A 55,019-nucleotide genomic window follows, 5' to 3' on the forward strand; every position below is an offset into this window, starting at 1 on the left:
TCGTTGGAAATGCTGGGCCAAGCCAAGCGCGTTGAAGTGGGCAAGGAAAACACCACCATCATCGACGGCGCCGGCCAAGCGGCCGAGATCCAGTCGCGCGTGGGCGAGATCCGCAAGCAGATGGAAGAAGCCACTTCCGATTACGATCGCGAGAAACTGCAAGAGCGCGTGGCCAAGCTGGCCGGCGGCGTTGCGGTGATCAAGGTTGGCGCTGCCACCGAAGTGGAAATGAAAGAGAAAAAGGCTCGCGTTGAAGACGCCTTGCACGCTACTCGCGCCGCTGTGGAAGAAGGCGTTGTGGCTGGCGGCGGCGTTGCTCTGCTGCGCGCCCGCTCCACTCTGGACAGCCTGAAAACCGACAATGCCGATCAAGACGCCGGTGTTAAGATCGTGTTGAAGGCCATCGAAGCGCCGCTGCGCCAGATCGTCAAGAACGCCGGCGAAGAGCCGTCGGTCGTGGTGAACAAGGTGCTGGAAGGCAAGGGCAACTTCGGTTACAACGCGGCTAGCGGCGAGTACGGCGATATGCTGGAAATGGGCGTGCTGGATCCGGCCAAGGTAACCCGCTCCGCTCTGCAGCACGCGGCTTCGGTTGCTGGCCTGATGCTGACCACCGACTGCATGATCGCTGAACTGCCGGAAGACAAGCCGGCGGCCGGCATGCCGGATATGGGCGGCATGGGCGGCATGGGCGGCATGATGTAAGCCAACGCCTCCTTAGGCTTTGAAAAACCCCGCTACGGCGGGGTTTTTCTTTTGCGGGCTTAAAATGCGTTGGCTTCTGGCAAAATAAGGCCGGGGCATATATTAAGTTAAGGAGTGCGTGATGGAATTGAAGGCCTTGCTGAGCAGTCTGGACACGATTTTGGAGCCTTGGCGCTTCAAAGACTATGCGCCTAACGGCTTGCAGGTGGAAGGACGGCAGGCGGTGCGCAAGCTGGTGACCGGCGTCACCGCTTCGCAAGCCTTGATCGATGCCGCGGCGTCGCGCGGAGCGGACGCCGTGCTGGTGCACCACGGTTATTTCTGGAAGGGCGAAGACGCCCGGATTTGCGGAATGAAGCGCCAGCGGGTCAAGACGCTGCTGGAGCATGATCTTAACTTGCTGGCTTACCACCTGCCTTTGGACGCGCATCTGGAGCTGGGCAATAACGCGATGTTGGGCAAGGTGCTGGATTTGGAGGCCCAGGGGCAGGGCGGTGAACAGGGTTTGCTGTGGCATGGGGCGTGGCGGCGAGGCGGCAGTGCGAGTGATTTCCGTGAACACGTTTCCGCTCGTCTGGGGCGCGAGGCTTTGTTGTTGGGCAGGGCGGACAAACCGATTTCGCGCATAGCCTGGTGCACCGGCGGCGCGCAGAGTTTTTTCGCCGAAGCCATCAATCTGGGCGTGGACGCCTTCATCACCGGCGAAGCGTCCGAGCAAAATCATCATATGGCAATGGAGTGTGATGTGGCTTTCATCGCTGCGGGGCATCACGCCACGGAGCGTTTTGGCATCAAGGCTTTGGGCGAGCGCCTGGCTCAGCTTCATGGCATAAGTGTTGAATTTGTAGACATTTCCAACCCGGTTTAGGCGGCTAGGCAGGGCTTCGGCCAATTTATTTGCATAGAAGCTTCAAGTCCCTACTCGGAATCGGGTAAAATCAGGCAGTTTTGGGCTCGGTTTCCACGTTTGAGGATGACTGTAATGAGTGAACAACAAGTCGATGCGGGGCGCCGTCGCTTTCTGACGGTTGCAACCAGCGCTGTTGGTGGTGTGGCGGCGGCCGGAGTGGCGACGCCGTTTCTGATGAGTTTCTTCCCGTCCGAGAGGGCGAAGGCCGCCGGCGCTCCCGTCGAGGTGGATATCGGCAAGATCGAGCCGGGCCAGAAGATCAACGTCGAGTGGCGCGGCAAGCCGGTATGGGTGCTGAACCGCACGCCGGAGCAATTGAAAAACCTGCCGAAGCTGGATGAGAAGCTGGTGGATCCCAAGTCCGAAATGGATCAGCAGCCGACGTATTGCCAGAACGAGCACCGTTCGATCAAGCCTGAGCTGCTGATCGCCGTCGGCATCTGCACGCATTTGGGCTGTTCGCCGACCCACCGTCCGGACATCGCGCCCGCCGATCTGGGCCCGGACTGGGTGGGAGGCTTCTATTGCCCCTGTCATGGTTCCAAGTTCGACTTGGCCGCGCGCGTCTACAAAGGCGTGCCGGCTCCGAAGAACCTGGAAATTCCGCCGCACAAATATCTGTCCGATACCCGCCTGCTGATTGGCGAAGACAAATAAGCTGAGGGGGCTACATGACTAAAGGACAAAAGCTGCTCAACTGGGTGGACGAACGTTTTCCGTTATCGTCGATGCTCAAAGAGCACGTCACCGAGTATTACGCGCCGAAGAACTTCAACTTCTGGTACTTCTTCGGTTCGCTGGCCATGCTGGTGCTGGTGATCCAGATTGTTACCGGCATCTTCCTGACCATGAACTACAAGCCGGACGGCACCTTGAATGGCGCCGGCATTCCGGTCGCCTTCGCCTCGGTCGAATACATCATGCGCGATGTGGCCGGCGGCTGGATCATCCGCTACATGCACTCCACCGGCGCCTCGATGTTCTTCGTGGTGGTCTATCTGCACATGTTCCGCGGCCTGATCTACGGTTCCTACAAGCAACCGCGCGAACTGGTGTGGGTGTTCGGCACGCTGATCTTCCTGTGCCTGATGGCGGAAGCCTTCATGGGTTATCTGCTGCCTTGGGGCCAGATGTCGTTCTGGGGCGCGCAGGTGATCGTCAACCTGTTCGGCTCCATCCCGGTGATCGGTCCGGACCTGTCGGTGTGGATCCGCGGCGACTACGTGGTGTCCGACGCCACGCTGAACCGCTTCTTCGCGCTGCACGTGATCGCGGTGCCGCTGGTGCTGCTGGCGCTGGTGGTGGCTCACCTGATCGCCTTGCACGAAGTGGGCTCCAACAACCCGGACGGCGTTGAGATCAAGAAGCTGAAGGACGACAAGGGTATCCCCCTGGATGGCATTCCCTTCCACCCGTATTACACCGTCAAGGATGTGCTGGGCGTGGTGGTGTTCCTGATCGTGTTCTCGGCCATTGTCTTCTTCATGCCGGAAATGGGCGGTTACTTCCTGGAGAAGCCCAACTTCGACCAGGCCGACCCGCTGAAGACCCCGCCGCATATCGCGCCGGTATGGTACTTCACGCCGTTCTACGCCATCTTGCGCGCCATCCCGTCCTTCCTGGGCACCCAGGTGTGGGGCGTGATCGCGATGGGCGCGGCGGTGGTGCTGATCGCCTTCCTGCCGTGGCTGGATCGCTCGCCGGTGAAATCCATCCGCTACCGTGGCCCCAAGTTCAAGTTCATGCTGGTCCTGTTCATCGTGTCCTTCATTGGTCTTGGCATTCTGGGCGCTTTGCCGTCCACCAATGCCCGCACCGTGATCGCGCAGGTGCTCTCGTTCGTCTACTTCGTCTTCTTCCTGGGCATGCCGTTCTATACCAAGAACGATGTAGGCAGCATCCCGGTGCCGACGCGGGTGACGGATACCAACGCCAAGCGTCAGATCCGGTTTGCGGTGCTGGTGGTGGTGACCGTGGTGGCCGCCGCCGTATTCGCCATGAACGTGTAAAAAGGGGAGAGGACTCATGAAAAGCAAAATCCGCCACCTGATCGCGGCCATGGCGCTGGCGCTGCCGTTCAGCGCTACGGCCCTGGCTTCCGGCGAAGGCCCCAAGCTGCCCAAGGCGCCGATCAATATTCAAGATACGGAAAGCCTGCAACGCGGCGCGCAGATCTTCACCAACTACTGCTTGTCCTGCCATTCGGCCAGCGCGATGCGTTACAACCGCCTGACCGATATCGGCCTGACCGAAGAGCAGATCAAGGCGAATCTGTTGCCGGTGGGCGCCAAAATCGGCGACCCGATGAATATCGCGATGAACAAGAAGGACGCTCAAGCCTGGTTCGGCGCCACGCCGCCGGACTTGTCGCTGATCGCGCGCTCCCGCGGCGCAGATTACCTGTATGGTTATCTGCGTGGTTTCTACCGGGACCCGAGCCGGCCGACTGGCTGGAACAACGCGGTGTTCGACAAGGTGGGCATGCCGCACATCTTCTGGGAATGGCAAGGCGAGCAGGTGCTGAAGACCGAGAAGAACGCGGAAGGCCACGAAGAGCACAAGCTGGAACTGATCAAGGCCGGCACCCTGACCAAGCTGGAGAACGGCAAAGCCAATACCGTGGAGTTCGACAAGCGGATGGCGGACCTGACCAACTTCCTGGTCTATGTGGGCGAACCTGCTCAGGTGAAGCGTCAGCAGATCGGTTATGTCGTGTTGATGTTCCTGTCGCTGTTGCTGTTGCCGCTGGCGTATTTCCTGAAGAAAGAGTACTGGCGCGACGTGCATTAAGCCCGGTTGCTTGATTTGATCAAGGCGGAGAAATCCGCCTTTTTTCTTTTTAATCATTGGCTTATGATGCGGTGCTGGAAATTGGTGGACGGAAAGTGCTAGAATGCCCAGCTGAATCAACCCATTGTTAGTTAAGGATTTCCTCCTGCCATGATGACTCTTTACTCCGGAATTACCTGCCCGTTCAGCCAGCGTTGCCGCATCGTGCTTTTTGAAAAGGGAATGGATTTCGAAATCATTGATGTGGACATCCATAACAAGCCGGAAGATCTGGCGGTGATGAACCCCTACAATGAGGTGCCGGTATTGGTCGAGCGCGATTTGATCCTGCACGAATCCAATATCATCAACGAGTACATCGACGAGCGTTTCCCGCATCCGCAGCTGATGCCGGCTGACCCGGTAATGCGCGCGCGCGCCCGTCTGTTCCTCTACCGGTTTGAAAACGAGCTCTTCATCCATGTGAAGGCGCTGGAAGCCGGCGCCACCGGCAAGGAAGCGAACAAGGCTCGCGAAGCCATTCGCGACGGCCTGACCACGATCGCGCCGATTTTCGCCAAGCAGAAGTTCATGTTGGGCGACGATTTCTCTATGATCGACGTGGCGATCGCGCCCTTGATGTGGCGTCTGGAGCATTACAATATCGATCTGGGCAAAAACTCCGCGCCTATCCTCAAGTACGCCGAGCGTATTTTCCAGCGCCAGTCCTTCATCGACTCGCTGACGCCGTCCGAAAAGGCCATGCGCAAATAAGGATTGCCAATGAGCTCCAGCACCAAGCCCTACATGATCCGAGCGCTGCACGAGTGGTGCGGCGACAACGGCTTCACGCCCTATGTGGTGGTATGGGTCAACGAGCGTGCCGATGTGCCGCGCGAGTACGTGAAAAACAACGAGATCGTGCTGAATATCGGTCTGTCGGCCACCAAGAATCTGCGTATCGACAATGACTGGTTGTCGTTTTCCGCCCGCTTCGGCGGCGTGTCCCGCGACATCTGGGTGCCGATAGGCAATGTGATGTCGATTTTTGCCCGGGAAACCGGCGAAGGCATGGGATTCGAGGTGGAGCTGGGCGAGGCGGAAGCGCCCGCGCCGACGCTGAAACCGGTGACGGCCGACGAGGAGGCCAAGCCGGCGGAAGCGCCGTCCGAGCCGGATGCGCCGGCCAAGCCGACGGGCCGCCCCAGCCTGCGCATCGTTAAATAGCGGTTTCAACTCCGCAAGCGAAAGCCGGTCCGTCAGGGCCGGCTTTTTCATGGGCGGCTTTCCCAAAAAAAAGGGCGCCAGCGGCGCCCCAAGTCCCTTACCACAACAAGAAAATCCGGATTTATTCGACGCGCTCCCCGTGCAGGATCACGTCCAGCCCTTCGCGCTCTTCGTCTTCCGCGACGCGCAGTCCGATCGCGATATCGATCAGCTTCAGCAAGATGAAGGTGACGACGGCGCAATAAGCCGCGGTGACGCCGACGCCGAGCGCTTGCGCGGCCAGGCTGCCTTCCGCGCCGCCGATTTCCTTGACGGCGAAGACGCCGGTAAGCAGCGCGCCCAGGATGCCGCCGATGCCATGCACGCCGAAGGCGTCCAGGGAGTCGTCATAACCCAGCATGTGCTTGAGCCCGGTGGCGCCCCAGAAGCACACCACGCCGGCCGCCAGGCCGATGATCAGCGCGCCCTTGACGTCCACGAAGCCGGCGGCGGGCGTGATGGCGACCAAGCCGGCGACCGCGCCCGAGGCAATGCCCAGCACCGAAGGCTTTTTCTTGGTGAGCCATTCGGCGAACATCCAGGCTAGCGCGGCGGCGGCGGTGGCGAGCTGAGTGGTGACCATCGCCATGCCGGCGCGGCCGTCCGCCGCGGCGGCGGAGCCGGCGTTGAAGCCGAACCAGCCCACCCACAACATGGACGCGCCCACCAGGGTCAGCACCAGGTTATGCGGCGGCATCGCCTCCTTGCCGAAGCCGACGCGCTTGCCCAGCACCAAGGCGGTCACCAGGCCGGCGATACCGGCGTTGATGTGCACCACGGTGCCGCCGGCGAAGTCCAGCACGCCCTTGTCCGCCATCCAGCCGCCCGGCGCCCAGACCCAGTGAGCCACCGGCGCGTAGACCAGCAAGGACCACAGGGCCATGAAGACCAGCATGGCGGAAAACTTCATCCGCTCGGCGAAGGCCCCGGTGATCAGCGCCGGAGTGATGATGGCGAAGGTCATCTGGAAGGTCATGAACACTGATTCAGGAATGGTGCCGGCCAGCGGGTGCACGGCCAGTTTGCCGGCCTCTTTCAGGTAAACCATGCCGTCCAGCATCACGCGGCTCAAATCGCCCAGATAGGGGCTGCCGACGGTGAAGGCCAGGCTGTAGCCGATGACCGCCCACAGCACCGTGATCAGCGCGGTGATGGCGAAGCTTTGCATCAGCGTCGCCAGCACGTTCTTTTTGCGCACCATGCCGCCATAGAACAGCGCCAGGCCGGGAATGGTCATGAACAGCACCAGGGCGGTGGAGATCAGCATCCAGGCGGTGTCGCCGGCGCTGATGCTCTTGGCGTCGGCAATCGCCGGACCCGCCGGCGCGGCGGCCAAGGCCAGCGGAGCCGCCAGGCTCAAGCCGGCGAGCTGAATGGTTGCGAGCAGTTTTTTCATTGTCGTTTCCCCTGTGTCTCTATCGCGGTTCAGACCGCGTCGGCGCCGGTTTCGCCGGTGCGGATACGCACCACTTGTTCCAAGTCGTAGACGAAGATCTTGCCGTCGCCGATCTTGCCGGTGCGGGCGGACTTTTCGATGGCTTCCACCACCTGATCCAGCAAAGCGTCGTCTATGGCAATCTCCAGCTTGACCTTGGGCAGGAAGTCCACCACGTATTCGGCGCCGCGATAGAGTTCGGTGTGTCCTTTTTGACGGCCGAAGCCTTTGACTTCGGTAACCGTGACCCCTTGCACGCCGATGGCGGACAAGGCTTCGCGGACTTCATCCAGCTTGAAGGGCTTGATGATGGCGGAAACGAGTTTCATGACTGCTCCTTAGGGTCTGATGATCCGGTGGCTTGAGATGAGCGCTGCTGTAGCGTCGATACGCATGAATCGTGCCAGGCCTGATTGGCGCAAAAGAAAACCCTAAGATCATGTTGCAACGCAAAAAAGGCCTGTACTGGCCGTTTTGGCACTTTCCCGGTGCATGGGGTTGTGGCGGGCCGCACTGATTTGGTGCCGCAAGCGCTGCGGCGTCAGGGGAGGGGCCTGGCCGGATCGCTCTAGGCCGGGTGCGCGCCGGCGGGTGGCGGACTTGGCTTTTTGCTACACTCTGCACTGTTATCACTTACTCATAAGGAGCCGCGTCATGTTGAGCCAAAAGCTGTTTGAGGAAATCGGCAACAAGATCAGCGAAACCATCGCCGCCAGCCCGGCCAAGGACATCGAGAAAAACGTCAAAGCGATGATGGCCTCCACCTTCAGCAAGATGGATCTGGTGACGCGCGAGGAGTTCGACGTGCAGCAGGAGGTGCTGGTGCGCACCCGGGAGAAGCTGGCGCAGCTGGAGCTGAAGCTGGCGCGCCTGGAGGCGCAGGTATTCCCGGAGGAAACGCAGGCCGCGGTAGAAGCGCAATCAGAACTCGGCCACTCCTAGCGATATGACGCTGGCCGTGGTGGCAAGCCGGGCGCTGGCAGGATTGGAAGCGCCCGAGGTCGCGGTGGAAGTGCATCTGGCCAACGGTTTGCCCGCATTCACCATTGTCGGCCTGCCTGACCTTGAGGTGAAGGAAAGCCGGGAGCGTGTGCGCGCGGCGATTCTAACCTCGGGTTTTGAGTTTCCGGCCCGACGCATCACCGTCAACCTGGCTCCGGCCGATCTGCCCAAGGACTCCGGCCGTTTCGATCTGCCCATCGCCATCGGCATTCTGGCGGCCAGCGGACAGGTGCGTTGCCCCCGTCTGGCGGAGTATGAGATCGCGGGAGAACTGGCTTTGACCGGGGCCTTGCGGCCGGTCCGCGGCGCCTTGGCGATGGCGTGCCGGACGCGGGAAGCGGGGCGGGCCTTCATCTTGCCGATGGCCAGCGCCAAGGAGGCCGCGGTGTTGGAAGGCATGCCCTTGTACGGCGTGAGCACTCTGGTGGAAGCCTGCGCCTTTCTCAACGGCCTCTCCGAGCTGGTACCGTATCGACCAGAAGGCGGTTTGCCTCGTTCGGCCCCGGACTACCCCGATCTACAAGACATCAAAGGCCAGCCGCTGGCGCGCCACGCGTTGGAAGTGGCCGCGGCCGGACGGCATAGTCTTTTGATGATGGGGCCGCCCGGCACCGGCAAATCCATGTTGGCCGCGCGTCTGCCCGGCATCTTGCCCGGCATGCCGGACGAAGAGGCGCTGGAAAGCGCCGCCGTGCGCTCCTTGGGGACCGACGGCTTCGCGCTGGACGATTGGGGCGTAAGGCCGTTCCGCTCACCGCACCATACCGCGTCCGCGGTGGCGCTGGTGGGCGGCGGCAGCGATCCGCGGCCGGGAGAAATCAGCCTGGCGCATCACGGCGTCTTGTTTCTGGACGAATTGCCCGAGTTCGATCGCAAGGTGTTGGAAGTGCTGCGCGAGCCTCTGGAGGCCGGGGTGATCCACATCTCGCGCGCCGCGCGCCAAGCCAGTTTTCCCGCGCGCTTCCAGCTGATTGCGGCCATGAATCCCTGTCCGTGTGGTTATCTTGGGCATTTCAGCGGAAAATGCAGCTGCACGCCCGAGCAAGTGGGGCGCTATCGAGGTAAAATCTCCGGTCCCTTATTGGATCGCATCGATTTGCACGTTGAAGTGCAGTCCTTGCCGGCGGAGCAGTTGGTGGGCGGGGCCGCCGGCGAGTCCAGCGCTTTGGTGCGCGAACGGGTGGAGACGGCGTATCGTCTGCAATTGGCCCGGCAGGGCAAGGCAAATGCCGGCTTGAGCGGGGCCGAACTGGAGGCGATTGGCGATTTTCACGCCGAGGCGCTGGCATTATTGCGGCAAGTTTTGGACAAGATCGGCTTGTCTGCGCGCAGTTATCATCGGATACTTCGAGTTTCCAGAACCATTGCCGATTTACAGGGTCAGGCAATGGTCATGCGGGAGCATGTGTTGCAGGCGATTCAATTACGACGCGCCGCAATGCCTAATGGCTAACAATAAATAAAGAATTGATCAATCCAGATAGTTTGTTGAACTATTTGATTAGTTAAAAGCGTAAGTGCTGCATGGCAAATCGAGATTTAAAAAATTCCTCCCGTGGTTCCCGCGGTCGCTCATCCAGCTCCAAAAGCGGAGGCGGCGGCATGGTGGCGGGCATCGTCATCGGTCTGATCGTCGGCATTGCCGTCGCGGTCGGCCTCGCCATGTATCTGAATAAGTCCTCTACGCCGTTCAGCAACTTGGAGAAGTTGGATCGCAAGGCGGCCGGCGCTTCCGCACCGCCAACGGAGCTGCTGGCGCCGGGCACCCGCATTGCCGACGCTGCCTCGGAAACCGCCGCCGCTCCGGCGCCGGCGGTCAAGCCGGCTCAGGAGCCGCCTTCCGCTCCGCCGCCGATGCCGACGGAAACCCCGGCCAAGCCGGCCCCGGCCGCGCCGGCGGCCAAGGAAGCCGGCAAGGACGAGCAACGCTTTGATTTCTATAAGATCCTGCCAGGACAGGTGGATGCGGTGCCCGGCAAGAACGGCAAAGCGACGGAACCTTCTGCGCAGCAGCCGGCCAAAAAGGTCTACTTGCAGCTGGGATCCTTCCAGAATCAGGACGAGGCGGACAACCTCAAGGCCAAGCTGGCCTTGCTGGGCGTGGAAGCCAAAATCCAGTCGGTGACTGTGCCGGAAAAGGGGCTGGTGCATCGCGTCAGGGTGGGGCCGTACAACCGCCAGGACGAGGTGGATCGGGTGAAGGCTCAGTTGAAGCAGGACGGCATTGGCGCAACGGTCGTCAAGGCGGAATAAACTCTTCCTCTATTTAGGAAATCGATAATGAAAAAGTGGTTATTGCTTTCGTTGATGCTGTTCAGCGGCTTGGCAAACGCGGCGATTGAGCTGGGCAAGGATTACACCATGCTGGCGACGCCGCAGCCGGTGGCGGATCCGAAAAAAGTCGAGGTGATCGAGTTCTTCTCCTACCATTGCATTCACTGCCTGGAACTTGAGCCGGCGATGAGCGCCTGGGAGAAGAGCAAGCCCGCCGACGTGGCCTTCTCCAAGGAACAGATCGTGTGGCAGAAGTCGATGGAAGGCTTTGTGCGCATGTTCTCCGCCTTCAAGACCTCCGGTACTTACGACAAACTGCATCGCCCGGCTTTCGAGGCCGTGGTGAAGTCGCGCGTCAACCTGTCGGACGAGGGCGTGTTCGCCAACTGGCTGAAGCAGCAGAAGGGCGTTGACGCCGCCAAGGTGATGCAGGCGTACAAATCCTTCGGCGTGAACGCGCAGGTGGCCAAGGCGGCCAAGATGACCCGCGATTACGCGATCCAGGGCACCCCGACGGTGATCGTCAACGGCAAGTACGTGGTGACGCCGGTGGCGCCGGAGCGCATGGTGCAGGTGATCAACGAGCTGGTGGCCAAAGCCCGAGCCGAGAAAAAATAAGAATCGAGCAAGACGCTTGGTGAAGAAGGCAGCCCTGGGGCTGCCTTTTGTGCGTATTAATCCTTGATGGGGGATCGGTGGACATGGATGTGATGCTGTTGGCCAAGGCTTTATTGCTGGGCATTGTCGAAGGGGTGACGGAGTTTTTCCCGATTTCCAGCACCGGGCACTTGATCGTGGTCGGGGATCTGATCGACTTTCAGAACAATGCCGACGTGTTCGAGGTGGTGATACAGCTGGGCGCGATCCTGGCGGTGGTTTGGGAGTACAGGCAGCGCTTTCTGGGCGTGGCGCAGGGGGCTTTGCGGCGGGAGGTCCAGTCGCTGCGCTTCATCAGTAATTTGCTGGTGGCTTTCCTGCCGGCGGCGGTCATCGGTTTTTTCGCGATCAAGGCGATCAAGCACTATTTGTTCAATCCGGTGACGGTGGCGCTGGCCCTGGTGGTGGGCGGCGTCATCATTCTGCTGGTTGAGCGCAAACAGCGCGTGCCGCGGGTGAGCAGCGTGGACGCAATGAGCTGGCAGGACGCCTTGAAAGTGGGGTGTGCCCAAGTGTTCGCCATGGTGCCCGGCACGTCGCGTTCGGGCTCCACCATTATCGGCGGCATGCTGTTTGGCCTGGATCGCAAGGTCGCCACCGAGTTTTCCTTTTTCCTAGCGGTGCCGACCATGTTCGCGGCCACCTTCTACGATGTGTACAAGCATTGGCACCAATTCACCGCCGCCGATGTGCCGGTGATAGGCGTTGGCTTTGTCGCGGCCTTCATCAGCGCCTTCTTCGCCGTGCGTGGTTTGATCCGCTATGTGTCCAGCCATAATTTCAATGCGTTCGCCTGGTACCGAATCGTCTTTGGCTTGGTGATCTTGGCGACATGGCAGCTGGGCTGGGTGAATTGGAGCGCCTGAGCTGACTCAAGGTAGAAATATCTTGACAGTCAAAGCGGGCTTGTATAATATGCAACCTCTCTGACGCGGGGTGGAGCAGTCTGGTAGCTCGTCGGGCTCATAACCCGAAGGTCGTAGGTTCAAATCCTGCCCCCGCAACCAAATTCAAAAACCCAGCTTTCTTTTGAAAGCTGGGTTTTTCGTTTTCCGCGGCTATCCGTTTTTTAAATGGTCGTTGAATAAAAAAAACCGCCGGGTGAGGGCGGTTTTTTTATTGCTCGCGCAGGCGAGATTAAATGCGCTTGGCCAGTTCCGCGGCCTTGCCGATATAGCTGGCCGGGGTCAATTCCAGCAGGCGGGCTTTCTCCGCTTCGGGCAACTCCAGGTTCTTGATGAAGGCATGCAGGGTTTCACGGGTAATGCCGCCCTTGCCGCGCGTCAGCTCTTTCAGTTGCTCGTAGGGGTTGGGTACGCCATGGCGACGCATTACGGTTTGCACCGGCTCCGCCAGCAGCTCCCAGCTATTGTCCAGCTCGGATGCGATTGCCTGAGGATTGATTTCCAGCTTGTTCAGGCCTTTCAGGCAGGCTTTGAGGCCCAGAATGGTGTAGCCGAAGCCCACGCCCATATTGCGCAGCACGGTGGAGTCGGTCAGGTCGCGCTGCCAGCGCGATACCGGCAGCTTTTCCGCCAAGTGGCCCAGGATGGCGTTGGCCATGCCCAGATTGCCTTCGGCGTTTTCGAAGTCGATCGGATTGACCTTGTGCGGCATGGTGGAGCTGCCGACTTCGTCTTTCTTCACTTTTTGCTTGAAATAGCCCAGCGAGATATAGCCCCAGATGTCGCGGTTCAGGTCGATCAGGATGGTGTTGACCCGCGCCAGGACCTGATACAGCTCGGCCATGTAATCGTGCGGTTCGATCTGGATGGTATAGGGATTGAAGGTCAGGCCCAGACCGGTGACGAAGCGGCCGCAGAAGCTTTCCCAGTCGATGTCGGGGTAAGCGACCAGATGGGCGTTGTAATTGCCCACCGCGCCGTTGATCTTGCCAAGGATTTCCTGATGAACCAGCTGTTCGCGCTGACGTTTCAGGCGGTAGACCGTATTGGCCAACTCCTTGCCCATCGTGGACGGGGTCGCAGGCTGGCCATGGGTGCGGCACATCATCGCGGTGTCGGCCAGTTCGTGGGCCAGTTTTTGCAGCTTGTGGATGACTTCGTCGATCGCGGGCAGCACCACGGTGTTGCGCGCGGTTTTCAGCATCAGTGCGTGCGACAGATTGTTGATGTCTTCGGAGGTGCAGGCGAAGTGGATGAACTCGCTGGCCGCCATCACTTCCGGATTGCCGGACAGGCGTTCCTTCAGCCAGTATTCGATGGCTTTCACGTCGTGATTGGTGCGCGCCTCGATGGCTTTGACTTCTTCACCGTGTTGCACGTTGAAGTTGGCGATCACGTCGTCGATTTCACGGATGGTGGCCTCCGAGAAGGAAGGCACTTCCTCGATGCCCGGCTCGGCGGCCAGCATCTTCAGCCATTCCAGCTCCACTTTGATGCGGAACTTCATCAGGCCGTACTCGGAAAACAGATTGCGCAAGGCCTCGACTTGGCCGGCGTAGCGGCCATCCAGGGGGCTTAGGGCGGTCAGCGTGGTCAGGTTCATGCTGGGTAGTTCCAAACGTGGGTTGCCGGTGTTCTGGCGGGTTGCGGTACAAAATCGCTCATTGCTCAGCGCAGACGGCGCGCGAGCGCCGCGGCCAACTCCTCCGCGGCTTGCGGTCGGAAGCGGAAAAACAGCTCCGGTTCAATCATTTCCAGCTCCATGACCGCCAGGCGGTCATGGTTGTCGCGAATCATGTCGACGCGCGCGTACAGCACGTCGAAAGGGACCGCCCGCACGGCGGCTTCGGCGAAAGCGATCTCTTGCGCGTCGGCATGATGCGGGTGGACCTGGCCGCCGTGGTCGTCTTGCACGCGGAAGTCGCCGGACTTCGGCGTTTTGCGGATGGCGTGGCTGAAGCGGCCGTCGATGACGATCAGAGACAATTCTCCCTGGCTCAGCACATTGTGTTGCATGGGCTGCAGCAGCATGGCCTCCTGCTGGATCAGCTCGGCGTATACGCATTCCAGCGATTCCGCGTTTGTCGGGGCGACGCGATAAGTGTGCCGGGCAGCTCCGGAGACGGCCGGTTTCAAGATGGCGTCGTCCCAGTTCCGCTCTTCCAGCAACTGGCGCAACGTTTGCGGCGCGCCTTTCTCAATGTAGCGCGTGTCCACCGTATGAACAGCGTTTTGTTGCAGCTCGGACAGGTAGTGTTTGTCCAGATTCCAGCGAATCAGCTCAATCTCGTTGAAGAGGCGGGTTTGAGCGGCCGCGCGCGCCAGCCAGTCGGAAAACGCGGGCAGGCGCTCGAAGTAATCCCAGGTGGTGCGGAACAGCGCGCAAGCAGAGTCGGCCCAGTCCATGTCCGGATCGTCCCAGGCCAGGCGGCGGACGCGCAAGCCCTGGCGCTGCAGCGCCGCCAGCACCAGGCCGTCTTCATGATGAACCTGGCGGCGGTACCAGTCGCCGTCGTCAGGCGGCAGCAGGCGCGAATCGGTCAGAACGGCAACATCGAGCGACATCGAAATCCTTTTACATCAAGAAAAACGGGTGCCAGGCACCCGTTTCAGCTTACATGCCGGGCATCATGCCCTTCATGCCGCGAAGCATTTTCATCATGCCTCCCTTGGAGGAGAACTGCTTCATCATTTTCTGAGTCTGTTCGAATTGGTTCAGCAGCTTGTTGACCTCCTGCACCGTCACGCCGGCGCCGGCGGCGATGCGTCGTTTGCGGCTGGCCTTGAGCAATTCCGGCTTATGACGCTCTTGCGGCGTCATCGAGTTGATGATGCCTTCGATGCGGCGCATGGCTTTCTCCGCCTCCGCGCCCTGCACGCCCTTGGCCATCTGGCCCAGTTGCCCCGGCATTTTCTCCAGCAGATTGCTCATGCCGCCCATTTTCTTCATCTGCTGCATCTGGGCTTTGAAGTCTTCGAGGTCGAAGCCCTTGCCGGACTTCAACTTCTTGGCCATGGCGGCGGCTTCGTCCTGATCGATGCCTTTTTGCACTTCCTCGATCAGCGACAGCACATCGCCCATGCCCAAAATCCGGCTGGCGATCCGGTCCGGGTGGAAGGGTTCCAGACCGGACACTTTTTCGCCGACGCCGATGAATTTGATCGGCTTGCCGGTGATGTGGCGGACCGACAGCGCGGCGCCGCCGCGCGAGTCGCCGTCCATCTTGGTGAGGATGACGCCGGTCAGCGGCAGCGCTTCATTGAAAGCCTGGGCTGTGTTGACCGCGTCCTGGCCCTGCATCGCGTCGACGACGAACAAGGTTTCCACCGGATTCAGCGTCGCGTGCAGCGCCTTGATCTCGGCCATCATCGCCTCGTCGATGGCCAGACGGCCGGCGGTATCCACCATCAGCACATCGAAGAAGTGGCGCTTGGCGTGATCCACCGCGGCGCGGGCGATATCGACCGGATTCTGGTCGCCGGAGGACGGGAACCATTCGACGCCGACCTGCTGGGCCAGCAGTTTCAACTGCTCGATGGCGGCGGGGCGGTAAACGTCGGCGGAGACGACCAGCACTTTTTTCTTCTGGGTCTCTTTCAACAGCTTGGCGAGCTTGCCTACCGTGGTGGTTTTGCCGGCGCCCTGCAGGCCGGCCATCAGCACGATGGCGGGTGGCACGGCGGCCAGATTGAGGGCGTCGTTCTTCTCGCCCATCAATTTGGTCAATTCCTCATTGACCACGCCCACCAGGGCTTGGCCCGGCGTCAGGCTGCCGGCCACGTCCTGGCCGAGCGCGCGCTCCTTGACCTGGGCGATAAAGGTTTTGACCACGGGCAGGGCGACGTCGGCCTCCAGCAGGGCCATGCGCACTTCGCGCATCGCGTCCTGGATATTGGCCTCGGTCAAGCGCGCATTGCCGCGCAGATTTTTCATCACGCCGGACAGGCGGCTGGTCAGGTTGTCTAGCATGGTGCGTCCTTACTTCTGCCAACGGCTTGCCGGTTGGTGTAGACTCTCAAACTATCGATTTTACCACGAGCCGCCGGGGCTGCGCCCGGTTTTGATAAAACACCCGACATGACTCGTTTCCTGCTCGTACTTTCTATTGCGCTGATCCTCTCTTACGGGGTTTTCAGCTGGCACTACTTCGCCAACTGGCGCGGCCTGGCGTGCTGGCCGCGCAAGCCGCGGCTGGAACACAGCCTATTGGGCGTGCTGCTGCTGCTGCAGGCGATTGCGGTGTTGTTGCCGCTGACTCAGGGCGCTTTGCTGTCCCTGGGGGTTGGCCGCGCGCTGTCGGTGATGGTGTGGATCATGCTGCTGATTTATTGGACTTGCAGCTTCTTCTATCGCGTGGAAGGCCTGCAGCTGTTCATGATGCCGCTGGCGATGGCCGCGTTGGGCTTCGCCCTGCTGTTCCCCGGCCAGCACGTGGTGCAAGACCTGAGCAATCCGGCTTTTGTGCTGCATATCCTGGTCTCCCTGTTTGCTTACAGCCTGTTCGCCATCGGCGCGCTGATCGCCATTCTGATGCTGTTTTTGGAGAAAGCCCTGCACGATAAACGGGCCTCTCCGCTGGTCAAGCAATTGCCGCCCTTGCTGTCCCTGGAAAAAATGATGTTTCAGGTGATAGGCGTCGGCTTCTTGCTGCTGACGGTTTCCTTGTTGACCGGCGTGGTGTTTTCCGAAGAAGTGTTGGGACATGCCGCGGCGCTGACGCACAAGACCATCTTCGCCGTGTTGTCCTGGCTATTGTTCGGCGGCCTGTTGATCGGCCGCAAGTTGCAAGGCTGGCGCGGCCGGGTGGCGATTCGCTGGACTTTGGCCGGCTTCCTGTCCTTGGCGCTAGCTTACATTGGCAGCAAGGTCGTCATAGAATTGATCCTGCAACGCGGTTGAGGTTGCCAGTCCTGTCTCACAAGGAGATCAATGATGAAAAAATTGTTAGCCCTGTTTGCCGCCCTGATGCTGATTTGCGGCACCGCTTTCGCCGCCGTCAACATTAATACCGCCAACCAGCAGGAGCTGGAGGCGCTGAACGGAATCGGCCCGGTCAAGGCCAAGGCCATTGTGGATTACCGCGCCAAGAACGGACCGTTCAAGAGCGTTGACGATCTGAAAAACGTCAGCGGGATTGGCGACAAGACCTTGGAAAAACTGCGCAGCGAGATCGCGGTCAGCGGCGCTTCCAGCGCCGCGCCGAAAGCCGCGGCCAAACCCGCCGCCGCCGCCAAGCCCGCCGCCGCTGCGGCCAAACCGGTGGCCGGCGTCAAGAAAGAAGCCTCCAAACCGGCGGCCAAGAGAAAGCCCTGACGTTTACCCGTCAATGGTTTGCTGGAAACAACGCCCGCAGATGCGGGCGTTTTTCATTGCTTGCCGAACAGAGCCAGCGCCAATTGCCTTTGCTCGGCGTGGTCGACGATGGGGCGTGGATAGTCCCGGCCCAGCACGAAGCCTTCCGGCAGCGCCTTGGCCTGCCAGGGGGCGTGGATCGCCTGATCGCTGAGCGCGGCCAACTCCGGCACGTAGCGACGGATGAAGCGGCCGTCCGGATCGAATTTCTGCGATTGCGTCACCGGGTTGAAGATGCGGAAATAGGGTTGCGCGTCGCAGCCGGTGGAGGCCGCCCATTGCCAGCCGCCGTTGTTCGAGGCCAGATCGAAGTCCAGCAGCTTCTCCGCGAAATAGCGTTCGCCCAGACGCCAGTCAATCAGCAAATCCTTGACCAGAAAACTGGCGGCGATCATGCGCAGCCGGTTGTGCATATAGCCGGTTTGGTTCAGTTGTCGCATGGCCGCATCAATCAACGGATAACCACTTAGTCCTTTTTGCCAGCTTTCCAGCCAGTCCCGGCGGTTGGGAAAGGGAAGGTCTCGGTATTGCGGCTTGAAGCTGTGAGCGGCGATATCGGGGAAGTGCCATAGCAGCTGCTGATAAAACTCTCGCCAGATCAACTCCTTCAACCAGCACATCGCGCCCTCTCCGCCGTCGAAACTGGCGAATTGCACCAGCTGGCGAATCGAGATGGTGCCGAAGCGCAAATGGGTGGACAGATAGGACACGCCCTTTACGCCGGGGTAGTCCCTTTGTTGATGGTAGCGTTGGATGCGTTGCTGACAGAAATCGGCGAACCGCTCTTGGGCGCCGGAGGCCCCGGGCGTCAGCAAGCAGGGTTCTGCCTGGGTGAAGCCCAATTCCGCCAGGTCGGGCATAGCCGGCGTGCCCGCTGGCGGGCGCAAGCGGCCCGCCAGCGAAGGCATGGTCAGCGATTGGCTGTGCTGTGGGCTCAGTCTTTTGAGCCAGGCATTGCAGTAGGGGGTAAACACGGTGAAGGGTTTGCCGCTGGAGGTGAGCAGCTCGTCCCTGGCGAAAATGACCTGATCCTTGTATGAGAGCAAGCTCTTGCCCATTGTTGCCAGGGCCTGGGCAACTATCTGATCTCGCTGGCGCGCATAGGGCTCGTAATCCTCGTTCACGTAAACGGCCTCGGCGCCTAGCTGCGCCGCCAGCCTCGGGATGATGTCTTGCGCTGGCCCTGTCGCACACCATAGCTCCCCGCCCGCTGCGCGCAGGGACGTCTGAACTTCCTGCAAGGATTGCCAGATGAAGCCGATGCGTCTGTCGGCGGGGGAGAGCGTGTCGAGAATATTGCTGTCGAAAACAAAGACGCACTGCACCGGGCGGCCCGAGGCCAGCGCTTGCTGCAAAGCGTGGTTGTCCTCCAGGCGCAAGTCGCGCCTGAGCCAGTAAAGCGAAACCTTGCTCATGGGTAAGCTCGTCATGGTTTGATTGTCTGACAGTGGATGGTCCATTTTATGCTTTGTGGTTTGTTGCTTTTTTGCACTAAGTTGCTGCTTGTGTTGCGTAATTGCATCTCATGGCTGGTGGCGCTTCAGTCTGGTGTTCATGTAAAACAAGGGTTTGTGATGCATGTGTTGTTTTTTTGAGTGCTTTTTTGTTGGAAGTGCATGCTGTTTTTGTTTTTTCGCAACGTCGGTCTTATATTGAGCCTAGCGATCACCGAAGCATATCGGCGACACATAAATGTCCGGGTTCTCTGGCCTTAGAACTAGCGAAATCAACAGGACAATATCAACTGACTTGAAAGGAACTGCAATGAACAAGACGCATATCGCTCTTGCAATCGCCGCCCTGATGCCGGCCGCCGCCGCAATGGCCGACGTCACCATCTACGGTGAAATCCGCGGTGGTTACGAGTACAACAAGACCTACCGCTCGAATACCAGCCTCGACTCCAACGGCAAGCCCCAGGGTAACTCCCAGATCAACGACTGGACCTCGCGCATCGGCTTCAAGGGCAACGAAGATCTGGGCAATGGCCTGAAAGCCATCTGGCAGGTTGAGAATCGCGTGAATATCGACGGCTCCGAATCCTCTGGCTTTAATACCCGCGACAGTTTCATCGGCTTGGCCGGCGACAGCTGGGGTAAGTTCCGTCTGGGGCGTCTGTCCAACTACGCTAACGATTCGATGGAGCAGGTGGACCCGGGCTATTACAGTTCGCAAAGCGTAGGTGGTCTGGCTTACTTCACCCGCCTTGACGACCGCGTCAACAACGCCATTCGCTACGACAGCCCGAACTGGGCCGGCTTCAGCTTCGCGTTCCTGTATGGCACCGACGAAGCTCGCGGGGCAAGCACTGATGGCAGCCGCACCAATCGCCAGACTTGGAACCTGGGCCTGAGCTATGAAAACTCCGGCTTCTTCGGCAAGTACAACTACCAGAACTGGGGTGACGCCGATAAGGCGCTTGTGTCTGGCGGGCGTAGCTCGAATAAAGATTGGCACCGCTTTGAAGGCGGCTACATGGCCAACAATATCTATGCGGTCTTGGGCTATCAACAAATTCGTGGCTATATCGATGGCACTGCCGGCGTTTATGCCGATACCAAGGGCGTGTTGTATAACAAAGCCGCCTTTAACGCTTTGACCGCTGGCTCTAGCAATCTGGATGTGAGCAAAGAAGTGAAAACCCGCGAACTGGCCCTGACTCTGGGTTATACCTTCGGTTCGTTGACCCCGTACTTCTCCTACGTCAAGGGTTACGACATCAGCGTTGGTGGTAGCGATGTCAACAACTCTGGTTACGACCAATATGTATTGGCTCTGGACTACGCTTTGTCCAAGCGTACCGAGGTTTACACTTCCTACGGTCACGTGAAGTGGAAGGGCAATAATGTGGAGAAGGAAAACTCCTTCGGCCTGGGTCTGGTGCACCGCTTCTAAGCGCACCTGAGTATCACCTTGAAAGGACTGCTTCGGCAGTCCTTTTTGTTTTGGCGCTAAGCCGGACCTATCCAGCCGCGCCGGGATTTAAGTCAAAGCAGCATCCGCATTTTGCATATAATGTTGTAACGGTAGTGCGGCTGTCTTGAAGGCGGCGGGCTCTGGCACGGGAGCGTCGCGCGGTGTCCTCAAATCTGTTTACTGGTGAGTTGCAAGCGTATGGAAGCTTCGGCTGGCATTTCCGGCTTGGGTCGGGCCTTGGTGCAAAACAATATGCTGTTGCAGCAGGATGCGGACGCCATTCTGCGTCAGTCTCAGGCATCGCATATCAGCTTTGTCGAGCAGCTGATTCAGAGCAAGAAGATGACGGCGCAGGATGTCGCGATGTTCGCGTCCAAGACCTTTGGCTATCCCTTATTGGACATGTCGGCCATCGATCTCGATCAGTTGCCCAAGGGCGTGGTGGATGACGAGCTGATCGCCAGCCGGCGCTTGCTGCCCCTGCTCAAGCGCGGCAACAAGCTGTATGTCGGCACCTCGGACCCGACTCAGACCTCGGCCTATCACGCCATCACCTTCAAGACCGGGATGACGGTGGAAGTGGTGGTGGTGGAGGACGACAAGCTGGGCAAGATGCTCGGCAAGTACGGCGAGGACGCTACCGCCGCGATCAAGGCCCTGGAAAACGAAGATTTTGGCGATCTCGAATTCGCCGATCCGGACGCGCCGGCGGATACCGGCGCGCAGCCGGACGTCGACGACGCGCCGGTGGTCAAATTCATCCACAAGGTGTTGCTGGACGCGATCAATGGCGGCGCGTCCGATATCCATTTCGAACCCTATGAGAAGTTCTACCGCATTCGTTACCGGGTGGACGGGGTGTTGAAGGAGATCTCGCAGCCGCCCTTGGTGTTGAAGGAAAAGATCGCTTCCCGGATCAAGGTGATTTCCAAGCTGGATATTTCGGAAAAGCGGGTGCCGCAGGATGGCCGGATGAAGCTGGTCATTTCCAAGGCGCGGGCGATCGATTTCCGGGTCAGCACCTTGCCCACTTTGTACGGCGAAAAGATTGTGATGCGTATCCTGGACTCGTCGGCGGCGAATCTGGATATCGAGCAGCTCGGCTTCGAGCCGGAGCAGAAACGTTTGTTGCTGGACGCGATCGGGCGCCCCTACGGCATGGTGCTGGTGACCGGCCCCACCGGCAGCGGTAAAACGGTGTCGCTGTATACCTGTCTTAATTTGCTGAACAAGCCGGACATCAATATCGCCACGGCCGAGGACCCGGTGGAAATCAATTTGCCGGGCATCAATCAGGTCAACGTCAACGAGCGCGCCGGGCTGACCTTCGCCTCGGCCCTGAAGGCTTTTCTGCGCCAGGATCCGGACGTGATCATGGTGGGCGAGATCCGGGACTTCGAAACGGCGGACATCGCGATCAAGGCGGCGCAGACCGGTCACATGGTGTTCTCCACCCTGCATACCAATAACGCGCCGGCGACTTTGACTCGGATGCTGAACATGGGGGTGGCGCCGTTCAATATCGCCAGCTCGGTGCTGCTGATCATGGCGCAGCGCCTGGCGCGCCGTTTGTGCGCGCATTGCAAGAAGCCGGCGGACATTCCCGAAGAGGCGCTGTTGCGGGCGGGTTTCAAGAAAGAGGAATTGGACGGCAGCTGGAAGCCCTATGCGCCGGTGGGCTGCGAGGAGTGCCGCAATACCGGCTACCGCGGCCGCACCGGCATTTACGAAGTGATGCCCATCACCGACGCGATGACGCGTTTGATCATGCAGAACGGCACCGCCATCGATATCGCCGATCTGGCGCGCAAGGAGGGCATGGTGGATTTGCGCCACGCCGGCCTGCTGAAGGTCAAGGCGGGCTTGACCTCGTTGACCGAGATCGAGGCGGTGACCAACGAATAAAAGCGGTTTCGCGCCTCCGGCAGCCGCCGGAAAGCTGACTTAACGGCTTGGAATAAGAAAGAGGCCATGGAATGGCAGTCACGGTAGCGAAAAAAGCGACGCCGGGCTTTGTCTGGGAGTGGGAAGGCAAGGACAAGGCGGGCAAGGCGATACGCGGGGAATTGAGAGCGGAGTCCGAGGCGGTGGCCAAGACTCAGCTGCGGCGTCAAGGCATCAATGTCGTCAAGATCAAGCGCCGGCGCGCCGGGTTCGGCAAGCGCATCACCGAGCGGGACATCACCTTGTTCACCCGGCAGCTGGCGACCATGATGCGCGCCGGCGTGCCGCTGTTGCAGGCTTTCGACATCGCGGCCAAGGGCCACGGCAACCCCGCCGTGACCAAGATGCTGCTGGAAGTGCGCGCCGACGTTGAAACCGGTCTGTCGCTGGCGGAGGCCTTCCGCAAGCGGCCCTTGTACTTCGACAAGCTGTTCTGCAACATCATCGCCGCGGGCGAAACCGGCGGCGTGCTGGACTCCTTGCTGGACAAGCTGGCCACCTACAAGGAAAAGGTGATGGCGATCAAGGGCAAGATCAAGTCGGCGTTGATCTATCCGTCGGCCATTGTCGGCACCGCCTTCATCATTACCGCCGTCATCATGATTTACGTGATTCCGGCGTTCAAGGATTTGTTCTCCAGCTTCGGCGCCAATTTGCCGGCGCCGACCTTGTTCGTGATCTGGCTGTCGGATGGCTTCGTCCATTACTGGTGGCTGATCTTCGGCGTGATCTTCGGCAGCCTGTTCGGCTTTCTCTACGCCTTCAAGCGCACGCCCAAGCTGCAAGAGCGGATGGACCGCATTCTGCTGCGCATGCCGGTGATCGGCGACATCATCCGCAAGGCCACCATCGCGCGCTGGGCGCGCACCTTGTCCACCTTGTTCGCCGCCGGGGTGCCGCTGGTGGAAGCGCTGGATTCGGTGGGCGGGGCCTCCGGCAATCAGGTGTACGCGGACGCCACCAAGCGGATTCAGAACGACGTCAGCACCGGCTCCAGCCTCAATTATTCGATGCAGCGTACTGACTTGTTCCCTAATATGGTGCTGCAAATGACCTCGATCGGCGAGGAGTCCGGCTCGCTGGACCAGATGCTGGACAAGGTGGCGGATTTTTACGAAGAAGAAGTCGATAATGCGGTGGCCGCGCTGTCCAGCTTGCTGGAGCCGGCCATCATGGTGATTCTGGGGATCTTGATCGGCGGTTTGATCATTGCGATGTATATGCCGATTTTCAAAATGGGGCAGGTGGTTGGATGATCGAGGAGTGGCGCTGGATCGCCAGCTCGTACCCGCTGGCTTTCGCCGGCGCGGCGCTGGTGCTGGGTTTATTGCTTGGCAGTTTTCTGAATGTGCTCATCCATCGTTTGCCCAAGATGCTGGAAGCCGAATGGCGGCGGAATTGCGTTGATTGTCTGCAGCTGGAGGAGAACGAGGCGGTCGAGCCCTATAATTTAATGCGGCCGGCCTCGCACTGCCCGCAATGCCGGGCCGTGGTGCGTCCGTGGCAGAACATTCCGCTGTTGAGCTTCCTGTTGCTGCGCGGCCGCTGCGCGAGCTGCCGAGTCAACATCCCTTGGCGTTATCCGGCGGTGGAGCTGTCGGCCGGCGTGTTGTTCGCTTTCCTGGCCTGGCGCTATGGGTGGTCGGCGCAATTGCCGGCCTATATGGCCTTGACCGCAGTGCTCTTGGCGCTGACCTTCATCGATGCGGACACGCAGCTGCTGCCGGACAACCTGACCTTGCCCTTGCTGTGGGGCGGTCTGCTGTTCAACCTGCTGACCGGAACCGTGCCCTTGGCCGACGCGGTGATAGGCGCGATGGCCGGCTATCTGAGCTTGTGGTTGTTGTTTCACGGTTTCAAGCTGGTCACCGGCAAGGAGGGCATGGGCTATGGCGACTTCAAGCTGCTGGCCGCCTTGGGCGCCTGGCTGGGATGGACCTTGCTGCCTTTGGTGATCCTGCTGTCCTCGCTGGTGGGCGCGGTGGTGGGCGTGGTCTTGATTTTGCTGGCCAAGCACGGTCGTGGCCAGCCCTTGCCGTTTGGCCCTTATCTCGCGGCCGCCGGCTGGATTGCCCTGATCTGGGGGCAAGACATCGTGTACTGGTATTTGCATGGCTATTAAAGTGGTGGGGCTGACCGGCGGCATTGGTTCCGGTAAGAGCGCGGCGGCCGATCGCTTCGCCGAATTGGGCGTGCCGGTGGTCGACACCGACGCCATCGCGCACGAGCTGACTGGGCCGGACGGCGCGGCGATGCCGGCCTTGGCGGCGGCTTTCGGCGCGGGCGCGGTGCGAGCGGACGGCGCTTTGGATCGCGGCTGGATGCGCGAGCGCGTGTTCGCCGACGCCGGCAGCCGGCAGCGGCTGGAGAGCGTGCTGCATCCGCTGATCCGGCAGCAGAGCGAGGTCAGGGTGGCCGAGGCGCGCGGGCCGTATTGCGTGTTGGTGGTGCCCTTATTGTTTGAAACCGGGCATTATCTGCCGATGCTGGCGCGCACCTTGTTGGTGGATTGCGCGGAGTCGGCGCAACTGGAGCGGGTGATGCGGCGCAACGGCATGGACGAACAGGCCGTGCGCGCGATCATGGCGGCGCAATGTTCGAGAGCGCAGCGACGCGAACGCGCCGACGATATAATTTGTAATAATGACAGCTTGGCTGCGTTGAGGCTTCAAGTCGACGCCAAACACGATTATTATCTTGCCAGCCTAGCCGATAGATCATAACCGGGCTCTCGCGAGCCAAGCAGAAGGGCCGATGCGCCGTGATCAGTTTTGAGTTTCCCGTCACCGAGCGAACCCGCATCCTGCTCCGCCTGGAGCATCTCTACGCACGTCTTGGGTATTTCATCGGCAAGGACCATCCGTATGATCATCATGCGGCCCTGCTGGTGTTGTTCGAGCTGATGGAAACCGCCTCGCGCGCGGACTTGAAGGCGGATCTGCTGCAGGAATTGGAACGGCAGAAACAGATGCTGGAAGCGCTGCGCGAGAATCCGCAAGTGGCGGAAGAGACCCTGGAGGGCGTGCTGGAGGACATCGAGCACGCGTCCAGCCGGCTGCTGGCGCTGACCGGCAAGTTTGGCCAGCATCTGCGCGAAAACGAGTGGCTGATGGCGATCAAGCAGCGCGCCGGCATTCCCGGCGGCACCTGCCAGTTCGATTTGCCGTCTTACCACCAGTGGCAGCAGAAGTCGGCCGAGGTGCGGCGTCAGGACATCAAGCGCTGGGCGTCGCCGCTGATGCCCACCGCCGAGGCGGCGGGCATTCTGCTGACCCTGTTGCGCGACAGCGGCAAGACCCATCATTACGTGGCGCGCCGCGGCGTGTTCCAGCAGATGTCCGGCGGCAAGGTGGTGCAGCTGATCCGGGTGGCCTACGATGGCGGCCTGGAGCTGCTGCCCGAACTGTCCGCCAATAAATACGCGCTCAATATCCGCTTCGTCAGCGCGGTGACCGGGGAATCCCGGCCGCGGCAGACCGAGCAGGATGTCGAGTTTCACCTGACCAATTGCAAGTTCTGACCGGCGCGCGCGCCGGTCCTTGCCCCGTTTTGAGAAGCCATGTCTGATTCTGTTCGCGTTGTCGCCTGTCCCACTTGTCGCGCGCCGGTGCGCTGGGAGCCGCAAAGCCAGTTCCGCCCGTTTTGCAGCAAGCGCTGCCGTCTGATCGATTTGGGCGAGTGGGCGACGGAAAGCTATCGGGTGCCGGCGCAGGAAGAGTCGCCGAGCGAGGCGAGCCGCGGAGAGTGAGCGCCCGGCCGCAATGAAAAACAGGTCCCTGAGCGGGACCTGTTTTGTTTTGGCCGCGGGACGGACTCAGGCCCTGGCCGCCAGCGCCGCGCCCTGCGAGAAATAGCCTTTCATGCCGGTGAAGATGGCATTGGCCATTTGCTGCTGGAAATCGCTGCTGAGCAGACGCTGCTCTTCCTCCGGGTTGGAGATGAAGGCGGTTTCCACCAGGATGGACGGGATGTCCGGCGCTTTCAGCACCGCGAAGCCGGCCTGTTCCACCGCGCTCTTGTGCAGCTTGTTGAGGCCGCCCAGATGGCCCAGCACGGTCTTGCCCAGTTTCAGGCTGTCGTTGATGGTGGCGGTCTGGGTCAGGTCCAGCAGGGTGTGGGCCAGGTATTTGTCCTTGCTGCCTATCTTGACGCCGCCGACCAGGTCGGCGTCGTTCTGGCTTTGCGCCAGCGCCTTGGCGAAGGCGCTGGTGGCGCCTTTTTCAGACAGCGCGAACACCGAGGAGCCGCGCGCGGCGCGGTTGGGCGCGGCGTCGGCGTGGATGGACACGAACAGGTCGGCGTTCAGCTTGCGCGCCTTGGCCACGCGCACGCCCAGCGGGATGAACACGTCTTCGTCGCGGGTCATATAGGCCTTCATATTGCTTTCCGCGTCTATCATGCGCTTCAACTGTTTGCCGATGCTCAGCACCACGTCCTTCTCGCGCGTGCCGTTCAGACCGACGGCGCCGGGATCGATGCCGCCGTGGCCGGGGTCCAGCATCACGATGATGGGACGATTGCTGTCTTTTTTCTTGGGCTTGATCTGCGGCGCAGGCTGTTCCAGCTTGCCCTTGTTGTAGTCCTGAAGCAGGGCGAGCAAGGGATCGTCCTGCTTGCCGGCCGGGTAGAGGTCCACCACCAGCCGGTGTTTGTACTCGGCCACCGGCGTCATGGTGAAGGCCTGCGGTGTGATGTCCGCTTTCAACTCCAGCACCAGGCGCACCGTGTCCGGATCGAACTGGCCGGCGCGGGCGGTCTTGATATAGGGGTCGGCGGCGGAAATCTGGCCGCCGATGTCTTTGAGCACGCTGTTGAGCTGCACGCCTTGCAGGTCGATCACCAGCCGGTTGGGGTTGGCGATGGTGAACTGCTTGTATTGGATGGCCTCGCTGGCCTCCAGCGTGATGCGGGTGTAAAGCGACGCCGGCCAGATGCGCAGGGCGACGATCTGACTGTTGGCGGCGAAGCCGACGCGGCTCACCGACAGCATGAAGGTGGCGGCCGCGGCGCCGATCAAGCGGCGGCGGAGGGGATCGAAAGTCGAATCAGGCATGACTGTCCGGTTTCTGAGTGGGCAAGTAAACGATAATTGCGACCATTTCCGGCCACGGCTAGTTCCAGCACGATGTCGGCGCGCGGCAAGAGCTCCGCTGCCTTGTCCGGCCACTCGACCAGGCACAGGCTGTCCGGGCCGAAGTATTCGCGGAAGCCGGCATCCTCCCATTCCTCGGGGTCGGCGAAACGGTACAGGTCGAAATGGTGCACGCTATAGTGAGGAAAAGGATAGCTCTCCACCAGAGTATAGGTGGGGCTTTTGACCTTGCCGGCATGGCCGAGCGCGGTCAGCAGGCCGCGCGTGAACGTGGTCTTGCCCGCGCCCAGATCGCCCAATAGATAGACGACGAGGCCGGCTTGCGCCGCTTCGGCGAAGGCTTTGCCCAGCGCCAGGGTGGCGGTTTCATCTTCCAGGTAGCCGCAGCGAACGCTGGTATCATCCATGGCCATGACCGAAAACTCTTTACAAAAACCGGATTATCCCGAATTGGCGCGCCAAATCAAAGCCTGGGCGCGCGAATTGGGTTTTGCCGACGCCAGAATCGGTCGCGCCGGCCTGCCGCCGGAGGCGGAACAGAAGTTGAACGCCTGGCTGGCCGCCGGCCATCACGGCGAGATGGACTATATGGCCCGCCACGGCGCCTTGCGGGTCAAGCCGGCGGATCTGGTGCCCGGCACCCTGTCCGTTATTTCCCTGCGCATGCATTACTGGCCGCAGGCGCGCGCGTCGGCCGAGGTGCTGGCCGACGGCGGCAAAGCCTATTTATCGCGCTACGCGCTGGGGCGCGACTATCACAAGGTCTTGCGCAACCGGCTGCAGGCGCTGGCGGATCGGATCAAGCGGGAGATAGGCGAGTTCGGCTACCGGGTGTTCACCGACAGCGCGCCGGTGGCCGAGGTGGCGCTGGCGGCGCAGGCCGGCCTGGGCTGGCGCGGCAAACACACTCTGTTGCTGACCAAGAACGAGGGCTCGCTGTTTTTCCTGGGAGAGGTCTTCACCGACCTGCCCCTGCCGGAGGACGAGGCGGAGGACGGCCATTGCGGCCGCTGCACTCGTTGCATCGATGTCTGTCCCACCGCGGCCATCGTCGCGCCCTATACCGTGGACGCGCGGCGCTGCATTTCTTATCTGACGATAGAGCTGAAGCGGGCGATTCCGGAGGAGATGCGGCCCTTGATCGGCAACCGCGTCTACGGCTGCGACGATTGCCAGCTGTTCTGTCCTTGGAACCGTTTCGCGGTCGACACCCGGGAGACCGATTTTGCGGTGCGTCATGGTTTGGACGACGTGAGCTTGCTAGAGTTGTTCGCCTGGAGCGAGGCCGAGTTCAAGGAGAAGATGGCCGGCAGCCCGATTTACCGCATCGGCTACCTCAAGTGGCTGTCCAATCTGGCGGTGGGGCTGGGCAACGCGCCCACCGCGCCGGAGGTGGTGGCGGGCTTGCGCTCGCGTCTGGATTTTCCCGACGAGATGGTGGCCGAGCCGGTACGTTGGGCGCTGGGCCGGCACGGCGTCATCGTTTGAAGCTCAGGGTTTGCTGGGCGCCTTGACCAGGGATTCGCCTTCCAGCACCACCTTGCCGCGGACCGAGCACTGGGTCGCCAGTTTGACGAAGTGTTTGTCCGGATTCAGTTCGATCACGGTGGCGCGGGCGGTCACGGTGTCGCCGATGCGCACCGGCGCCTTGAAACGGGTGGATTGCGATAGATAAATGGTGCCGTGGCCGGGCAACTGGGTGCCCACTACGGTGGAAATCAGGCTGGCGGTCAGCATGCCGTGCGCGATGCGCGTTTCGAACGGCGTCTGTTCCGCGTACTCCTGATTGATGTGCACCGGATTGTTGTCGCCGGACACGGCGGCGAACATCAGCACGTCGGCTTCGGTGATGGTCTTGCTGAATTCGGCGAAATCGCCGAGGCCAAGATCTTCAAACCAAACAGTCATGACCGCTCCTGACTTGATATGACGGGGAAATGTTGCAGTGCATTGTGACAGCTTTTGGCCGGAATGCAAATTACCGAGAAATCACGTACTATCGGCGATAAGTTGCGTTTTTGCCACGCTGTATGCAATACAAATCAACCAAACGCTCGTTTGAATTTGTGCTTGGGGCATAATCAGGCTTGCTTCGGCAATTGCTGCTTCCGCGTTCGATCAATCCAGACGGCGGCATTTCTGAAACGGCCGCGCTTGGCGCGGCGGCGGCGACGGTCCGCTCCAGGTTTCTTTTTAGAGATGTCCAGAGGTTTGTTGGAGGAATATGAAAGTTCTAGTCGCTGTGAAACGCGTTGTGGATTACAACGTGAAGGTTCGGGTCAAGGCCGACGGCACTGACGTGGATATCGCCAACGTCAAGATGTCGATGAACCCGTTTGACGAAATCGCGGTGGAAGAGGCGGTGCGTCTCAAGGAAGCCGGCAAGGTCAGCGAAATCGTCGTGGTGTCGCTGGGCGTCAAGCAATGCGAGGAAACGCTGCGCACCGCGCTGGCGATGGGCGCCGACCGCGCCATCCTGGTGGAAACCGATGCGGAGCTGCAGCCGCTGGCGGTGGCTAAATTGCTGAAGGCGGTGGCGGACAAGGAACAGCCGCAGCTCTTGATCGTGGGCAAGCAGGCGATCGACGACGACGCCAACCAGACCGGCCAGATGGTGTCGGCGCTGCTGGGCTGGGGCCAGGGCACATTCGCCTCCAAGGTGGACTTGTCGGCCGAGACCGTGGACGTCACCCGCGAGATCGACGGCGGCCTGGAAACCGTCAAGCTGCGTTTGCCGGCGGTGGTCACCTCCGACCTGCGCCTGAACGAGCCGCGCTTCATCAAGCTGCCCAACATCATGGCCGCCAAGAAAAAGCCGCTGGACAAGACCACGCCGGCGGAACTGGGCGTGGACGCCGCTCCGCGTCTGAAGACGCTGAAGGTGGCCGAGCCTTCCAAGCGCAGCGCCGGCATCAAGGTGGCCAACGCCGCCGAGCTGGTCGCCAAACTGAAAACCGAAGCAAAGGTGCTGTAAGCCATGGCCATTCTCGTTATCGCTGAACACGACAACCAGAGCCTGAAAGCAGGCACCCTGAACACCATTACCGCCGCCGCCAAGCTGGGCGAGGTGCATGTGCTGGTGGCCGGCCACAACGCCGCCGCCGCCGCCGAGGCCGCCAAGGGCGTGGCCGGCGTCGCCAAAGTGCTGCTGGCCGACGCCGCTCACTACGCGCACGGCCTGGCCGAGAATCTGGGCGCGCTGGTGTCCGGCCTGGCCAAGAGCTACAGCCACGTGCTGGCGCCGGCGTCCTCCTTCGGCAAGAACCTGCTGCCGCGCGTAGCCGCTTTGCTGGACGTGGCGCAGATCTCCGAGATCGTCGCCATCGAATCCGCCGACACCTTCGTGCGGCCCATTTACGCCGGCAACGTGCTGGCCACCGTGCAGTCCGCCGACCCGATCAAGGTCATCACCGTGCGCACCACCGCCTTCGACGCGGCGGGCCAGGGCGGTTCCGCCGCGGTGGAAACCGTGGCCGCGGCAGCGGACGCGCAGCTGTCCAGCTTCGTCGGCCAGGAACTGACCAAGTCCGACCGTCCGGAACTCGGCTCGGCCAAGGTCATCGTTTCCGGCGGCCGCGCGCTGGGTTCGGAGGAGCAGTTCAAGGCAGTGATCGATCCGCTGGCGGACAAGCTCTCCGCCGCCGTGGGCGCTTCCCGCGCCGCGGTGGACGCCGGCTACGCGCCGAACGACTACCAGGTGGGCCAGACCGGCAAGGTGGTGGCGCCGCAGCTGTACTTCGCGGTCGGCATTTCCGGCGCGATCCAGCACCTGGCCGGCATGAAGGACTCCAAGGTGATCGTCGCCATCAACAAGGACGAGGAAGCGCCCATCTTCCAGGTGGCGGATTACGGCATCGTCGGCGATCTGTTCACCGTAGTGCCGGAGTTGATGGCCGAGTTGTCCAAATAATCCCGGATCCGCGCCGCGAGTCTCTCGCCGGCGCGGACAGCGGGCCGGGCGAGCCGCCCGGAACAATAATATTCAGCCGGCAACGCCCGCGCGCAGTCATCGGCCCGATGCGGGCCGGACCCGCCGCGGTGCTTGCCGGCTTTTTCATGTCTGCGAATAGAAACCGATTGCCGGCCGAACCGGTGGTCCCAGCCATCCAAACACGAGGAGAAGGCGATGATTTATCAAGCACCGATCAAGGACATTCAATTCGCGCTCAATGAGCTGGCCGAGCTGCCGGCCGTCTGCGGCCTGCCGGGCTACGGCGAATGCTCGGTGGAGCTGGTGGACGCCATTCTGGAGGAGGGCGCCAAGTTCGCCGAAGGCGTGCTGGCGCCGATCAACAAGCAGGGCGATCAGGGCGCCAAATGGCGCGACGGCGAAGTCAGCGCCGCGCCCGGCTTCAAGGACGCCTGGCGTCAGTACGTCGAATCCGGCTGGGTGGGCCTGCGCGCGCCGGAAGCCTACGGCGGTCAGGGCATGCCGGCCTTGGTGGCCACCGCGGCCGAGGAAATGTGGTGTTCCGCCAATCTGGCTTTCTCGCTGGCGCCGCTGTTGACGCTGGGCGCGATCGAGGCCATTCATCATCACGCCTCGGAAGAACTCAAGAGCGTCTATCTGCCGCCGATGTCCAGCGGCGCCTGGACCGGCACCATGAATTTGACCGAGCCGCAGGCCGGTTCCGACCTCGCCCAGGTGCGCAGCAAGGCCTTGCCGCAGGCTGACGGCAGTTATCGCATCAGCGGCCAGAAAATCTTCATTACCTGGGGCGAGCACGATATGGCGGACAACATCGTCCACCTGGTGCTGGCCCGCCTGCCGGACGCGCCGGCTGGGGTGAAGGGCATTTCCTTGTTCATCGTGCCCAAATTCCTGGTCAACGCCGACGGCAGCCTGGGCGCGCGCAACGATGTGCGCTGCGTGTCGCTGGAGCACAAGCTGGGCATCCACGGCAGCCCCACCGCGGTGATGAGCTTCGGCGATCAGGACGGCGCGATCGGCTATCTGGTCGGCGAAGCCAACAAGGGCCTGAACTATATGTTCACCATGATGAACCACGCGCGTCTGGGCGTGGGCATCGAAGGCCTGGCGGTGTCGGAGCGCGCCTACCAGAAGGCGGTGGAATACGCGCGCGAACGGGTGCAGAGCCGCGCGGTGGGCTCGCCCGATCCGTCCGGCGTGGCCATCATCCAGCACCCGGACGTGCGCCGCATGCTGCTGACCATGCGCGCCCAGGTGGAGGCGCAGCGCGCGCTGGCCCTGTATACCGCGGCGGCGCTGGACCGCGCGGCGCGCCATCCGGTGGCGAGCGAAAAAGCGCGCAACCAGGCGCTGGCCAATTTCCTGATCCCCATCGTCAAGGGCTGGAACACCGAGCAGGCCAACGAAATCACCAGCCTGGCGCTGCAGGTGCACGGCGGCATGGGATATATCGAGGAAACCGGCGTTGCGCAGTACTATCGCGATGCGCGCATCACCGCCATCTACGAAGGCACCACCGGCATCCAGGCCCTGGATTTGATCGGCCGCAAGACCGCGGGCGAGGGCGGCGTCACCGCGCGCGCCTTGCTGGAAGAGGCCGCCGGCTGCGTGGCCAAGCTGCGCGCCGCCGGGCTGGCCAGCCTGGCGGACAATCTGGACGAAGCGGTCAAGCAGGCGCGCCGCAGCGTCGACTTCATCCTGGATACCTTCGCCGGACAGCCGCAACGGGCGGCGGCCGGGTCCGTGCCCTTCCTCAAGCTGATGGGCATTGTGCTGGGCGGCTGGCAGATGGCGCGCGCGGCCCTGATCGCCAAGGAAAAGCAGAGCGACGGCGAGTCCGATCAGGACTTCATGCACGCCAAACTGGCCACCGCGCGTTTCTACGGCGAACATCTGTTGCCGCAGGCGGGCGGTTTGGCGGCCGCCATCGTTGACGGCGCGGACAGCGTGCTGGAGATGGACGAAGCCTGGTTCTGAGGTGGTTCTAGGAAGATGCGCAACAGACGCCGCGGGATGCCGCGGCGTTTTTTGTTGCCTGGCCGATGCAAGAGCGATTATTGCATGAGCGTGTAATCAGGCTTTGAGATAATGGAAAAGACCTTGTTGTGGGTTGCTGCGGCGCGGCATCAAAAACCGTTTGTCATTAAAAATATTTTGCCGCATAGTGTTTGCTCCGCCCCTAGCTACGGGCGGTGTGCGAAATCAGGCGGAAAAATAGTTCTTAATAGAAGAATTAATCGCATGGCGCGCTGATATTCGCTTGAATATTGCCTGGCTATGCAATTCGGTCTTTTTTTGGATTGACCGTATCCTGATGGCGTGCAAATAATCCGCTGCATGACTCACAGCCAAGCTCGAGCCAAGTCCCGGCCGATCCCATCGCGGCGCGAGGCGCCCGCTTGACCTTGGCCGCAAGGTCCGCGCTTAGATTTCAAGAATGAATACAGAAGCCAGGATGCAATGAAGCAAGTGGTCCATTGGAGTGAAAAGGGGAAGCGGTTGTTGCCGTCGGCGGCGACGCTGGGGCGTCTGGTCGCCGCTTTGCCTTGGCTGGCGCTGGCAGGCGCCGCCGTGTGGCTGGGCATGACCGTGGCGCCGATTTTGGGTCCCGCGGCCAAGCAATGGCGAGGCTTAAGCGAGCCGGCGCCGCAGTCCGCCGCCGCCAATGTGGCGATGGCGCACTGGTTCGGCGAGCCGGTGGCGCAGCAGGCGGCGGCCTTGCCGCCGGTCAAGCTGATCGGCGTCTACGCGCCTCAGGCTTCCGGCGCGCCCGGTTTCGCGGTGATAGACGACAATGGCCGCTCCGTCGCCCTGTTGCTGGGCAAGACTACGCCCGACGGCTGGGAACTGGCCCAGATCACCGCCTCCGGCGTGTTGATGCGTTCCGGCGGTAGCGAGCAGTTCGTGCCGCTGGTCGAGCGCGTGCCCGGCGCGGGCGGCGCGGTCGGCGGCAGTGCGCCGCCGCCGATGCCGCCTCCGATTTCTCCTCCTTCCCAGGCTCCCGTTTCGCCCCCCGCCGTGGTTCCTGTGAATCCTGAAACCCCGCCGCAACCTGGGCTGGATTCCGCCAGCATGGTTCGCCAATAAGAAGACTGAATATGCGTATCCACAAACTTGTCGCCATCCTGGCCCTGGTCTACGGTTGCAACGCCGCATTGGCCGCCACCCCGCAGAACGACGGAGTGATGCTCAACTTCGTCAACGCCGACATCGAAACCGTGGTCAAGGCGATAGGCGAAATCACCGGCAAGAACTTCATCATCGACCCGCGGGTGAAGGGCACGGTCAACATCGTGTCCAGCAAACCGGTGCCGCGCGCGCTGTCTTACCAGATTCTGTTGTCCTCGCTGCGCCTGCAGGGCTTCTCCGCGGTGGAGGGCGGCGGCGTGGTCAAGATCGTGCCGGAGGCCGACGCCAAGCTGCACGCCAAGGCCAGCAAGGGCATCCCGCGCGGCGACGGCGACCGCCTGATCACCAAGGTGTTCACGCTTAAATACGGCAACGCCAATCAGCTGGTGCCGGTGATCCGGCCCATCGTGTCGCCCAACAACACCATCGCCGCCTACCCGCAGTCCAATGCGCTGATCGTCACCGACTACGCGGACAATATTCAGCGCATCGAGTCCATCATCGATTCGATCGAGAGCGCGGCCGCCGGCGACACCGTGGTGGTGCCGGTGCTGTTCGGCTCCGCGGTGGAACTGGCCGGCAGCCTGAACAAGTTGTTGCAGGACAGCGGCGCCGGCGCCGACGGCGGCAAGACCACCATCATCCCGGACGCGCGCGCCAATGTGCTGATGGTGCGCGCCGACACCCCGGGCAAGATCGGCAAGATCAAAAGCCTGCTCAAGCTCCTGGATCAGCCCAGCCAGGCGGGCGCCAATGTGCGTGTGGTTTATCTGAAGAACGCCGAGGCCGGCAAGGTGGCGCAGACGCTGCGCGCCTTGATGACCGGCGACGCGGGTCCCTTGCAGGGCCGCACCGCGGTGAGCACCAACGGCGGCTCCAGTTCCAGCCTGCTGAACCAGAGCGGTTCGGGCAGCGGTTCCGGCGCCTCGTCCAGCGGCTCTGCCAGTGCCGCCCAGGCGGCCAGCCCGGTGGGCGGCGACAGCGCGTCCAGCAGCAGCGGTAGCGGGGCCGGCGGCGGAGGATCCATGATCCAGGCCGACCCCACCAACAACGCGCTGATTCTGAACGTGCCGGACTCCATGTACCAGAATCTGCGCAACGTCATCGACCTGCTGGACAGGCGCCGCGCCCAAGTGATGGTGGAGGCGCTGGTGGTGGAAGTGGCCGCGCAGCGGGTGATGGAGTTGGGCGTGCAATGGCAGGCCTTGGGCGCGCTCAACGGCAACGGCGCCGGCGTGTTCGGCGGCACCAACTTCCCCGGCACCACCAACCCCGGCATCATCGGCTTGTCCGGCGGCGCGCTGGCCGGCGGCTCCGCCACCACGCCGCTTGGCACCCTGGCAGGCACCGGCGGCCTGAACGTGGGCTGGGTCAAGGGCACGGTCAATATTCCCGGCATCGGCACCGTATTGAACATGGGAGCGCTGGCCCGGGCGATGGAGACTGAAATGGGCGGCAACATCGTGTCCAGTCCGTCCCTGATGGCGATGGACAATGAAAAGGCCAAGATCCAGATCGGCCAGGAAGTGCCTATCCTGACCGGCCAATACAGCAATACCGGCAGCAGCAGCAACGGCTCGGTCAACCCCTTCCAGACCTACGACCGCAAGACCATAGGCTTTAATCTGGAAATCACGCCGCAGATTTCCGAAGGCGGCTCCATCCGCATGAAGATTTTGCAGGAAGCGTCCACCATCGTGCCGGGCACCGATAAAAATCCGCAGGGACCAACCACCAACAAGCGGATGATAGAGACCATCGCCAATGTGGACGACGGCGGCATCATCGCCATCGGCGGCCTGCTGCAGGAAACGGTTAGCGACAATGAGAGCAAGGTGCCACTGCTGGGCGACATCCCGTGGCTGGGCGCCTTGTTCCGCTACAGCAACAAGCAGCGCAACAAGACCAATCTGATGATCTTCATCAAGCCCACCATCATCCGCGACGATCTGGGCGCGCGTTCCATCGCCACCGATCGCTACAACTACATCATCGGCGAAGGCCATAAGGCGGAGAGGGAAAAGCTGCAGATGAATCTGGATTCGGCGCTGAAGTCCCTGCCGGAGGGCGGCATCCGCTCGACGCTGGAACAGAGCCTGAAGGCGCAGCCGAAATGAACAAGCCCAAGCTGTCGCCGGCGCTGGGCTTTCCGTTCGCGCGCGCCAACGGCGTGATCCTGCTGGACGGGGAAAGCGGTCGCCATCTGCTGCTGCGCGAAGACAGCCGGCCGGAGGCCTGGGCCGAAGTGTTGCGCCTGCACGGCCAGGGGCTGGCCAGCGTCGAGACGCTGGAGGCGGCCTTGTTCGACAAGCGCCTGTCCGAGCATTACGCCAATCGCGACGGCGCGGCGGCCGAGGTGGTGGACGATATCGGCCAGGACCTGGATCTGACCCAGATGGTGGAGTCCTTGCCAACGGTGGAGGACTTGCTGGAGAGCGAGGGCGACGCGCCCATCATCCGCATGATCAACGCTTTGCTGACCCAGGCGCTGCGCGACGGCGCCTCGGACATCCACATCGAAGCCTTTGAAGACCGCTCGGTGGTGCGTTTCCGCCTGGACGGTTCGCTGCGCGACGTGGTCAGCCCGCACCGCGCGCTGCACGCGGCCATGGTGTCGCGGATCAAGATCATGGCCAATCTCGACATCGCCGAAAAACGCATTCCGCAAGACGGCCGCATCTCGCTGCGTCTGGGCGGCCGCCCGGTGGACGTGCGGGTCTCCACACTGCCCACCAGCCACGGCGAGCGCGTGGTGCTGCGTCTGCTGGACAAGGAAAACGCCCGCCTGGATCTGGCTACGCTGGGCATGGCGGCGGACACGCTGCAGGCGGTGGACAAGGTGATCCGCCAGCCGCACGGCATCCTGCTGGTCACCGGCCCCACCGGCTCGGGCAAGACCACCACGCTGTACGCGGCCTTGTCGCGGCTGGACGCGCGCCACACCAATATCATGACGGTGGAAGACCCGGTGGAATACCACCTGGACGGCGTCGGCCAGACCCAGGTCAATCCGCGCATCGACATGAGTTTCGCCAAGGCGTTGCGCGCGATTCTGCGCCAGGATCCGGACGTGGTGATGATAGGCGAGATCCGGGATCTGGAAACCGCGCAGATCGCGGTGCAGGCCTCGCTGACCGGCCACTTGGTGCTGGCCACGCTGCACACCAACGACGCCGCCTCGGCGGTGACGCGGCTGGTGGACATGGGGGTCGAGCCCTTCCTGCTGGCCTCCAGCCTGCTGGGCGTGATGGCGCAACGGCTGGTGCGCCGGCTGTGCCCGCACTGCAAGGCGCCGCATCCGGTGCCGCTGGAAGGGGAGGCGGACGCTCCGCATTACCGGCCGGCGGGCTGCCCGAGCTGCGGCCATTCCGGTTACAAGGGGCGTTACGGCGTTTATGAACTGCTCTTGGTCGACGATCAATTGCAGCGCTTGATCCACGATCGCGCCTCCGAACAGAAAATGCGCGATTACGCCGCCCGCCACGGCATGCGTTCGCTGCGCGACGACGGCCTGCGTTGGGTCAAGGCCGGCGAAACCTCGCTGGAAGAAATCATGCGGGTGACGAGGAACTGATGGCCGCCTTCCGTTTTACCGCTTTCGACCCCGCCGGCAAGGAGCAGAAAGGCTTGCTGGAGGCGGACTCCGCGCGCGCCGCGCGCAGCCAGCTGCGTGAGCGCGGCCTGCTGCCGCTGGAGGTGGAAAGCGTCAGCGCCAAGAACGGCGACGCCGGCAGCTCGGCGCTGCGCCGCGGCCTGCCGCGCGCGGAGCTGGTGATGATCACCGAACAGCTGTCCACCCTGCTCAACGCGGGCCTGCCGTTGGAAAAGGCGCTGACCGCGGTGACCGAGCAGTGCGAACACCCGCGCAGCCGCACCGTGCTGGCGGCCTTGCGCAGCGACATCCTGGAAGGCAAGAGCTTCGCCCAGGCGCTGGCTTCGGCGCCGGGCGTGTTTTTTCCGCTGTATCGCTCGCTGGTGCAGGCCGGCGAACAGTCCGGCCATCTCGACACCGTGATGGCGCGCTTGGCCGAATACCTGGACAAGCGCCAGAACACCCAGCAGAAAGTGATGCTGGCGATGGCCTATCCGGCCGTGGTCACCGTGGTGGCCATCCTGGTGGTGGCCGGCCTGATGAGTTATGTGGTGCCGCAGGTGGTCAGCGTGTTCGCGCAGACCAAGCAGACCCTGCCTTTTCTGACCCGGGCGCTGGTGGCCGCCAGCGATTTCCTGCGGCAATGGGGCGTCGCGTTGCTGGCCGGCATCGTCGCCGCGCTGTTCCTGACCGTGCGCGCCTTGCGCGCACCGGCACTGAAACGGCGCTTCCACGCCCGGCTGTTGAAGCTGCCGGTGTTCGGCCGCCTGCTGCGCGCGCTCAACACCGCGCGCATGGCCAGCACCCTGTCCATTCTGGTGGGCAGCGGCGTGCCCTTGCTGACCGCGCTGGAAACCGCGCGCGGCCTGATGACCCTGCTGCCGATGCAGGACGCGGTCAGCGAGGCAATGGCCAAGGTGCGCGAGGGCGTGGCGCTGTCCCGCGCGCTGCACGCCACTCGTCAATTCCCGCCGGTGCTGATCCATCTGATCGGCAGCGGCGAATCCAGCGGCACGCTGGCCCATATGTTGGACCGCGCCGCCCAGCAGCAGGAGCAGGAGGTGGAGCGCAAGCTCGCCACCTTCACCACGCTGATGGAGCCGCTGCTGATCCTGTTCATGGGCGGCATGGTCTTGTTGATCGTGCTGGCCATCATGATGCCCATCATCGACATGAACCAGATGGTGCATTGATTTTCGCGGAAAGAAGCACGGAATGTCTCACAAGGCAGTTTTACAGCAATGGGTGTTGGAAGCGCTGGCCGCGCACGGCGGCAAGGCGGACCGGCTGACGGTGGCCAAACACATCTGGCATGCGCGCGCTCGCGAGCTGGAAGGCACCGAGTTGTTCTACACCTGGCAATACGATATGAGCTGGGCGGCGAGCGAGTTGAGAAAGCTGGGCCAGCTCAAGCCGGCCAATGCCGGACCCGCCGGCGTCTGGGAGTTGTCCGGCGACGGCCCCTCCCTGTTTTGACCCTTTGAAACCTCGGTAGTAGGAGTAGATATGCGACACCTTTCCAAAGCGGCCCAGCGAGGCTTCACCCTGATCGAAATCATGGTGGTGATCGTGATTCTCGGCGTACTCGCGGCGTTGGTGGTGCCCAAGGTGATGAGCCGTCCGGACGAGGCGCGCGCCGTCGCCGCCAAGCAGGATCTGGGCGCTTTGAGCCAGGCCCTGAAACTGTATCGTCTGGACAACGGCCGCTATCCCAGCAGCGAGCAGGGCCTGCAGGCGCTGGTGCAGAAGCCGACCTCGGCGCCGGAGCCGAAGAACTGGAAGCCGGGCGGCTACCTGGAGCGCCTGCCCAAGGACCCGTGGGGCAATCCCTATCAGTACGCCAACCCGGGCACGCACGGCGAGATCGACATCTGGAGCTTCGGCGCCGACGGCGAGCCGGGCGGCGAGGGCGTGGACGCCGACATCGGCAACTGGGACGCGGTCAAGTAAGACCGGAGTCGTTGATGGGCTCTTCCGTTCCGGCGCGCGGCTTCACCCTGATCGAGGTGATGGTGGTGATGCTGATCATCGGCGTGCTGGCCACCACGGTGACGCTCAGCATGCGGCCGGACACGCATCGCCAGGCCTCGGACGAGGCCTACCGCTTGGCGCGGGTGCTGGAGCAGGCGGCGGACGCCGCCGAAATGGGGGATCCGCTGGCCCTGATGTGGGACGCCAAGGGTTACGGCTTCCGGCGCCGCGGCGACAACGGCGAATGGGGCGGCGCCAACGACGAATTGCTGGCCGACCGGCTGTGGCCGGAGGGCGTGCATGGCGGTGCTTTGTTGCTGGATGGCCAGCCCTGGCCGGCGGGACGGCCGCTGCCCTTGTGGCAGGACGGGCGCGCCAACGCGTTGGCCCTGCAGATCAAGACCGAGACGCGCGGCCTGGCCGTGACCCTGTCGCCGTTGGGCCGCAGCCGGGTGGACGAAGGCTCATGAAGCGCGAGCGCGGCTTTACCTTGTTTGAAGTGCTGGTGGCGCTGGCCATCATCGCGGTGGCGCTGGGCGCGCTGTTGCGCGCCACCGGCCTGGCCGCCGACAACGGCGAAGGCATGAAGCGCCGGATGCAGGCCGCTTGGGAAGCGCAGAACATGATCGCGCTGATGCAGGCGCGCCGCGAATGGCCGGACGTGGGCGAACAGGCGGGAGAGCTGGACGACGACGGCGCGCGCTGGCGTTGGCAGCGCGTGATCAGCCAGACGCCCAACCCCAATTTCCGCAAGGTGGTGGTGCGCGTGCTGGCGCAGGGCGACGGCCGTTACGTGCTGGCCGAGATGACCGGCTATCTGCGGATGAACGCCGGAGGCGGTTCGTGATGCGCGGCCGGCAGGACGGCATGACCTTGATCGAGATCCTGGTGGCGATGAGCTTGCTCGCCATCTTGTCGGTGCTGGGCTACAAGGCTTTCGGCTCCTTGCTGATCTCGCGCGAGCGGCTGATGCAGACCAGCGAGCAATGGGTGGACGCCGCGCGCGCCTTCCGGCGGCTGGAAGGCGATCTGACCGGCCAGATGCCGGCGCCGACGCAAGGGCAAGGGCCCAGTCTGGGCGGCAGCCAGCTATTGCTGCAAAGCGACGGCGACGGCCAGACGCTGACCTTGCAGAGTTTTTCCGCCCGCTATCCCGGCGGCCAGGAGCGCATCAGCTACCATGCCGGCGCTCAGGGCCTCAGCTGGGCGGCGGGCGACGCCCAGGGCGCGGCGCCGACCGCCTACGTGCTCTTGGGCAAGGACGCCGCGGTGCGCTGGCGCGTGCTGCTGGACGACGGCAATTGGCTGGACAACTGGCCGCCGCGCGAGGCCAGCCCGGCGCACAGCCCGCGCGCGCTGGAAATGCGCATCCGCATGCCGGGCAATGAATGGGCGAAACGGATATGGGCGCTGCCATGAGGACGCCGGGAAGCCGGAAGCAGCGCGGCATGGCGGTGATCATGGCCTTGCTGATCGTGGCGCTGGCCACCACCGCCGCCTCGCTGGTGCTGTGGCAGCAAGGCCTGTGGTGGCACCAGCTCGACAACGACCGCAATCGCGCCCAGCTGCGCCTGGTGGCCGACGCCGGCCTGGGCTGGGCGATGGAAATCCTGCGCTTCAACAACGGCGCGGCCGGCAACGGCGTGGTGGCCCTGTCGCAGCTGTGGGCTCAGCCCTTGCCGCAGACCGAGGCCCAGGGCGTGACCGTGTCCGGCCGGCTGAGCGATCTGCAAGGGCGCTTCAATCTGAATTCGCTGGTGCAGAACGGTCAGACCAATGCGCGCCAGCTGGTGTTCTACAAGCGGCTATTGACCACGCTGGGCCTGCCCACGCGCTTGTCCGAACCGCTGGTCAAGCAACTGCGCGGCGGCAAGGATCCGGAGGACGCCAGCCAGCCGGCGGGAGAGGGCCGGCCGCCGGAGCCGGGCGCGGCCCTGCCCGGCTACCCCTTGCTGCGGGTGGAGATGCTGCGCTGGCTGCCGGGCTACACCCCGGAGGTCTTGGACAAGCTGCTGCCGCATGTGGCCGCCTTGCCGGCCGACGTCAGCCAGATCAACATCAACACCGCCACGCCGGCGGTGATGAAGACGCTGCTGCCGGGCGTGGGCGAAGGCAATCTGCTGGTGCTGCTCAATCAGCGCAAGGTCAATTACTACAAGGACGCCAACGATTTCAAGGCGCGGCTGCCGGCGCCGGGCATCATCGCCGACACCGATATCGCGGCGGCGTCCAATTACTTCATGCTGGACAGCTCGGCCCGGCTGGAGCGGGCGCGGCTGGAAATGCGGGCGCTGATCTACAGCAATATGAACGTGGTGAAGACGCTGTGGCGGCAAGACGGCGCGGGACGTCCGCCGCCGGCCAGGGGAAACGGAAACCAGAATGACAACGCTTAGACTGTATCTGCGGGCCGGTTGGCCCGATAGCGAACCGGGGCTGCCCTGGGCCCTATTGGGCACGCGCGGCGAACCCAGCGCTCAGGGCGACAGCGCGCCGGCCGGCTGGCCGCGCGCCGATCGCTGCGAATTGATCCTGCCCGCCGGCCGCACTCTGTTCACCCAGGCGCGGCTGCCGGCCTCGGTCAAACAGCCGACGGCGGCGATGATGGGCTTCGCTCTGGAAGAAGGCTTGATCAACGATCCCTCCGCCAATCTTTACGCCATCGGCGGGGAGTTGCCGGACGGCAGCCGGGCGGTGGCGGTGACCGAGGCTTTTCCGGTGCGCCGCGCCGTGGCCATGCTCAAGAGCGCCGGGCGGCTGTGCGACCGCATCCTGCCGGAAGAAAGCCTGTTGCCGCCGCCGGCGCGCGACGGCTGGAGCGTGGCGCGCGGCGGCGAGGGCTGGCTGCTGCGCTTGAGCGCCACGCGCGCGGCCTGGCTGCCCTACTGCGGCGAAACGACGGAACAACTGCTGTTCGCGCGGCTGGCGGCGCAGCTGCCGCCGGCCAGCCTGACCGTGTGCGGCGCCGAAGCGGCCGGCCTGATCGGCTCGCGCCTGCCGGCGTGGCAAGGCGAGCCCAAGCAATTGGCCGCTCATGATTGGCGGCAGGGCCAGGCGCAACAGGCTTTCGACTTCGCCAACGGCGAACTGGCGGCCAATCGGCGCTGGCGCGACTGGGGGCCGGCGCTGCGGCGGACCGGCTTGGTGTTGGGCGGCTTGCTGGCGGCGCAGCTGGCGCTGACCCTGGGCCAGGCCGCTTGGTACGCCTGGCAGAAACAAAGCCTGTCGGCGGACATCCGCGCCGCGGCCAAGCCCTGGATCGGCGGTCAGGCGATGCCGGGCAGCAGCGCGCTGGCGATGACGCGCGCGGTGGACAAGCTGCGATTGAGTCACGGCCTGCCGGCGCGCGACGACGCCTTGGAACTGATGGGCGCGCTGGCCGCGCTCAGCGGCCGCGATCTGCAGACCCGCTCCCTCAGCTACGACGGCGGGCGGCTCAGGCTGCAAGTGGCGGACGTGCCGGCGGAAACCCTGCAACGCTGGCGCGGGCAACTGGCGGCCAAGCAGATCCGCCTGGACGTGACCGCCACCCAGCAGGGGACCAAAGAACTCAGCCTGTCCCGGGAGCCGTGAAATGAAGCAATACCGTGAACAATTCGCCGCCTACTGGCGGCAGCGCAGCCGTCGCGAACAAGGGCTGCTGCTGGCGATGGCCGCGGTGCTCGGCGTCGGCGTGCTCTACGCCGGGGTCTGGGAGCCGGCGGGCAAATCGGTGGAGCGCAACCGCGCCGCCGCGTCCCGGCTGCAAGCCGAGCTGAGCTATGTGCAGTCTCTGGCGCGGGAGGCCGAGCAACTGAAGCGCCAGCCGGCGCAGGCGGCGCTGCCGGCCAAGGAACTCTTGCCGGTGATCCGTCAGGTGGCGCAGAGCCAAGGCTTGTCCGAGGCCGGCTGGCAGCTGAGTCCCGAGGGCGAGTCCGGCGTCGCGCTGGAGGGTGTGCTGGCTTTCGACGCCTGGGTCAAGCTGGCAGGAGTGCTGGCGGCCCAGCATCAGGTGCGCGTGATTAGCGTGCAGACCGAAGCGCAGCCCATGCCGGGGCAGGTGCATATTAAGGCCTTGTTCGGCCACGCCGGAGGCGGCGCATGAAACGTAAAATGCTGATTGGCGCGCTATTGGGCGCGCTGTTTCTGGCCGGCCTGATCGCCGCCTTGCCGGCGAGTTTGCTGTCGCTGCCCTTGTTGCGCGCCACCGGCGAGCGCTGGCAGTTCAGCGGCGCGCAAGGCACGGTGTGGCAGGGAAAGACGCAGCTGGTCTATGTCGGCGACAAGGGCGAGGTGTTGCCGATGAGCCGGATAGGCTGGCGCTTTCAGCCCAAGGCCTTGTTGTCGGGGCGGGCGATCTGGCTGTTGGAGAGCGACGGTCAGGACGGCAAGCTGGAGTGGAGCTGGGGCGGCGTGGAAGTGAACGGCGTCAACCTGACGGTGCCGGTGGCGGCTTTGGCGAATCTGTCCAAGACCTGGCAGGCGGCGCGCTTGGGCGGCGATCTGCAGCTCAAGGTCGGCCAGTTTAGCCGCAAGGGAGGGCAACTGGCCGGCAATCTGCAGCTCAGCTGGCTGGGCGCGGCCTCGCCCTTGAGCCCGTTGTCGCCGTTCGGCTCCTACCAAATGGACGTCAACGGCGCCGGCGCGGGCGTGGCCTTGAACGTGGCGACGCTGGACGGACCCTTGAATCTGAGCGGCCAGGGGCAGTGGCAGCCGGGGGCGGCGTTCTCGCTGGCCGGCAGCGCCGACAGCCCGCCGGAAAAATACGACGCCTTGAAACCGCTGATGCTGATGCTGGGCAAACCGAGCGGACCGACCAGCGTGCAATGGCAGATTCGTCCAGGGGCTTGATGACGGTTCATTTGTCATGTTATCGAATTTTCTTGTGATTTTTCCGGTACGGCGTTACTATAGAAAGGTTTAACCAAACGGGACTGATGCGCCAGGCATCGAGTCCCGTTCTTCACATAAAGCAATTCGAAAACTTAGGGTAGGGACAGATCCCATCTGTCGCGGCGGAGGCCTTGCGCGAGCGAGGCGGCCGGGCCGGCGGAGGGGGTCAACAAAAACCGGCGCAGCCGGTTTTTCCTTACCCGCCGCAAACGCAATAGGAGCAGCTTGTGTCAACCGTACCCGCAATCCTTGTCTTGGCCGATGGCACCGTGTTCAAGGGCAGTGCTATCGGGGCCGCCGGACATACGGTGGGCGAGGTGGTTTTCAATACCGCCATCACCGGCTATCAGGAGATTTTGACCGACCCCTCCTATACCAAACAGATCGTCACCCTGACTTATCCCCATATCGGCAACGTCGGCGCGAATTCGGAAGACACCGAATCTCGCGCCGTTTTTGCATCCGGCCTGATCATTCGCGATCTGCCGCTGCTGCACAGCAACTTCCGCGCCGAAGACTCCTTGTCCGCTTATCTGAAGCGGCACAATGTCGTCGCCATCGCCGACATCGACACCCGCCGTCTGACCCGCATCCTGCGCGAGAAGGGCGCTCAGGCCGGCTGCGTGATGGCCGGGGACGTCGATGAGGCGCGCGCGCTGGAACTGGCGCGCGGCTTCGGCTCCATGGCAGGGCAGGATCTGGCCCAGGTGGTCAGTTGCGACAAGCCTTACGCCTGGACCGAGCGCGAATGGAAATTGGGCGCCGGCTATCAGGTGCAGGCGTCCACCCGTTTCCACGTGGTCGCCTACGACTTCGGCGTCAAGCACAACATTCTGCGCATGCTGGCCGAGCGCGGCTGCCAGCTGACCGTGGTGCCGGCCAAGACCCCGGCCGCCGACGTGCTGGCGCTGAATCCGCACGGCGTCTTCCTGTCCAACGGCCCCGGCGATCCGGAACCCTGCGATTACGCGATCGCGGCCATCCGCGACATTCTGGACGCCAAGCTGCCGGTGTTCGGCATCTGCCTCGGCCATCAACTGCTGGGCCTGGCCAGTGGCGGCAAGACGTCCAAGATGAAGTTCGGCCACCACGGCGCCAACCACCCGGTGCAGGACCTGGACAGCGGCCGGGTGATGATCACCAGCCAGAACCACGGTTTCCAAGTGGACGAAACCAGCTTGCCGGCCAATGTGCGCGTCACCCACCGTTCGCTGTTCGACGGCACGGTGCAGGGCATCGCGCTGACCGACCGTCCGGCCTTCTCCTTCCAAGGCCATCCTGAAGCCAGTCCGGGCCCGGAAGACGTCGCCTATCTGTTCGATCGCTTCATCGCCTCGATGGCGGAACGCGTTTAAGCCGGGGAGCGGGAACATGCTGGGGATTACCGATCTCACCACCTATCTGCTGGGCGCCGTGCTCATCGTACTGCTGCCGGGGCCCAACTCCATGTACGTGCTGTCGGTGGCGGCGCAGCGCGGCACCCGCGCCGGCTTTGCCGGCGCCGGCGGCATCATCATCGGGGACTTCATCCTGATGACGCTGGCGGCTACCGGCGCGGCCGGCCTGCTGAAGGCCAATCCGGCGCTGTTCGCCGTGGTCAAGTACCTGGGCGGCGGCTACCTGGCCTGGCTGGGCTTCAATATGCTGCGCGGCGCGCTGACGGCCTGGCGCCGCGCCGCCCGCGGCGAAGCCGCCGAGGCCAAGTCGGTGTTGGTGGGCGAGGAGAATCCCTTCGTCAAAGCCTTGCTGATCAGCCTGATGAACCCGAAGGCCATCCTGTTTTTCGTGTCCTTCTTCGTCCAGTTCGTCGATCCCGCCTACCCGCATCCGGCGCTGACCTTCGTCGCGCTGGGGCTGATCGTGGAGGTGTGCAGCACGCTGTATCTGACCGCGCTGATCGTCGCCGGCCACCGGCTGGCCCAGGCTTTCCGCCGCCGGCGCAAGCTGAGCGCGGCGCTGGGCGGCTCGGTGGGCGCGCTGTTCGTCGGCTTCGGCGCCAAACTGGCCGCGGCCAGCCTGTAAGGCAGAGATTTAATATTCGCCGCGAAGCGGCCGGGCGTCCCTGGCGTCCGGGCTTCGCGGCACACAAAATGCAATCATAAAGAGTAGAACCATGCCAAAGCGTAGCGACCTCAAAAGCATTCTGATCATCGGAGCCGGCCCCATCGTCATCGGCCAGGCCTGCGAATTCGACTACTCCGGCGCGCAAGCGTGCAAGGCCCTGCGCGAAGAGGGCTACAAAGTCATTCTGGTGAACTCCAACCCGGCCACCATCATGACCGACCCGGACATGGCCGATGTCACCTACATCGAACCCATCACCTGGAAGGTGGTGGAAAAGATCATCGCCAAGGAGCGTCCGGACGCCATCCTGCCGACCATGGGCGGGCAGACTGCGCTCAACTGCGCGCTGGACCTGGCCAAGAACGGGGTGCTGGAAAAATACAAGGTGGAGCTGATCGGCGCCACCGAGGACGCCATCGACAAAGCCGAAGACCGCGGCCGCTTCAAGGAGGCCATGGCCAAGATCGGCCTGTCCTGCCCGCTGTCCTTTGTTTGCCACACCATGGAAGCGTCGCTGGAAGCGCAGGCCAAGGTGGGTTTCCCGACGCTGATCCGCCCGTCCTTCACCATGGGCGGCTCCGGCGGCGGCATCGCCTACAACCGCGAAGAATTCCTGGCCATCTGCGAGCGCGGCTTCGAAGCCTCGCCCACCCATGAGCTGCTGATCGAACAATCGGTGCTGGGCTGGAAAGAGTACGAGATGGAGGTGGTGCGCGACAAGAACGACAACTGCATCATCATCTGCTCCATCGAAAACTTCGATCCGATGGGCGTGCACACCGGCGACTCCATCACCGTGGCGCCGGCGCAGACGCTGACCGACAAGGAATACCAGATCATGCGCAACGCCAGCTTGGCGGTGTTGCGCGAGATCGGCGTGGACACTGGCGGCTCCAATGTGCAGTTCGCCACCAATCCGGCCACCGGCGAGATGATCGTCATCGAAATGAACCCGCGCGTGTCGCGTTCCTCGGCGCTGGCGTCCAAGGCCACCGGTTTCCCCATCGCCAAGATCGCCGCCAAACTGGCGGTGGGCTTCACGCTGGACGAACTGAAGAACGATATCACCGGCGGCGCCACCCCGGCCTCCTTCGAGCCGTCCATCGACTACGTGGTCACCAAGATTCCGCGTTTCGCCTTTGAGAAATTCCCGCAGGCCGACGACCGCCTGACCACCCAGATGAAGTCGGTGGGCGAGGTGATGGCGATGGGCCGCACCTTGCAGGAGTCGATGCAGAAAGCGTTGCGCGGCCTGGAAACCGGCCTGGCCGGCTTCGACCCGGTGACCAGCGACGAAGCGGCGATCCGCCACGAACTGGGCACGCCGGGACCGGAACGCATCTTGTACGTGGCCGACGCCTTCCGCATCGGCATGAGCCGCGACGACATCCACGCGGTCAGCAAGATCGATCCCTGGTTCCTGGCCCAGATCGAAGACCTGATCGGCGAAGAACAAGCGCTGGCCGGCCGCAAGGTGGAAGAACTGGACTACGCCGAATTGCGTCGTCTGAAGCGCAAAGGTTTCTCCGACCGCCGTCTGGGCGAGCTGCTGGGCTCGGATCAGGCCGCGGTGCGCGCCAAGCGCTGGAGCTTGAGCCTGCACCCGGTGTACAAGCGCGTGGACACCTGCGCCGCCGAGTTCGCCACCAATACCGCCTATATGTACTCGACCTATGAGGAAGAGTGCGAATCCAATCCGTCCGACCGCAAGAAGGTGATGGTGCTGGGCGGCGGGCCCAACCGCATTGGCCAGGGCATCGAGTTCGACTACTGCTGCGTGCACGCGGCGCTGGCGCTGCGCGAATCCGGTTTCGAGACCATCATGGTCAACTGCAACCCGGAAACCGTGTCCACCGACTACGACACCTCGGACCGCCTGTATTTCGAGCCGCTGACGCTGGAAGACGTGCTGGAAATCTGCCGCATCGAAAAACCGTTCGGCGTCATCGTCCAGTACGGCGGCCAGACTCCGTTGAAACTGGCGCGCGCGCTGGAAGCCAACGGCGTACCCATCATCGGCACCACGCCGGACATGATAGACGCCGCCGAGGACCGCGAGCGCTTCCAGAAGCTGTTGAACGAGCTGGGCCTGAAGCAGCCGCCCAACCGCACCGCGCGCGCGCCGGCCGAAGCGATGAAGCTGGCCGAGGAAATCGGCTACCCGCTGGTGGTGCGCCCGTCCTACGTGCTGGGCGGCCGCGCGATGGAAATCGTCCACGAGCCGGCCGACCTGGAGCGCTATATGCGCGAGGCGGTGAAGGTGTCCAACGACAGCCCGGTGCTGTTGGACCGCTTCCTCAACGACGCCATCGAAGTCGACGTGGACTGCGTGTCCGACGGCGAGAACGTGGTGATCGGCGGCATCATGCAGCACGTGGAGCAGGCCGGCGTTCACTCCGGAGATTCCGCCTGCTCGCTGCCGCCGTACAGCCTGTTCCCGGCGGTGCAGGATGAAATCCGCCGCCAGACCGTGGCCATGGCCCGCGCGCTGAACGTGATCGGCCTGATGAACGTGCAGTTCGCCATCCAGGGCGAGACCATCTACGTGCTGGAGGTGAATCCGCGCGCCAGCCGCACCGTGCCCTTCGTCTCCAAAGTGACTTCCGCGCCGCTGGCCAAGATCGCCGCGCGGGCGATGGCCGGCATCGGCCTCAACGAGCAGGGCTTCACCAAGGAAGTGATTCCGCCGTTCTACGCGGTGAAGGAAGCGGTCTTCCCCTTCATCAAGTTCCCCGGCGTGGACACCATCCTGGGGCCGGAAATGAAGTCCACCGGCGAGGTGATGGGCGTGGGCAAGACCTTCGCCGAAGCCTACGTCAAGGGCCAGCTGGGCGCCGGCGACCGCCTGCCCAAGACAGGCAAGGTCTTCCTGTCCGTCCGCGACAGCGACAAGAACGGCGCGGTGGAAGTGGCGCGCGAACTGCAGCGCCTGGGCTTCGGCGTCTGCGCGACGCGCGGCACCGCCAAGCATCTGTCCGCCGCCGGCATCGTGGTGCAGGTGGTCAACAAGGTCAATGAAGGCCGCCCGCACATCGTCGACATGATCAAGAACTCGGAAATCGATCTGCTGATCAATACCGTGGACGAGAAGCGCCAGGCGATTCAGGACAGCCATTCCATCCGCCGTTCGGCGCTGCAGGCGCGGATTCCGCAATACACCACCCTGGCCGGCGCCAAGGCGGTGTGCGTGGGCATGGCCCACGCCGAGGAGTTCGATGTCTACAGCGTGCAGGAACTGCACAGCCAGATTCAGGGCTGAGTCCTGACGCGGGGGCTTGGAAGCGGGAGGGGTTTGCCGTTACAATCCCTCCCATAACCCGCTACTTCAAGCCGCCGTCCAGTACGGCGGCTTGTGCTTTTGATGAAGGCGGATGCCGCCTCTGGAGAGAATTCTGAAATGATCAAAGTCCCGTTGACCGTGCGCGGTGCAGAGCTGCTGAAAGAAGAGCTGCAGCGCCTCAAGAGCGTGGAACGTCCGGCCGTGATCGAGGCGATTGCCGAGGCTCGCTCGCATGGCGACCTGTCCGAGAACGCCGAATACGACGCCGCCAAGGAGCGTCAGGGCTTTGTCGAAGGCCGTATCGCCGAACTGGAAGGCAAGATTTCCAACGCGCTGATCGTGAACCCGGCCGAGCTGGACGCCGACGGCCGCGTGGTGTTCGGCGCCACCGTCGAACTGATGGATCTGGAGAGCGAGGAAAACGTCACCTACCAGATCGTCGGCGACGACGAGGCCGACATCAAGGTGTGCAAGGTGTCGGTGAACTCCCCGATCGCGCGCGCGCTGATCGGCAAGGAAGCCGGCGACGTGGCCGAAGTCGTGGCCCCGGGCGGTATTCGCGAATACGAAGTGCTCGACGTCAAATACATCTGAATCCCGCCGGCGCGCGGGCTTGGCGGTCCGCGCGCGGCGCGGCGCGGGAGAGGGGCTGAGACATGGATGGGTTGCGTTCCATTGCCAAGACGTTCTGGATTGGCGGCTTGTGGGTGATAGGCATCATCGTGGCGCCGGTGCTGTTCGCCATGCTGGACCGGGTCACCGCCGGCATGGTGGCGGGCAAGCTGTTCGCCAGCATCGCCTGGGTGGGGCTGGTGTGCGGGGCTATCCTGCTGGTCGACCATATCCGCCGCAACGGCGCGGCCGGGGTCAAGGAAAGCGGTTTCTGGCTGGTGATGGGCATGCTGGCCTGCACGCTGATCAATCACTTCGCCGTCACCCCCATCATCGCCAATCTCAAGGCGCAGATGAATCATGCGGCCGAAGGCCTGTTCGGCGGCGGCTTCGCCACCTGGCACGCGATTTCCAGCCTGATCTATCTGGTGCAGAGCCTGATGGGCTTGGTCTACGTCTGGCGCAACGATTAAGCGACTGTTCGCCGTAGCGCTCCCTTGGGAGCGGACAAAACAAAAGCGGTGGCATGCCACCGCTTTTCTACGAAGCGCGATCGCCGCGAACGGCGTTCAGCCCTTCAGCGCCTGCTTGTTCTTGGGCAGAACGATGCGCTCTTTATCGCTGGGGCGCCACAGCACCAGCAGCTTGCCGATGTGCTGGACCGGGGCGGCGCCCAGGTCTTCGCAGATCTGCTCGAACATGGCGACGCGCGCTTCGCGGTCGTCGCCCAGCACGCGAACCTTGATCAGTTCGTGGGCGTCCAGATTGATGGCGACTTCGCGGATCACCGCTTCGGTCAGGCCGTTGTTGCCTATCATCACCACCGGGTTGAGGCCGTGCGCCAGTCCCTGCAGATACTTGCGCTGGAACGGCTTGAGTTCAATTTTCATGAGAAATACGGATTTACAAAGCAAAAGCCGATTCTACTCGAGTTGGGCGCTTTCCCAAAGTCCGGACCTAAAATAAATGAAAAACAACAGGATAGCGCGGCTGGCCTGTTGCCCACCTTTGAGAGCATAGCGCAATGGCTAGAAGCAAGAGCAGCAATGGCTGGCTGCAGGAACACGTCAACGATCCCTACGTCAACCAGGCGCAGAAAGACGGTTACCGCGCGCGGGCCGCTTACAAGCTGCTGGAAATCAACGACAAGGACAAGCTGATCCGCCCCGGCACGGTGCTGGCCGATCTGGGCTCCACGCCCGGCAGCTGGTCGCAGGTGGCGGCGCGCATCGTCGGCGACGGCGGCAAGGTGTTCGCGCTCGACATCCTGGACATGGACCCGGTGCCCGGCGTCGACTTCATCCAGGGCGACTTCCGCGAGGAAGAGGTACTGGCGCAATTCGTGCAATTGCTCGGCGGTCGCGAATTGGACCTTGTAATTTCCGATATGGCGCCCAATATGTCAGGCATGAGCGCCATCGACCAGGCCAGGAGTTTCCTGCTGTGCGAGCTGGCGCTGGAATTTGCGCGAGATCATTTGAAACCTGGCGGCCATTTTCTCGTCAAAGTGTTCCAGGGCAGCGATTTCCAAGCCTATCTCAAGTCCATGCGCGAGCTGTTCGACGAGGTAGTCACCCGCAAGCCGAAAGCGTCGCGCGACCGTTCCAGCGAAATTTACCTGCTGGGCAAAGGCCGACGCTGACATAAAGTGGCTCGCGGCGTACAATCAAAGCAAATATCTAGACAAGCAACCAAAAAGTCAGGGCACAGAGGAGTCCGCTACTCGTGAACAATATCGGCAAAAACATCGCGATATGGGTCATCATCGGTTTGGTACTGATGACGGTATTCAATCAGTTCAACAAGCGTCAGGATACCCAGAATCAGCTTGAGTATTCGCAGTTCATCAGCGATGTCGAATCCGGCAAGGTCCAGTCCCTGACCATAGAAGGCCACCCGCTGCGCGGGCAATGGCTGAAAGGCAAGCTGACCGACGGCTCCGCGTTCAGCACCTACGCGCCTTACGACCCGCAGCTGGTCGACGACCTGATCAAAAACAACGTCCGCTTCTCCGCCAAGCCGGAAGAAGAGCCGTCCATGCTGATGAATATTTTCATCAGCTGGTTCCCGATGCTGTTGCTGATCGGCGTCTGGGTGTTCTTCATGCGCCAGATGCAGGGCGGCGGCAAGGGCGGCGCGTTCTCCTTCGGCAAGAGCAAGGCCAGAATGCTGGACCAGGACGCCAACACCGTCACCTTCGCCGACGTCGCAGGTTGCGACGAGGCCAAGGAGGAGGTGAAGGAGATCGTCGATTACCTGCGCGATCCTTCCCGCTACCAGAGCCTGGGCGGCCGCATTCCGCGCGGCATCTTGCTGGCCGGCTCGCCCGGCACCGGCAAGACCTTGCTGGCCAAGGCCATCGCCGGCGAAGCCAAGGTGCCGTTCTTCAGCATCTCCGGTTCCGACTTCGTTGAAATGTTCGTCGGCGTGGGCGCGGCCCGCGTGCGCGACATGTTCGAGCAGGCCAAGAAGAACTCGCCGTGCATCATCTTCATCGACGAGATCGACGCGGTCGGCCGTCAGCGCGGCGCCGGACTCGGCGGCGGCAACGACGAACGCGAGCAGACCTTGAACCAACTGCTGGTGGAGATGGACGGTTTCGACACCAATTCCACCGTGATCGTGATCGCCGCGACCAACCGTCCGGACGTGCTGGACCCGGCGCTGCAGCGTCCGGGCCGTTTCGACCGCCAGGTGGTGGTGCCGCTGCCGGACATCCGCGGCCGCGAACAGATCCTGGGCGTGCACATGCGCAAGGTGCCGATCGCCGCCGACGTCAACGCCGAGGTGATCGCGCGCGGCACGCCGGGCTTCTCCGGCGCCGATCTCGCCAACCTGATCAACGAAGCCGCCCTGTTCGCCGCGCGCCGCAACAAGCGCCTGGTGGACATGGAGGATCTGGAGTCCGCCAAGGACAAGATCATGATGGGCGCGGAGCGTCGCAGCATGGTGATGACCGACGAGGAAAAGCGCAACACCGCTTATCACGAGTCCGGCCACGCCGTCGTCGCCAAGCTGCTGCCCAAGGCGGACCCGGTGCACAAGGTCACCATCATCCCGCGCGGCCGCGCGCTGGGCGTGACCATGCAGCTGCCGGAGCAGGACCGCTTCGCCTACGACCGCGGTTATCTGCTGGATCGCGTCGCCATTCTGTTCGGCGGCCGCATCGCGGAAGAGCTGTTCATGAATCAGATGACCACCGGCGCTTCCAACGACTTCGAGCGCGCCACGCAAATGGCGCGCGACATGGTGACCCGCTACGGCATGAGCGACAAGCTGGGCCCGATGGTGTACGGCGAGAACGAGGGCGAAGTCTTCCTCGGCCGTTCCATCACCACCCACAAGAATCTGTCCGAAGCCACCATGCAGCAGGTGGACGCTGAAATCCGCCGCATCATCGACGAGCAGTACGCGCTGGCGCGCCGTCTGCTGGAAGAGAACCGCGACAAGGTGGAGGCGATGACCGCCGCGCTGCTGGAATGGGAAACCATAGACGCCGATCAGATCAACGATCTGATGGACGGCAAGCCGCCGCGTCCGCCCAAGCCGGGCGCCGGTTTCGCGGCCAAGCCGCAGGAAGACAAACCGACTCCGCCGGCAGCCGAGCCGACCGCCGATCCGGCGCAGGAAGTCTGAGTCCTTAAGCGACGAAGCCGGGCAAGCCTAGACAGGCTTGCCCGGTTTTTTTGCGACATCCTCCCCCCATCCATGAGCGCAGTCAGATCATGAAACCCTCTTTGCAATGCGGGCGCTTCACGCTCGATCTGTCCCGTCCCTTGGTGATGGGCATTCTGAACGTCACGCCGGACTCCTTCTCCGACGGCGGCCGCTTCAACGCGCTGGACCAGGCTTTGCGCCACGCCGAGCGGATGCTGGCCGAAGGCGCGGCCATTCTAGACATCGGCGGCGAATCGACGCGGCCCAACGCACCCCATGTCAGCCCGGAGCAGGAGATGGAGCGGGTGCTGCCGGTGCTGGAGCGTCTGCGCGACATCGGCGCGCCGCTGTCGCTGGACACCCGCCGCGCGGCGGTGATGCGGGAGGCGCTGGCCTTGGGCGCGGTGGACCTGGTCAACGACGTGTCGGCGCTGGAAGACGCGGGCGCGCTGGAATTGGTGGCGGGCGCGGACGCAGCGATCTGCCTGATGCACAAACAGGGCAATCCGGACACCATGCAGGACCGTCCGGAATACGCGGACGTGGTGGCCGAAGTGGCCGACTACCTGGCGCGGCGCGTCCGGCTGTGTCTGGACGCCGGCGTGACCCGCGAGCGTTTGCTGGTGGACCCCGGCTTCGGTTTTGGCAAGACGCTGGAGCACAATCTGGCCCTGTTGCGCGGC

At 62.8% G+C, this 55,019-nt stretch carries 56 protein-coding genes and 1 tRNA gene (2 of these 57 cut by a window edge); 47 read left to right on the forward strand and 10 right to left on the reverse strand.

The window, feature by feature from the left end; translation table 11 throughout:
- The 7 genes from groL to NK214_RS02660 form a co-directional block, all read left to right on the forward strand.
- Positions 1–705: the end of a chaperonin GroEL gene (gene groL, locus NK214_RS02630; RefSeq protein ID WP_048414165.1), read on the forward strand. It extends 936 nt beyond the left edge of the window; only the last 705 of its 1,641 coding nucleotides appear in the window; its start codon lies off the left edge, out of view; the stop codon is at positions 703–705.
- A 121-nt stretch (positions 706–826) separates the two neighbouring features.
- Positions 827–1,573 carry a Nif3-like dinuclear metal center hexameric protein gene (locus NK214_RS02635; RefSeq protein ID WP_253313713.1) on the forward strand — a complete coding sequence of 249 codons (747 nt, stop codon included), beginning with the start codon at positions 827–829 and terminating at the stop codon, positions 1,571–1,573.
- 114 nt (positions 1,574–1,687) lie between these two features.
- Positions 1,688–2,272, forward strand: coding sequence for a ubiquinol-cytochrome c reductase iron-sulfur subunit (gene petA, locus NK214_RS02640; RefSeq protein WP_107800600.1), 585 nt, complete (start codon positions 1,688–1,690; stop codon positions 2,270–2,272).
- 14 nt (positions 2,273–2,286) lie between these two features.
- Complete coding sequence (locus NK214_RS02645) at positions 2,287–3,624, forward strand: cytochrome bc complex cytochrome b subunit (protein WP_107800599.1); 1,338 nt, start codon at positions 2,287–2,289, stop codon at positions 3,622–3,624.
- A gap of 16 nt (positions 3,625–3,640) precedes the next feature.
- Positions 3,641–4,405: a cytochrome c1 gene (locus tag NK214_RS02650; RefSeq protein ID WP_107800598.1), complete on the forward strand. Its 765-nt coding sequence runs from the start codon at positions 3,641–3,643 to the stop codon at positions 4,403–4,405.
- Between the two features lie 150 nt (positions 4,406–4,555).
- Complete coding sequence (locus tag NK214_RS02655) at positions 4,556–5,158, forward strand: glutathione S-transferase N-terminal domain-containing protein (protein ID WP_039756141.1); 603 nt, start codon at positions 4,556–4,558, stop codon at positions 5,156–5,158.
- 9 nt (positions 5,159–5,167) lie between these two features.
- Entirely contained in the window at positions 5,168–5,611 is a 444-nt protein-coding gene (locus tag NK214_RS02660) for a ClpXP protease specificity-enhancing factor (protein ID WP_253313714.1), read from the forward strand.
- A 121-nt stretch (positions 5,612–5,732) separates the two neighbouring features.
- On the opposite strand, the gene NK214_RS02665 is transcribed toward NK214_RS02660, so the two are convergent.
- Positions 5,733–7,046 (reverse strand): ammonium transporter, encoded by a 1,314-nt coding sequence (locus tag NK214_RS02665; RefSeq protein ID WP_304502830.1) that lies wholly within the window; start codon positions 7,044–7,046, stop codon positions 5,733–5,735.
- A 29-nt stretch (positions 7,047–7,075) separates the two neighbouring features.
- A complete protein-coding gene (gene glnK, locus NK214_RS02670; protein ID WP_043591378.1) occupies positions 7,076–7,414 on the reverse strand; it encodes a P-II family nitrogen regulator in 339 nt (112 codons plus the stop codon).
- 325 nt (positions 7,415–7,739) lie between these two features.
- On the opposite strand from glnK, the gene NK214_RS02675 reads away from it, so the two are divergent.
- The 6 genes from NK214_RS02675 to NK214_RS02700 all read left to right on the forward strand — a co-directional run bounded on the left by NK214_RS02675 (position 7,740) and on the right by NK214_RS02700 (position 12,025).
- Positions 7,740–8,027, forward strand: a complete 288-nt coding sequence (locus NK214_RS02675) for an accessory factor UbiK family protein (RefSeq protein WP_107800595.1) — start codon at positions 7,740–7,742, stop codon at positions 8,025–8,027.
- A 4-nt stretch (positions 8,028–8,031) separates the two neighbouring features.
- The gene (locus NK214_RS02680) at positions 8,032–9,540 is read left to right on the forward strand and encodes a YifB family Mg chelatase-like AAA ATPase (protein ID WP_107800594.1); all 1,509 of its coding nucleotides are present in this window, start codon (positions 8,032–8,034) and stop codon (positions 9,538–9,540) included.
- A 149-nt stretch (positions 9,541–9,689) separates the two neighbouring features.
- Complete coding sequence (locus tag NK214_RS25070) at positions 9,690–10,340, forward strand: SPOR domain-containing protein (RefSeq protein WP_227104945.1); 651 nt, start codon at positions 9,690–9,692, stop codon at positions 10,338–10,340.
- A 27-nt stretch (positions 10,341–10,367) separates the two neighbouring features.
- Positions 10,368–10,979, forward strand: coding sequence for a thiol:disulfide interchange protein DsbA/DsbL (locus NK214_RS02690; RefSeq protein WP_107800592.1), 612 nt, complete (start codon positions 10,368–10,370; stop codon positions 10,977–10,979).
- 83 nt (positions 10,980–11,062) lie between these two features.
- Positions 11,063–11,884 (forward strand): undecaprenyl-diphosphate phosphatase, encoded by an 822-nt coding sequence (locus tag NK214_RS02695; protein ID WP_253313715.1) that lies wholly within the window; start codon positions 11,063–11,065, stop codon positions 11,882–11,884.
- 64 nt (positions 11,885–11,948) lie between these two features.
- Positions 11,949–12,025: transfer RNA gene (locus NK214_RS02700), tRNA-Met, on the forward strand.
- A gap of 130 nt (positions 12,026–12,155) precedes the next feature.
- Here NK214_RS02700 and purB read toward each other — a convergent pair.
- The 3 genes from purB to ffh all read right to left on the reverse strand — a co-directional run bounded on the left by purB (position 12,156) and on the right by ffh (position 15,893).
- On the reverse strand, positions 12,156–13,526 hold the full coding sequence (purB, locus tag NK214_RS02705) for an adenylosuccinate lyase (RefSeq protein WP_107800590.1): 1,371 nt from the start codon (positions 13,524–13,526) through the stop codon (positions 12,156–12,158).
- A gap of 65 nt (positions 13,527–13,591) precedes the next feature.
- Entirely contained in the window at positions 13,592–14,488 is an 897-nt protein-coding gene (locus NK214_RS02710; RefSeq protein ID WP_253313716.1) for a RimK family alpha-L-glutamate ligase, read from the reverse strand.
- 49 nt (positions 14,489–14,537) lie between these two features.
- Positions 14,538–15,893, reverse strand: a complete 1,356-nt coding sequence (gene ffh / locus NK214_RS02715) for a signal recognition particle protein (RefSeq protein ID WP_227104941.1) — start codon at positions 15,891–15,893, stop codon at positions 14,538–14,540.
- Between the two features lie 108 nt (positions 15,894–16,001).
- On the opposite strand from ffh, the gene NK214_RS02720 reads away from it, so the two are divergent.
- Together NK214_RS02720 and NK214_RS02725 are read left to right on the forward strand one after the other, a co-directional pair.
- Positions 16,002–16,823, forward strand: coding sequence for an inner membrane protein YpjD (locus NK214_RS02720; RefSeq protein WP_107800587.1), 822 nt, complete (start codon positions 16,002–16,004; stop codon positions 16,821–16,823).
- A 33-nt stretch (positions 16,824–16,856) separates the two neighbouring features.
- A complete protein-coding gene (locus tag NK214_RS02725; RefSeq protein ID WP_371926182.1) occupies positions 16,857–17,237 on the forward strand; it encodes a ComEA family DNA-binding protein in 381 nt (126 codons plus the stop codon).
- A gap of 53 nt (positions 17,238–17,290) precedes the next feature.
- Here NK214_RS02725 and NK214_RS02730 read toward each other — a convergent pair whose 3' ends face one another.
- Positions 17,291–18,691 (reverse strand): deoxyribodipyrimidine photo-lyase, encoded by a 1,401-nt coding sequence (locus NK214_RS02730; protein ID WP_253313717.1) that lies wholly within the window; start codon positions 18,689–18,691, stop codon positions 17,291–17,293.
- Positions 18,692–19,040: 349 nt separating this feature from the next.
- Here NK214_RS02730 and NK214_RS02735 point away from each other — a divergent pair, with 349 nt between their 5' ends.
- The 7 genes from NK214_RS02735 (at position 19,041) to yacG (ending at position 25,884) form a co-directional block, all read left to right on the forward strand.
- Complete coding sequence (locus tag NK214_RS02735; protein ID WP_158274338.1) at positions 19,041–20,171, forward strand: porin; 1,131 nt, start codon at positions 19,041–19,043, stop codon at positions 20,169–20,171.
- A gap of 219 nt (positions 20,172–20,390) precedes the next feature.
- Positions 20,391–22,097, forward strand: a complete 1,707-nt coding sequence (gene pilB / locus NK214_RS02740) for a type IV-A pilus assembly ATPase PilB (protein WP_107800583.1) — start codon at positions 20,391–20,393, stop codon at positions 22,095–22,097.
- Between the two features lie 71 nt (positions 22,098–22,168).
- Positions 22,169–23,392, forward strand: coding sequence for a type II secretion system F family protein (locus NK214_RS02745; protein WP_107800582.1), 1,224 nt, complete (start codon positions 22,169–22,171; stop codon positions 23,390–23,392).
- Positions 23,389–24,258 (forward strand): A24 family peptidase, encoded by an 870-nt coding sequence (locus tag NK214_RS02750; RefSeq protein WP_253313718.1) that lies wholly within the window; start codon positions 23,389–23,391, stop codon positions 24,256–24,258. The genes NK214_RS02745 and NK214_RS02750 overlap by 4 nt, the downstream gene beginning before the upstream one ends.
- Positions 24,248–24,859: a dephospho-CoA kinase gene (gene coaE, locus NK214_RS02755; RefSeq protein ID WP_253313719.1), complete on the forward strand. Its 612-nt coding sequence runs from the start codon at positions 24,248–24,250 to the stop codon at positions 24,857–24,859. Before NK214_RS02750 ends, coaE begins: the two co-directional genes overlap by 11 nt.
- A 38-nt stretch (positions 24,860–24,897) precedes the next feature.
- Positions 24,898–25,656: a cell division protein ZapD gene (zapD, locus tag NK214_RS02760; RefSeq protein ID WP_019100891.1), complete on the forward strand. Its 759-nt coding sequence runs from the start codon at positions 24,898–24,900 to the stop codon at positions 25,654–25,656.
- Between the two features lie 39 nt (positions 25,657–25,695).
- Positions 25,696–25,884, forward strand: coding sequence for a DNA gyrase inhibitor YacG (gene yacG / locus NK214_RS02765; protein WP_048409544.1), 189 nt, complete (start codon positions 25,696–25,698; stop codon positions 25,882–25,884).
- 66 nt (positions 25,885–25,950) lie between these two features.
- Here the strand turns inward: yacG and NK214_RS02770 are convergent, their stop codons facing one another.
- Together NK214_RS02770 and tsaE are read right to left on the reverse strand one after the other, a co-directional pair.
- On the reverse strand, positions 25,951–27,189 hold the full coding sequence (locus NK214_RS02770) for an N-acetylmuramoyl-L-alanine amidase (protein WP_107800579.1): 1,239 nt from the start codon (positions 27,187–27,189) through the stop codon (positions 25,951–25,953).
- The gene (gene tsaE, locus NK214_RS02775) at positions 27,150–27,635 is read right to left on the reverse strand and encodes a tRNA (adenosine(37)-N6)-threonylcarbamoyltransferase complex ATPase subunit type 1 TsaE (protein WP_370445205.1); all 486 of its coding nucleotides are present in this window, start codon (positions 27,633–27,635) and stop codon (positions 27,150–27,152) included. The genes NK214_RS02770 and tsaE overlap by 40 nt, the downstream gene beginning before the upstream one ends.
- Here tsaE and queG point away from each other — a divergent pair.
- Positions 27,634–28,716 (forward strand): tRNA epoxyqueuosine(34) reductase QueG, encoded by a 1,083-nt coding sequence (queG, locus tag NK214_RS02780; protein WP_371926183.1) that lies wholly within the window; start codon positions 27,634–27,636, stop codon positions 28,714–28,716. The two genes, tsaE and queG, sit on opposite strands and share 2 nt — an antisense overlap.
- Before the next feature lie 3 nt (positions 28,717–28,719).
- Here queG and NK214_RS02785 read toward each other — a convergent pair whose 3' ends face one another.
- Complete coding sequence (locus NK214_RS02785; protein ID WP_107800577.1) at positions 28,720–29,136, reverse strand: MaoC family dehydratase; 417 nt, start codon at positions 29,134–29,136, stop codon at positions 28,720–28,722.
- A 316-nt stretch (positions 29,137–29,452) separates the two neighbouring features.
- Here NK214_RS02785 and NK214_RS02790 point away from each other — a divergent pair, with 316 nt between their 5' ends.
- The 21 genes from NK214_RS02790 to NK214_RS02890 all read left to right on the forward strand — a co-directional run bounded on the left by NK214_RS02790 (position 29,453) and on the right by NK214_RS02890 (position 51,152).
- Complete coding sequence (locus NK214_RS02790) at positions 29,453–30,202, forward strand: electron transfer flavoprotein subunit beta/FixA family protein (protein WP_227104935.1); 750 nt, start codon at positions 29,453–29,455, stop codon at positions 30,200–30,202.
- Positions 30,203–30,205: 3 nt separating this feature from the next.
- Positions 30,206–31,138 carry an electron transfer flavoprotein subunit alpha/FixB family protein gene (locus NK214_RS02795; protein ID WP_253313720.1) on the forward strand — a complete coding sequence of 311 codons (933 nt, stop codon included), beginning with the start codon at positions 30,206–30,208 and terminating at the stop codon, positions 31,136–31,138.
- Between the two features lie 216 nt (positions 31,139–31,354).
- Positions 31,355–33,136, forward strand: a complete 1,782-nt coding sequence (locus tag NK214_RS02800; RefSeq protein ID WP_253313721.1) for an acyl-CoA dehydrogenase — start codon at positions 31,355–31,357, stop codon at positions 33,134–33,136.
- 483 nt (positions 33,137–33,619) lie between these two features.
- A complete protein-coding gene (locus NK214_RS02805; RefSeq protein WP_146176710.1) occupies positions 33,620–34,246 on the forward strand; it encodes a hypothetical protein in 627 nt (208 codons plus the stop codon).
- Positions 34,247–34,257: 11 nt separating this feature from the next.
- Entirely contained in the window at positions 34,258–36,405 is a 2,148-nt protein-coding gene (gspD, locus tag NK214_RS02810; protein ID WP_253313722.1) for a type II secretion system secretin GspD, read from the forward strand.
- A complete protein-coding gene (gspE, locus tag NK214_RS02815; RefSeq protein ID WP_107800571.1) occupies positions 36,402–37,862 on the forward strand; it encodes a type II secretion system ATPase GspE in 1,461 nt (486 codons plus the stop codon). Before gspD ends, gspE begins: the two co-directional genes overlap by 4 nt.
- On the forward strand, positions 37,862–39,073 hold the full coding sequence (gene gspF / locus NK214_RS02820; protein ID WP_227104926.1) for a type II secretion system inner membrane protein GspF: 1,212 nt from the start codon (positions 37,862–37,864) through the stop codon (positions 39,071–39,073). The genes gspE and gspF overlap by 1 nt, the downstream gene beginning before the upstream one ends.
- A 22-nt stretch (positions 39,074–39,095) precedes the next feature.
- Positions 39,096–39,356 carry a hypothetical protein gene (locus NK214_RS02825; RefSeq protein ID WP_107800569.1) on the forward strand — a complete coding sequence of 87 codons (261 nt, stop codon included), beginning with the start codon at positions 39,096–39,098 and terminating at the stop codon, positions 39,354–39,356.
- Positions 39,357–39,386: 30 nt separating this feature from the next.
- Positions 39,387–39,830 carry a type II secretion system major pseudopilin GspG gene (gene gspG / locus NK214_RS02830; RefSeq protein WP_019100905.1) on the forward strand — a complete coding sequence of 148 codons (444 nt, stop codon included), beginning with the start codon at positions 39,387–39,389 and terminating at the stop codon, positions 39,828–39,830.
- A 14-nt stretch (positions 39,831–39,844) separates the two neighbouring features.
- Positions 39,845–40,321: a prepilin-type N-terminal cleavage/methylation domain-containing protein gene (locus tag NK214_RS02835; RefSeq protein ID WP_107800568.1), complete on the forward strand. Its 477-nt coding sequence runs from the start codon at positions 39,845–39,847 to the stop codon at positions 40,319–40,321.
- A complete protein-coding gene (gspI, locus tag NK214_RS02840) occupies positions 40,318–40,698 on the forward strand; it encodes a type II secretion system minor pseudopilin GspI (RefSeq protein WP_107800567.1) in 381 nt (126 codons plus the stop codon). The genes NK214_RS02835 and gspI overlap by 4 nt, the downstream gene beginning before the upstream one ends.
- A complete protein-coding gene (locus NK214_RS02845) occupies positions 40,698–41,270 on the forward strand; it encodes a type II secretion system protein GspJ (RefSeq protein WP_227104923.1) in 573 nt (190 codons plus the stop codon). Before gspI ends, NK214_RS02845 begins: the two co-directional genes overlap by 1 nt.
- A 29-nt stretch (positions 41,271–41,299) precedes the next feature.
- Positions 41,300–42,247 carry a type II secretion system minor pseudopilin GspK gene (gene gspK, locus NK214_RS02850; protein ID WP_158274337.1) on the forward strand — a complete coding sequence of 316 codons (948 nt, stop codon included), beginning with the start codon at positions 41,300–41,302 and terminating at the stop codon, positions 42,245–42,247.
- Positions 42,234–43,424, forward strand: coding sequence for a type II secretion system protein GspL (gene gspL, locus NK214_RS02855; RefSeq protein ID WP_253313723.1), 1,191 nt, complete (start codon positions 42,234–42,236; stop codon positions 43,422–43,424). Before gspK ends, gspL begins: the two co-directional genes overlap by 14 nt.
- A gap of 1 nt (position 43,425) precedes the next feature.
- Positions 43,426–43,935 carry a type II secretion system protein GspM gene (gene gspM, locus NK214_RS02860; RefSeq protein WP_253313724.1) on the forward strand — a complete coding sequence of 170 codons (510 nt, stop codon included), beginning with the start codon at positions 43,426–43,428 and terminating at the stop codon, positions 43,933–43,935.
- The gene (locus NK214_RS02865; protein WP_107800562.1) at positions 43,932–44,681 is read left to right on the forward strand and encodes a type II secretion system protein N; all 750 of its coding nucleotides are present in this window, start codon (positions 43,932–43,934) and stop codon (positions 44,679–44,681) included. The genes gspM and NK214_RS02865 overlap by 4 nt, the downstream gene beginning before the upstream one ends.
- Positions 44,682–44,950: 269 nt before the next feature.
- On the forward strand, positions 44,951–46,078 hold the full coding sequence (gene carA / locus NK214_RS02870; RefSeq protein ID WP_107800561.1) for a glutamine-hydrolyzing carbamoyl-phosphate synthase small subunit: 1,128 nt from the start codon (positions 44,951–44,953) through the stop codon (positions 46,076–46,078).
- 16 nt (positions 46,079–46,094) lie between these two features.
- On the forward strand, positions 46,095–46,745 hold the full coding sequence (gene leuE, locus NK214_RS02875) for a leucine efflux protein LeuE (RefSeq protein ID WP_107800560.1): 651 nt from the start codon (positions 46,095–46,097) through the stop codon (positions 46,743–46,745).
- A gap of 91 nt (positions 46,746–46,836) precedes the next feature.
- The gene (gene carB, locus NK214_RS02880; protein ID WP_253313725.1) at positions 46,837–50,046 is read left to right on the forward strand and encodes a carbamoyl-phosphate synthase large subunit; all 3,210 of its coding nucleotides are present in this window, start codon (positions 46,837–46,839) and stop codon (positions 50,044–50,046) included.
- A gap of 138 nt (positions 50,047–50,184) precedes the next feature.
- Positions 50,185–50,661, forward strand: coding sequence for a transcription elongation factor GreA (greA, locus tag NK214_RS02885; RefSeq protein ID WP_048414210.1), 477 nt, complete (start codon positions 50,185–50,187; stop codon positions 50,659–50,661).
- A gap of 62 nt (positions 50,662–50,723) precedes the next feature.
- Positions 50,724–51,152 carry a DUF4149 domain-containing protein gene (locus tag NK214_RS02890; RefSeq protein ID WP_043591328.1) on the forward strand — a complete coding sequence of 143 codons (429 nt, stop codon included), beginning with the start codon at positions 50,724–50,726 and terminating at the stop codon, positions 51,150–51,152.
- 96 nt (positions 51,153–51,248) lie between these two features.
- On the opposite strand, the gene yhbY is transcribed toward NK214_RS02890, so the two are convergent.
- Positions 51,249–51,569, reverse strand: coding sequence for a ribosome assembly RNA-binding protein YhbY (gene yhbY / locus NK214_RS02895; protein ID WP_107800558.1), 321 nt, complete (start codon positions 51,567–51,569; stop codon positions 51,249–51,251).
- 134 nt (positions 51,570–51,703) lie between these two features.
- Between yhbY and rlmE the strand changes: the two genes are divergently transcribed.
- From rlmE to folP, 3 genes are all read left to right on the forward strand, one after another.
- Positions 51,704–52,321, forward strand: a complete 618-nt coding sequence (gene rlmE, locus NK214_RS02900; RefSeq protein ID WP_227104917.1) for a 23S rRNA (uridine(2552)-2'-O)-methyltransferase RlmE — start codon at positions 51,704–51,706, stop codon at positions 52,319–52,321.
- Positions 52,322–52,404: 83 nt separating this feature from the next.
- A complete protein-coding gene (gene ftsH, locus NK214_RS02905) occupies positions 52,405–54,315 on the forward strand; it encodes an ATP-dependent zinc metalloprotease FtsH (protein ID WP_107800556.1) in 1,911 nt (636 codons plus the stop codon).
- 89 nt (positions 54,316–54,404) lie between these two features.
- Positions 54,405–55,019, forward strand: partial view of a dihydropteroate synthase gene (gene folP / locus NK214_RS02910; protein ID WP_253313726.1) — the 5' portion only. 228 nt of this gene lie beyond the right edge of the window; the window shows 615 of its 843 coding nt (coding positions 1–615); the start codon lies at positions 54,405–54,407; its stop codon lies beyond the right edge, outside the window.

This window comes from Chromobacterium sp. S0633, assembly GCF_024158805.1.
Lineage (GTDB): Bacteria > Pseudomonadota > Gammaproteobacteria > Burkholderiales > Chromobacteriaceae > Chromobacterium.

What these genes read in the sequence shown, in the direction of transcription:
- NK214_RS02695 (WP_253313715.1), top strand. Translation starts at nt 11,063, where the DNA reads ATGGATGTGATGCTGTTGGCCAAGGCTTTATTGCTGGGCATTGTCGAA.
- petA (WP_107800600.1), top strand. Translation starts at nt 1,688, where the DNA reads ATGAGTGAACAACAAGTCGATGCGGGGCGCCGTCGCTTTCTGACGGTT.
- NK214_RS02790 (WP_227104935.1), top strand. Translation starts at nt 29,453, where the DNA reads ATGAAAGTTCTAGTCGCTGTGAAACGCGTTGTGGATTACAACGTGAAG.
- NK214_RS02745 (WP_107800582.1), top strand. Translation starts at nt 22,169, where the DNA reads ATGGCAGTCACGGTAGCGAAAAAAGCGACGCCGGGCTTTGTCTGGGAG.
- NK214_RS02665 (WP_304502830.1), bottom strand. Translation starts at nt 7,046, where the DNA reads ATGAAAAAACTGCTCGCAACCATTCAGCTCGCCGGCTTGAGCCTGGCG.
- yhbY (WP_107800558.1), bottom strand. Translation starts at nt 51,569, where the DNA reads ATGAAAATTGAACTCAAGCCGTTCCAGCGCAAGTATCTGCAGGGACTG.
- tsaE (WP_370445205.1), bottom strand. Translation starts at nt 27,635, where the DNA reads ATGGATGATACCAGCGTTCGCTGCGGCTACCTGGAAGATGAAACCGCC.
- NK214_RS02635 (WP_253313713.1), top strand. Translation starts at nt 827, where the DNA reads ATGGAATTGAAGGCCTTGCTGAGCAGTCTGGACACGATTTTGGAGCCT.
- NK214_RS02650 (WP_107800598.1), top strand. Translation starts at nt 3,641, where the DNA reads ATGAAAAGCAAAATCCGCCACCTGATCGCGGCCATGGCGCTGGCGCTG.
- pilB (WP_107800583.1), top strand. Translation starts at nt 20,391, where the DNA reads ATGGAAGCTTCGGCTGGCATTTCCGGCTTGGGTCGGGCCTTGGTGCAA.
- NK214_RS02865 (WP_107800562.1), top strand. Translation starts at nt 43,932, where the DNA reads ATGAAACGTAAAATGCTGATTGGCGCGCTATTGGGCGCGCTGTTTCTG.
- NK214_RS02675 (WP_107800595.1), top strand. Translation starts at nt 7,740, where the DNA reads ATGTTGAGCCAAAAGCTGTTTGAGGAAATCGGCAACAAGATCAGCGAA.
- gspM (WP_253313724.1), top strand. Translation starts at nt 43,426, where the DNA reads ATGAAGCAATACCGTGAACAATTCGCCGCCTACTGGCGGCAGCGCAGC.
- queG (WP_371926183.1), top strand. Translation starts at nt 27,634, where the DNA reads ATGGCCATGACCGAAAACTCTTTACAAAAACCGGATTATCCCGAATTG.
- NK214_RS02825 (WP_107800569.1), top strand. Translation starts at nt 39,096, where the DNA reads ATGTCTCACAAGGCAGTTTTACAGCAATGGGTGTTGGAAGCGCTGGCC.
- NK214_RS02890 (WP_043591328.1), top strand. Translation starts at nt 50,724, where the DNA reads ATGGATGGGTTGCGTTCCATTGCCAAGACGTTCTGGATTGGCGGCTTG.
- carB (WP_253313725.1), top strand. Translation starts at nt 46,837, where the DNA reads ATGCCAAAGCGTAGCGACCTCAAAAGCATTCTGATCATCGGAGCCGGC.
- NK214_RS02720 (WP_107800587.1), top strand. Translation starts at nt 16,002, where the DNA reads ATGACTCGTTTCCTGCTCGTACTTTCTATTGCGCTGATCCTCTCTTAC.
- NK214_RS02655 (WP_039756141.1), top strand. Translation starts at nt 4,556, where the DNA reads ATGATGACTCTTTACTCCGGAATTACCTGCCCGTTCAGCCAGCGTTGC.
- gspF (WP_227104926.1), top strand. Translation starts at nt 37,862, where the DNA reads ATGGCCGCCTTCCGTTTTACCGCTTTCGACCCCGCCGGCAAGGAGCAG.
- gspE (WP_107800571.1), top strand. Translation starts at nt 36,402, where the DNA reads ATGAACAAGCCCAAGCTGTCGCCGGCGCTGGGCTTTCCGTTCGCGCGC.
- NK214_RS02735 (WP_158274338.1), top strand. Translation starts at nt 19,041, where the DNA reads ATGAACAAGACGCATATCGCTCTTGCAATCGCCGCCCTGATGCCGGCC.
- glnK (WP_043591378.1), bottom strand. Translation starts at nt 7,414, where the DNA reads ATGAAACTCGTTTCCGCCATCATCAAGCCCTTCAAGCTGGATGAAGTC.
- NK214_RS02645 (WP_107800599.1), top strand. Translation starts at nt 2,287, where the DNA reads ATGACTAAAGGACAAAAGCTGCTCAACTGGGTGGACGAACGTTTTCCG.
- yacG (WP_048409544.1), top strand. Translation starts at nt 25,696, where the DNA reads ATGTCTGATTCTGTTCGCGTTGTCGCCTGTCCCACTTGTCGCGCGCCG.
- ffh (WP_227104941.1), bottom strand. Translation starts at nt 15,893, where the DNA reads ATGCTAGACAACCTGACCAGCCGCCTGTCCGGCGTGATGAAAAATCTG.
- NK214_RS02835 (WP_107800568.1), top strand. Translation starts at nt 39,845, where the DNA reads ATGGGCTCTTCCGTTCCGGCGCGCGGCTTCACCCTGATCGAGGTGATG.
- purB (WP_107800590.1), bottom strand. Translation starts at nt 13,526, where the DNA reads ATGAACCTGACCACGCTGACCGCCCTAAGCCCCCTGGATGGCCGCTAC.
- NK214_RS02785 (WP_107800577.1), bottom strand. Translation starts at nt 29,136, where the DNA reads ATGACTGTTTGGTTTGAAGATCTTGGCCTCGGCGATTTCGCCGAATTC.
- NK214_RS02710 (WP_253313716.1), bottom strand. Translation starts at nt 14,488, where the DNA reads ATGTCGCTCGATGTTGCCGTTCTGACCGATTCGCGCCTGCTGCCGCCT.
- NK214_RS25070 (WP_227104945.1), top strand. Translation starts at nt 9,690, where the DNA reads ATGGTGGCGGGCATCGTCATCGGTCTGATCGTCGGCATTGCCGTCGCG.
- gspK (WP_158274337.1), top strand. Translation starts at nt 41,300, where the DNA reads ATGGCGGTGATCATGGCCTTGCTGATCGTGGCGCTGGCCACCACCGCC.
- gspL (WP_253313723.1), top strand. Translation starts at nt 42,234, where the DNA reads ATGACAACGCTTAGACTGTATCTGCGGGCCGGTTGGCCCGATAGCGAA.
- NK214_RS02845 (WP_227104923.1), top strand. Translation starts at nt 40,698, where the DNA reads ATGCGCGGCCGGCAGGACGGCATGACCTTGATCGAGATCCTGGTGGCG.
- NK214_RS02680 (WP_107800594.1), top strand. Translation starts at nt 8,032, where the DNA reads ATGACGCTGGCCGTGGTGGCAAGCCGGGCGCTGGCAGGATTGGAAGCG.
- rlmE (WP_227104917.1), top strand. Translation starts at nt 51,704, where the DNA reads ATGGCTAGAAGCAAGAGCAGCAATGGCTGGCTGCAGGAACACGTCAAC.
- NK214_RS02730 (WP_253313717.1), bottom strand. Translation starts at nt 18,691, where the DNA reads ATGAGCAAGGTTTCGCTTTACTGGCTCAGGCGCGACTTGCGCCTGGAG.
- NK214_RS02795 (WP_253313720.1), top strand. Translation starts at nt 30,206, where the DNA reads ATGGCCATTCTCGTTATCGCTGAACACGACAACCAGAGCCTGAAAGCA.
- NK214_RS02750 (WP_253313718.1), top strand. Translation starts at nt 23,389, where the DNA reads ATGATCGAGGAGTGGCGCTGGATCGCCAGCTCGTACCCGCTGGCTTTC.
- coaE (WP_253313719.1), top strand. Translation starts at nt 24,248, where the DNA reads ATGGCTATTAAAGTGGTGGGGCTGACCGGCGGCATTGGTTCCGGTAAG.
- gspD (WP_253313722.1), top strand. Translation starts at nt 34,258, where the DNA reads ATGCGTATCCACAAACTTGTCGCCATCCTGGCCCTGGTCTACGGTTGC.
- gspG (WP_019100905.1), top strand. Translation starts at nt 39,387, where the DNA reads ATGCGACACCTTTCCAAAGCGGCCCAGCGAGGCTTCACCCTGATCGAA.
- greA (WP_048414210.1), top strand. Translation starts at nt 50,185, where the DNA reads ATGATCAAAGTCCCGTTGACCGTGCGCGGTGCAGAGCTGCTGAAAGAA.
- NK214_RS02660 (WP_253313714.1), top strand. Translation starts at nt 5,168, where the DNA reads ATGAGCTCCAGCACCAAGCCCTACATGATCCGAGCGCTGCACGAGTGG.
- NK214_RS02690 (WP_107800592.1), top strand. Translation starts at nt 10,368, where the DNA reads ATGAAAAAGTGGTTATTGCTTTCGTTGATGCTGTTCAGCGGCTTGGCA.
- NK214_RS02770 (WP_107800579.1), bottom strand. Translation starts at nt 27,189, where the DNA reads ATGCCTGATTCGACTTTCGATCCCCTCCGCCGCCGCTTGATCGGCGCC.
- gspI (WP_107800567.1), top strand. Translation starts at nt 40,318, where the DNA reads ATGAAGCGCGAGCGCGGCTTTACCTTGTTTGAAGTGCTGGTGGCGCTG.
- leuE (WP_107800560.1), top strand. Translation starts at nt 46,095, where the DNA reads ATGCTGGGGATTACCGATCTCACCACCTATCTGCTGGGCGCCGTGCTC.
- NK214_RS02800 (WP_253313721.1), top strand. Translation starts at nt 31,355, where the DNA reads ATGATTTATCAAGCACCGATCAAGGACATTCAATTCGCGCTCAATGAG.
- NK214_RS02805 (WP_146176710.1), top strand. Translation starts at nt 33,620, where the DNA reads ATGAAGCAAGTGGTCCATTGGAGTGAAAAGGGGAAGCGGTTGTTGCCG.
- NK214_RS02725 (WP_371926182.1), top strand. Translation starts at nt 16,857, where the DNA reads ATGAAAAAATTGTTAGCCCTGTTTGCCGCCCTGATGCTGATTTGCGGC.